The organism is Aldersonia sp. NBC_00410 (genome assembly GCF_026342035.1).
Classification (GTDB): Bacteria; Actinomycetota; Actinomycetes; order Mycobacteriales; family Mycobacteriaceae; genus Aldersonia.
Window position 1 is genome coordinate 1 of record NZ_JAPENM010000017.1, and the last position, 57,671, is coordinate 57,671.

General features: G+C 67.5%; 53 protein-coding genes (1 of these 53 running past the window's edge). 28 read left to right on the forward strand and 25 right to left on the reverse strand.

The annotated features are described in order from the left end of the window. Positions 1 to 117: 117 nt before the first annotated feature. Entirely contained in the window at positions 118 to 882 is a 765-nt protein-coding gene (locus tag OG921_RS25825) for a glutamine amidotransferase (RefSeq protein WP_266115413.1), read from the forward strand. 14 nt (positions 883 to 896) lie between these two features. On the opposite strand, the gene OG921_RS25830 is transcribed toward OG921_RS25825, so the two are convergent. Next, positions 897 to 1,463 (reverse strand): TIGR03086 family metal-binding protein, encoded by a 567-nt coding sequence (locus OG921_RS25830; protein ID WP_266115414.1) that lies wholly within the window; start codon positions 1,461 to 1,463, stop codon positions 897 to 899. A gap of 137 nt (positions 1,464 to 1,600) precedes the next feature. Here OG921_RS25830 and OG921_RS25835 point away from each other — a divergent pair, with 137 nt between their 5' ends. Both OG921_RS25835 and OG921_RS25840 read left to right on the forward strand, forming a co-directional pair. Beyond that, entirely contained in the window at positions 1,601 to 2,374 is a 774-nt protein-coding gene (locus tag OG921_RS25835) for a hypothetical protein (protein ID WP_266115415.1), read from the forward strand. An 84-nt stretch (positions 2,375 to 2,458) separates the two neighbouring features. Then, positions 2,459 to 3,337 (forward strand): glycine-rich protein, encoded by an 879-nt coding sequence (locus OG921_RS25840; RefSeq protein WP_266115416.1) that lies wholly within the window; start codon positions 2,459 to 2,461, stop codon positions 3,335 to 3,337. Between the two features lie 41 nt (positions 3,338 to 3,378). Here OG921_RS25840 and OG921_RS25845 read toward each other — a convergent pair whose 3' ends face one another. Genes OG921_RS25845 through OG921_RS25855 form a run of 3 tightly spaced genes read right to left on the reverse strand, consistent with a single transcriptional unit; the run spans position 3,379 to position 7,416 of the window. Next, positions 3,379 to 4,389: a cytochrome d ubiquinol oxidase subunit II gene (locus OG921_RS25845; RefSeq protein WP_266115417.1), complete on the reverse strand. Its 1,011-nt coding sequence runs from the start codon at positions 4,387 to 4,389 to the stop codon at positions 3,379 to 3,381. Further along, positions 4,386 to 5,837, reverse strand: coding sequence for a cytochrome ubiquinol oxidase subunit I (locus tag OG921_RS25850; protein WP_266115418.1), 1,452 nt, complete (start codon positions 5,835 to 5,837; stop codon positions 4,386 to 4,388). The genes OG921_RS25845 and OG921_RS25850 overlap by 4 nt, the downstream gene beginning before the upstream one ends. A gap of 19 nt (positions 5,838 to 5,856) precedes the next feature. Then, positions 5,857 to 7,416, reverse strand: a complete 1,560-nt coding sequence (locus OG921_RS25855) for a GMC oxidoreductase (RefSeq protein WP_266115419.1) — start codon at positions 7,414 to 7,416, stop codon at positions 5,857 to 5,859. Between the two features lie 433 nt (positions 7,417 to 7,849). On the opposite strand from OG921_RS25855, the gene zwf reads away from it, so the two are divergent. The 3 genes from zwf to OG921_RS25870 are packed head-to-tail and all read left to right on the forward strand — an operon-like array spanning position 7,850 to position 12,487. Continuing rightward, a complete protein-coding gene (zwf, locus tag OG921_RS25860; RefSeq protein WP_266115420.1) occupies positions 7,850 to 9,277 on the forward strand; it encodes a glucose-6-phosphate dehydrogenase in 1,428 nt (475 codons plus the stop codon). Continuing rightward, entirely contained in the window at positions 9,274 to 11,178 is a 1,905-nt protein-coding gene (locus tag OG921_RS25865) for a glycoside hydrolase family 15 protein (protein ID WP_266115421.1), read from the forward strand. The genes zwf and OG921_RS25865 overlap by 4 nt, the downstream gene beginning before the upstream one ends. A gap of 4 nt (positions 11,179 to 11,182) precedes the next feature. Then, entirely contained in the window at positions 11,183 to 12,487 is a 1,305-nt protein-coding gene (locus tag OG921_RS25870) for a chloride channel protein (RefSeq protein ID WP_266115422.1), read from the forward strand. A 22-nt stretch (positions 12,488 to 12,509) separates the two neighbouring features. Here OG921_RS25870 and OG921_RS25875 read toward each other — a convergent pair whose 3' ends face one another. From OG921_RS25875 to OG921_RS25895, 5 genes are all read right to left on the reverse strand, one after another. Beyond that, the gene (locus OG921_RS25875) at positions 12,510 to 12,977 is read right to left on the reverse strand and encodes an Hsp20/alpha crystallin family protein (protein WP_266115423.1); all 468 of its coding nucleotides are present in this window, start codon (positions 12,975 to 12,977) and stop codon (positions 12,510 to 12,512) included. A gap of 28 nt (positions 12,978 to 13,005) precedes the next feature. Continuing rightward, complete coding sequence (locus tag OG921_RS25880; protein ID WP_266115424.1) at positions 13,006 to 13,434, reverse strand: CBS domain-containing protein; 429 nt, start codon at positions 13,432 to 13,434, stop codon at positions 13,006 to 13,008. A 103-nt stretch (positions 13,435 to 13,537) separates the two neighbouring features. After that, positions 13,538 to 14,779, reverse strand: a complete 1,242-nt coding sequence (locus OG921_RS25885) for a cytochrome P450 (protein ID WP_266115425.1) — start codon at positions 14,777 to 14,779, stop codon at positions 13,538 to 13,540. An 80-nt stretch (positions 14,780 to 14,859) separates the two neighbouring features. After that, positions 14,860 to 16,953 carry an NAD(+) synthase gene (locus OG921_RS25890; protein WP_266115469.1) on the reverse strand — a complete coding sequence of 698 codons (2,094 nt, stop codon included), beginning with the start codon at positions 16,951 to 16,953 and terminating at the stop codon, positions 14,860 to 14,862. A 61-nt stretch (positions 16,954 to 17,014) separates the two neighbouring features. Further along, complete coding sequence (locus OG921_RS25895) at positions 17,015 to 18,058, reverse strand: alpha/beta hydrolase family protein (RefSeq protein ID WP_266115426.1); 1,044 nt, start codon at positions 18,056 to 18,058, stop codon at positions 17,015 to 17,017. 100 nt (positions 18,059 to 18,158) lie between these two features. Here OG921_RS25895 and OG921_RS25900 point away from each other — a divergent pair, with 100 nt between their 5' ends. Continuing rightward, a complete protein-coding gene (locus tag OG921_RS25900; RefSeq protein WP_266115427.1) occupies positions 18,159 to 19,250 on the forward strand; it encodes an ATP-dependent DNA ligase in 1,092 nt (363 codons plus the stop codon). Positions 19,251 to 19,466: 216 nt separating this feature from the next. Next, entirely contained in the window at positions 19,467 to 20,390 is a 924-nt protein-coding gene (locus OG921_RS25905; RefSeq protein WP_266115428.1) for a mechanosensitive ion channel family protein, read from the forward strand. 13 nt (positions 20,391 to 20,403) lie between these two features. Here the strand turns inward: OG921_RS25905 and OG921_RS25910 are convergent, their stop codons facing one another. The 3 genes from OG921_RS25910 to OG921_RS25920 form a co-directional block, all read right to left on the reverse strand. After that, positions 20,404 to 20,961, reverse strand: coding sequence for a TetR/AcrR family transcriptional regulator (locus OG921_RS25910; RefSeq protein ID WP_266115429.1), 558 nt, complete (start codon positions 20,959 to 20,961; stop codon positions 20,404 to 20,406). 109 nt (positions 20,962 to 21,070) lie between these two features. After that, positions 21,071 to 21,556: a DUF4396 domain-containing protein gene (locus OG921_RS25915; RefSeq protein ID WP_266115430.1), complete on the reverse strand. Its 486-nt coding sequence runs from the start codon at positions 21,554 to 21,556 to the stop codon at positions 21,071 to 21,073. Positions 21,557 to 21,605: 49 nt separating this feature from the next. Next, positions 21,606 to 22,223, reverse strand: a complete 618-nt coding sequence (locus OG921_RS25920; protein WP_266115431.1) for a TetR/AcrR family transcriptional regulator — start codon at positions 22,221 to 22,223, stop codon at positions 21,606 to 21,608. 228 nt (positions 22,224 to 22,451) lie between these two features. Here OG921_RS25920 and OG921_RS25925 point away from each other — a divergent pair, with 228 nt between their 5' ends. The 11 genes from OG921_RS25925 to OG921_RS25975 all read left to right on the forward strand — a co-directional run bounded on the left by OG921_RS25925 (position 22,452) and on the right by OG921_RS25975 (position 34,730). Next, the gene (locus OG921_RS25925) at positions 22,452 to 23,774 is read left to right on the forward strand and encodes an extracellular solute-binding protein (RefSeq protein WP_266115432.1); all 1,323 of its coding nucleotides are present in this window, start codon (positions 22,452 to 22,454) and stop codon (positions 23,772 to 23,774) included. A 28-nt stretch (positions 23,775 to 23,802) separates the two neighbouring features. After that, positions 23,803 to 24,741: a carbohydrate ABC transporter permease gene (locus OG921_RS25930; RefSeq protein ID WP_266115433.1), complete on the forward strand. Its 939-nt coding sequence runs from the start codon at positions 23,803 to 23,805 to the stop codon at positions 24,739 to 24,741. Continuing rightward, positions 24,741 to 25,565, forward strand: a complete 825-nt coding sequence (locus OG921_RS25935) for a carbohydrate ABC transporter permease (protein WP_266115434.1) — start codon at positions 24,741 to 24,743, stop codon at positions 25,563 to 25,565. Before OG921_RS25930 ends, OG921_RS25935 begins: the two co-directional genes overlap by 1 nt. A 3-nt stretch (positions 25,566 to 25,568) precedes the next feature. Then, positions 25,569 to 26,831: an ABC transporter ATP-binding protein gene (locus OG921_RS25940; protein ID WP_266115435.1), complete on the forward strand. Its 1,263-nt coding sequence runs from the start codon at positions 25,569 to 25,571 to the stop codon at positions 26,829 to 26,831. A 12-nt stretch (positions 26,832 to 26,843) separates the two neighbouring features. Further along, a complete protein-coding gene (locus OG921_RS25945) occupies positions 26,844 to 28,208 on the forward strand; it encodes a DUF4032 domain-containing protein (RefSeq protein ID WP_266115436.1) in 1,365 nt (454 codons plus the stop codon). A gap of 84 nt (positions 28,209 to 28,292) precedes the next feature. Further along, positions 28,293 to 29,726, forward strand: a complete 1,434-nt coding sequence (locus tag OG921_RS25950) for an SDR family NAD(P)-dependent oxidoreductase (protein WP_266115470.1) — start codon at positions 28,293 to 28,295, stop codon at positions 29,724 to 29,726. Positions 29,727 to 29,755: 29 nt separating this feature from the next. Further along, entirely contained in the window at positions 29,756 to 31,252 is a 1,497-nt protein-coding gene (locus tag OG921_RS25955; protein ID WP_266115437.1) for a glutamate-cysteine ligase family protein, read from the forward strand. Positions 31,253 to 31,256: 4 nt separating this feature from the next. Further along, positions 31,257 to 31,646, forward strand: coding sequence for a DUF2784 domain-containing protein (locus OG921_RS25960; RefSeq protein ID WP_266115438.1), 390 nt, complete (start codon positions 31,257 to 31,259; stop codon positions 31,644 to 31,646). Between the two features lie 92 nt (positions 31,647 to 31,738). Beyond that, complete coding sequence (locus OG921_RS25965; protein WP_266115471.1) at positions 31,739 to 33,007, forward strand: CoA transferase; 1,269 nt, start codon at positions 31,739 to 31,741, stop codon at positions 33,005 to 33,007. 20 nt (positions 33,008 to 33,027) lie between these two features. Further along, positions 33,028 to 33,807, forward strand: a complete 780-nt coding sequence (gene ubiG, locus OG921_RS25970; RefSeq protein WP_266115439.1) for a bifunctional 2-polyprenyl-6-hydroxyphenol methylase/3-demethylubiquinol 3-O-methyltransferase UbiG — start codon at positions 33,028 to 33,030, stop codon at positions 33,805 to 33,807. A 92-nt stretch (positions 33,808 to 33,899) separates the two neighbouring features. Then, a complete protein-coding gene (locus tag OG921_RS25975; RefSeq protein WP_266115440.1) occupies positions 33,900 to 34,730 on the forward strand; it encodes a tyrosine-protein phosphatase in 831 nt (276 codons plus the stop codon). On the opposite strand, the gene OG921_RS25980 is transcribed toward OG921_RS25975, so the two are convergent. Then, entirely contained in the window at positions 34,731 to 35,060 is a 330-nt protein-coding gene (locus OG921_RS25980; protein ID WP_266115441.1) for a DUF4333 domain-containing protein, read from the reverse strand. A 147-nt stretch (positions 35,061 to 35,207) separates the two neighbouring features. Between OG921_RS25980 and OG921_RS25985 the strand changes: the two genes are divergently transcribed. From OG921_RS25985 to OG921_RS25995, 3 genes are read left to right on the forward strand one after another with little or no spacing between them, the layout of a single operon-like run. Further along, a complete protein-coding gene (locus tag OG921_RS25985; protein ID WP_266115442.1) occupies positions 35,208 to 36,254 on the forward strand; it encodes a nucleoside hydrolase in 1,047 nt (348 codons plus the stop codon). Then, positions 36,251 to 37,159 carry an amidohydrolase family protein gene (locus OG921_RS25990; RefSeq protein ID WP_266115443.1) on the forward strand — a complete coding sequence of 303 codons (909 nt, stop codon included), beginning with the start codon at positions 36,251 to 36,253 and terminating at the stop codon, positions 37,157 to 37,159. Before OG921_RS25985 ends, OG921_RS25990 begins: the two co-directional genes overlap by 4 nt. A gap of 60 nt (positions 37,160 to 37,219) precedes the next feature. After that, the gene (locus OG921_RS25995) at positions 37,220 to 37,681 is read left to right on the forward strand and encodes a nuclear transport factor 2 family protein (protein ID WP_266115444.1); all 462 of its coding nucleotides are present in this window, start codon (positions 37,220 to 37,222) and stop codon (positions 37,679 to 37,681) included. 176 nt (positions 37,682 to 37,857) lie between these two features. Here the strand turns inward: OG921_RS25995 and meaB are convergent, their stop codons facing one another. From meaB to mutA, 3 genes are read right to left on the reverse strand one after another with little or no spacing between them, the layout of a single operon-like run. Further along, on the reverse strand, positions 37,858 to 38,877 hold the full coding sequence (gene meaB, locus OG921_RS26000) for a methylmalonyl Co-A mutase-associated GTPase MeaB (RefSeq protein WP_266115445.1): 1,020 nt from the start codon (positions 38,875 to 38,877) through the stop codon (positions 37,858 to 37,860). Then, on the reverse strand, positions 38,870 to 41,122 hold the full coding sequence (gene scpA, locus OG921_RS26005; RefSeq protein WP_266115446.1) for a methylmalonyl-CoA mutase: 2,253 nt from the start codon (positions 41,120 to 41,122) through the stop codon (positions 38,870 to 38,872). The genes meaB and scpA overlap by 8 nt, the downstream gene beginning before the upstream one ends. Positions 41,123 to 41,126: 4 nt before the next feature. Next, positions 41,127 to 43,007, reverse strand: coding sequence for a methylmalonyl-CoA mutase small subunit (gene mutA, locus OG921_RS26010; RefSeq protein WP_266115447.1), 1,881 nt, complete (start codon positions 43,005 to 43,007; stop codon positions 41,127 to 41,129). Positions 43,008 to 43,161: 154 nt separating this feature from the next. Between mutA and OG921_RS26015 the strand changes: the two genes are divergently transcribed. From OG921_RS26015 to OG921_RS26025, 3 genes are read left to right on the forward strand one after another with little or no spacing between them, the layout of a single operon-like run. Next, positions 43,162 to 43,866 carry a TVP38/TMEM64 family protein gene (locus OG921_RS26015; protein WP_266115448.1) on the forward strand — a complete coding sequence of 235 codons (705 nt, stop codon included), beginning with the start codon at positions 43,162 to 43,164 and terminating at the stop codon, positions 43,864 to 43,866. Positions 43,867 to 43,925: 59 nt separating this feature from the next. After that, positions 43,926 to 44,510 (forward strand): hypothetical protein, encoded by a 585-nt coding sequence (locus tag OG921_RS26020; RefSeq protein WP_266115449.1) that lies wholly within the window; start codon positions 43,926 to 43,928, stop codon positions 44,508 to 44,510. Positions 44,511 to 44,546: 36 nt separating this feature from the next. Further along, complete coding sequence (locus tag OG921_RS26025) at positions 44,547 to 45,089, forward strand: hypothetical protein (RefSeq protein WP_266115450.1); 543 nt, start codon at positions 44,547 to 44,549, stop codon at positions 45,087 to 45,089. A 10-nt stretch (positions 45,090 to 45,099) separates the two neighbouring features. Here the strand turns inward: OG921_RS26025 and OG921_RS26030 are convergent, their stop codons facing one another. From OG921_RS26030 to OG921_RS26040, 3 genes are all read right to left on the reverse strand, one after another. Continuing rightward, a complete protein-coding gene (locus OG921_RS26030) occupies positions 45,100 to 46,281 on the reverse strand; it encodes an SPFH domain-containing protein (RefSeq protein WP_266115451.1) in 1,182 nt (393 codons plus the stop codon). After that, the gene (locus OG921_RS26035; protein ID WP_266115452.1) at positions 46,281 to 46,712 is read right to left on the reverse strand and encodes an NfeD family protein; all 432 of its coding nucleotides are present in this window, start codon (positions 46,710 to 46,712) and stop codon (positions 46,281 to 46,283) included. Before OG921_RS26035 ends, OG921_RS26030 begins: the two co-directional genes overlap by 1 nt. A 62-nt stretch (positions 46,713 to 46,774) precedes the next feature. Further along, a complete protein-coding gene (locus OG921_RS26040; RefSeq protein WP_266115453.1) occupies positions 46,775 to 47,605 on the reverse strand; it encodes a DUF3097 domain-containing protein in 831 nt (276 codons plus the stop codon). Between the two features lie 67 nt (positions 47,606 to 47,672). On the opposite strand from OG921_RS26040, the gene OG921_RS26045 reads away from it, so the two are divergent. Further along, positions 47,673 to 48,461, forward strand: a complete 789-nt coding sequence (locus tag OG921_RS26045; RefSeq protein WP_266115454.1) for a hypothetical protein — start codon at positions 47,673 to 47,675, stop codon at positions 48,459 to 48,461. On the opposite strand, the gene OG921_RS26050 is transcribed toward OG921_RS26045, so the two are convergent. The 6 genes from OG921_RS26050 to OG921_RS26075 form a co-directional block, all read right to left on the reverse strand. Beyond that, the gene (locus OG921_RS26050; protein WP_266115455.1) at positions 48,450 to 49,517 is read right to left on the reverse strand and encodes a ferrochelatase; all 1,068 of its coding nucleotides are present in this window, start codon (positions 49,515 to 49,517) and stop codon (positions 48,450 to 48,452) included. The two genes, OG921_RS26045 and OG921_RS26050, sit on opposite strands and share 12 nt — an antisense overlap. A 3-nt stretch (positions 49,518 to 49,520) precedes the next feature. Further along, on the reverse strand, positions 49,521 to 50,354 hold the full coding sequence (gene inhA, locus OG921_RS26055) for an NADH-dependent enoyl-ACP reductase InhA (protein WP_266115456.1): 834 nt from the start codon (positions 50,352 to 50,354) through the stop codon (positions 49,521 to 49,523). Between the two features lie 66 nt (positions 50,355 to 50,420). Further along, a complete protein-coding gene (gene fabG1, locus OG921_RS26060) occupies positions 50,421 to 51,137 on the reverse strand; it encodes a 3-oxoacyl-ACP reductase FabG1 (RefSeq protein WP_266115457.1) in 717 nt (238 codons plus the stop codon). 43 nt (positions 51,138 to 51,180) lie between these two features. Continuing rightward, positions 51,181 to 52,176: a VWA domain-containing protein gene (locus OG921_RS26065; RefSeq protein WP_266115458.1), complete on the reverse strand. Its 996-nt coding sequence runs from the start codon at positions 52,174 to 52,176 to the stop codon at positions 51,181 to 51,183. Then, the gene (locus OG921_RS26070) at positions 52,173 to 53,120 is read right to left on the reverse strand and encodes a DUF58 domain-containing protein (protein WP_266115459.1); all 948 of its coding nucleotides are present in this window, start codon (positions 53,118 to 53,120) and stop codon (positions 52,173 to 52,175) included. Before OG921_RS26070 ends, OG921_RS26065 begins: the two co-directional genes overlap by 4 nt. Beyond that, the gene (locus OG921_RS26075) at positions 53,117 to 54,244 is read right to left on the reverse strand and encodes a MoxR family ATPase (RefSeq protein ID WP_266115472.1); all 1,128 of its coding nucleotides are present in this window, start codon (positions 54,242 to 54,244) and stop codon (positions 53,117 to 53,119) included. Before OG921_RS26075 ends, OG921_RS26070 begins: the two co-directional genes overlap by 4 nt. Before the next feature lie 978 nt (positions 54,245 to 55,222). Between OG921_RS26075 and OG921_RS26080 the strand changes: the two genes are divergently transcribed. After that, the gene (locus OG921_RS26080; protein ID WP_266115460.1) at positions 55,223 to 57,205 is read left to right on the forward strand and encodes a hypothetical protein; all 1,983 of its coding nucleotides are present in this window, start codon (positions 55,223 to 55,225) and stop codon (positions 57,203 to 57,205) included. A 74-nt stretch (positions 57,206 to 57,279) separates the two neighbouring features. Then, positions 57,280 to 57,671, forward strand: the 5' portion of a protein-coding gene (locus OG921_RS26085) for a class F sortase (RefSeq protein WP_266115461.1). The gene runs 211 nt beyond the window's last position; the window shows 392 of its 603 coding nt (coding positions 1–392); the start codon lies at positions 57,280 to 57,282; its stop codon lies off the right edge, out of view.

A 57,671-nucleotide genomic window follows, 5' to 3' on the forward strand; every position in this document is an offset into this window, starting at 1 on the left:
GCGGGGAATCGAGCGGATCGTCGACGGCCCCCGTTCCAGTTCGTCCAACTCCCCCAAGCAGTCGCACCCCCCGGCATAAAGTGCACATGGATACCCCATGACGAACAGGCCTAAACGTTGCGAACGACCGTCGACAACGCACCATTTCTGCTGTTGTCGATCCGCGCCGAGGACGAGGCGGCCGACGACGAGTACCGCGCCGTGATGCGCTTCGGCGGACTCGACGCCACCGGATTGCAGCGCATCCGCCTCACCGAACAGGAATTGGGCACGATCGACCTGGCCGACTGGTCGGGCATTATCCTCGGCGGCGGGCCCTTCAACGTCAGCGATCCCCCGGCGGAGAAGGATGGGACACAACTGCGGATCGAGCGCGAGTTGTTGCCGTTGATCGGCACCATCGTCGATCGGGACCTTCCCTTTCTCGGATGCTGCTATGGCGTCGGCACTCTCGGCACTGTCATCGGTGCGACGATCGACCGGACCTACAGCGAGCCGGTAGGCGCCGCGACGATCACCCTTACGGCAGCCGGTCGCCGCGACCCCATCTTCGTGGACCTACCCGAGGTCTTCGACGCCTATGGCGGCCACAAGGAAGGGGCGACGGTACTGCCACCGCACGTGGTCGCGCTCGCATCGTCGGCACAATGCCCGGTGCAGGCCTTTCGCGTCGGCGAGAATGCGTACGCGACCCAGTTCCACCCCGAACTCGACGCCGACGGGATCTGCACCCGGATCGACGTCTACAGCGACCACGGCTACTTTCCACCCGAGACCGCGGAAACTCTCAAAGTAGCTGCACGACAACGGAATGTGACGCATCCACCGGCGATCCTGCGCCGGTTCGTCCAACGATACGGGCGGCCTGTCGATCGTCGATGACCGGAACGGGCGGGCTAGCCGCTCGGCTCGACCTGCCGGCCGAGAAACGCAGCGAGCTGGTCGATCGACGGCGCGCCGGGCGCGACGGACTGTGGTTCGGCGAAGCGTCCTGTGCGCGGCATCGTGGCAAGCTGGTCGCGAACGAACAGGAGCGACTGCGCGGCAAGGTCATTGGGGAGATCCGCGGCGATACCGGTGGCCCGGCCCAGATCCCAGCCGTGGACAAGCAGATCGTAGAGCCGGATCTGCAGGGTTTCGGCGCCCGTGACGACGCCCAACGGTCCGGGGTAACGCCGGTCCAGCACGCCCGGCCCACGGAGGGCCGCCTGCAGGTCGGCGGCTGTTTCCCGGAATGCGGCCGTCGGGTCGTCACCGAGCAGGTCGGAGCCCTGCTCCGGCATCGCACCGCCGCCGAGCCGGGCGACGAAGATCAGATTTCCCGCGACGAGGTGCCCCACGAGCCGGCGCACGTTCCACTCGGTGCATGGCGTGGTCAACTCCCACTGATCCGGGGCGATGTGCGCGATCACGTCACCAACCGTGTCGCTTGCCCGCGCGAGGTCCTCGACTACCACCGTCACGCAGCGAGGCTACGCCCGTCGCTTGACCGCGGACGGCGAATGTGGCCCCGCACGCTACGTCTTCGAACCGAACTGCAGGCAAGAACGTGTCCCGGTCAATGCGCGTGAGACCGTCACCGCCGAAGTTGGGAGCGACGATGCTGTGGTCGGCCCGTATCTGCACGATTTTCATCGTTGGTGTGGCCGGGGTCTGCGCGGCGGCTCCCGGACTGGCCACGGCCGAACCCGAACCACCACCGCCGGGCGCGCTCGTCGCGAAGTTCTGGCGCAATCAGATTCAGAACTGCGAAGCGATCTGCCCGTATCTGCTCCAGGGCGTGGTGAACGTGCCCGTCGCGGCGCTGCAGGCACCGGGGGTCTATTCGGCAGCGCTCGCGGCGACCGGCTCCGAGTCGCGTGCGCAGGGGACGGCGGCGGCATCGGTGGCCCGGTCCGCGAACGCCGCGATGACCGGGATCATCGACAACGACCTCAACCGCGTGCTCCCCCGCGCGCAGAATGCGTTCGAGGTCGCGGTGGTCGAAGCGACCGACGTCTTGGCCGCGATCACCGAACCGCAGGCGCCGGACCGTCCGTCTCCCGCGGCCGCATTCGATACCTTCCGAGCGAATTTTGCTGCCTCGCTCGACAAGCCCCTGACCAGAAATCCACCACCCACCGTCGAGACCGACGACGCGGCGCAGGACGCTCTGGTGAATCAGATCCGGCTCGCGTCCGCCGTGTTGTTTCAGGCCCCGGAATCGCTGCTCGTAGGTGCGACCGCGGCGGCCGAGACGGCCGCGACGACCCTGGCCGGTACCGGCGACATGGACGCCGCGCGGAGCGCCGGCCAAGCGCAGATCGAGGCCACCCTCGCCAGTGCCGGTGACGTGATCGCATCGGCGCTACGGGCGCAAGATGCACCCCGGTGACCACGGAAACGAGTAGGTGACTACGCGCGACCCGCTCGAAAACTCCTCGCATGCTGAAGCGGCCGACAGCCGAGAGGGGCCGCGATGATCATCGACCGGACCGCACGTCGTTCCGTTATGTGGGCATGTCTACTCACCCTGGCGACGGCGCCCTTGGCGATACCGGCGCCCGCGGCAGCGAATCCATTTTGCCAGCCGGGCATTGCCACGTACGCGGCCCCTGGGGCCTACGCCTTCACCGTCCCGCCCGGGCGCACGTCGATCTCGGTCGTCGCGGTGGGCGGCAAGGGCGGCGACCACGCGGACGGGTCGAAGGGCGGCCGGGGCGCCAAGGTGACAGCACAGCTCGCCGTCGCGCCGGGTGCCACGCTCATGGTCACCGTGGCCGAGCCGGGACACAACGGCGCGAGCGGGCCGACCCCGGCATCGGGCGCGGGGCTCGGCGGCTCCGGCGCAGGCCCGGGCGGCCATGGCGGCAACCCGTACGGGGGCGGCGGCGGTGGCGCATCGGCCGTCGCCGACGGCAGTAGCGGATCCGCCGGTCGCCTCGTGGTCGCAGGTGGCGGCGGGGGTGGCGGCTACGGATTCACGCCCGGTGGAGGCGCCGGACAGAACGGGTCGCCCGACTCCGTTGTCGCAAACGGAACGTACTTCCCGGGCGGTCGCGGCGCGGTCGGGGCGGTTCCCGGCGCGGGTGGCACCTACGCGACCGAGAGCGGGGCGCCCGGAAGCAACTCGGGAGCCGGTGGCAATGCCGCGGGATACCCGAACGGTTCGGCCTGGGGCGGCGGAGGCGGCGGCTGGGCCGGTGGCGGGGGCGGCGCGTTCGGTGGCGGGGGTGGCGGATCGTCGCTGGGCGACAGCGTCGAACTCAGCACCGATCCGCCTTCGGTCACGATCACCTACGCCGACCCATCACAGTGCTGCTTCGGATCGCTGTGCTTCCCGGGCTCGCTCGGCTGAATGCGGCGAGTTGCATCGCTCGCATCCCGTGAGCGGAGCGTTCAGCTGTCGACACCCTCCTCCGGCAGCAGGTTCTTCTGGTCGAGTACGTAGAGCAACGCCATCGCAGGGAGCACGATCAGCGCAACCGCCACGGCCGCGACCAGCAGCGCGGTCAGCGTCCCACTGGGCGCCGCCGCCTCGGAAACCTTGGTGGTCTCCGGGAGCAGGTAGGGCCATTGCGCGATGCCCCACGCGGCGACCACGGCAACCACCGCGGCGCCGGACAGTGGACGGGCGAATCGGTCGTTGCCGCGCAGGATGAGCGCGAGCGAGGCTCCACCGCACACCACCGACACGATCACGGCGGGTAGTGCGCGAGATGTCAAGCCGTCGAAGAGGTATGAGGCATCCGCGTTGAGGATCGGAGTTCCCGCCGCGACGACGATCCCGGCCACAATCGCCGACACGACGGCGCGTCGGCGGAAGTAGGCGGCCATGTCGTCGTCGCCCATCCGGCGGGCGTCACTGGTCAGGCGGACCGCGGCAAGGTAGGCAAAAAGGACGACGGCGAGCACTCCGCCGAGGATCGAGACGGGGTTGACCCAACTCTCGACCGGGTCGCCCGCTTCCCCTCCCGGCGGGACCTTGCCACCGGCGATGGCTCCGGCCACAGCACCAAGGCAGTACGGCACCAGCACCGAGGATGTAGCGAATGCGGCGCCGAACCTGCGTTGATCCCGCGTCCGGAACACGGACTTGCGAAACGCGAAGCTCGACCCGCGCGCCACGATGCCGAGGGCCGCAAGTGTGAGGGGCACGAACAGTGTCAGCGTGATCGATGCGTACACGCTCGGAAATGCGGTCCACAGCACCACGAAACAGAAGATCAACCACACGTGGTTGGCCTCCCACACCGGCCCGATCGACCGGTCGATCGCCCCCCGCGGCCGCTCTCCGCGCGCGGTGCCGCCGGCGATCAGGTCCCAGAAACCCGCGCCGAAATCCGCGCCGCCGAACAACGCGTAGGCAATGACCCCCGCGAACAGCGTGGCCGCGATGGCGGTGCTCATTCGACCGACACCTGTTCCGGCGTATCGCGAGGTTCGCTCGGCCCGTAGGGCACATCGTGGTCGGCGAACCCCGCGGAGCCCGGATGGCCCGGTGCCGAGTCGGCCACCCGTGCCCTTCTGCTCATGCCGCGCAATACGAGAATCGTCGTCACCCCAAGGACGAGGTAGAGGAGGACCACCGCGACGAAGGTGATCCACACGCCGGTGTTGCCGGTGGCGGCGTCCTCGACCTTCATATAGTTGTAGACAATCCAGGGTTGCCGCCCGACCTCGGTGACCACCCAGCCGGCCTCCATCGTGATCACCGCCAGCACACCGCAACACGCGGCGATTCGCAGAAACCAGCGACTACGGGGCATGTCCCGGCGAAATATCCAGCTCGCGGCGTACCAGACGGCAATAAGGAACAGCAGCGTGCCCAGTCCGACCATGACGTCCCACGCCAAGTGCACGGTATTCACCTGCGAGACGGTCGGGCGATCCTCCGCGGGCCAGGTGTCCAGACCCTGTACGACGGTTGACTTTCCGGTGGACGGGTCCGACAACCACGACGCCAGTCCCGGTATCGGCAGCCCGCCCTGCACGGTTCCGTCCTCATTCAGGTGACCGAGCAGGGTCTCGGGCACGTCGCTGCTTGTCGTGGGAACGAGTTCGATCGCTGCGAACTTCGTCGGCTGGTTGTTGTACACCCACCTCGCCAACGAGTCACCGACGCCCATCTGCGGGACGATCGTCGCGCACGCCACCGTGAACGCGATGAGGAAACCGACCCGGTGATAGCGGTCGTGCCGGCCGCGCAGCATGCCGGCCGCGTACACGGACGCGACCAGAAAGCCGCCGACAACGTAGGCGGCCAAGATCATGTGCGCGGCTTGCAAGGGCATCGATTTGTTGAAGATCACCCCGATCGGGTCGACCTCCACCACAACGCCATTCGAGTCGAGGGTGAAGCCCGATGGCGAGTTCATCCACGCATTCGCGGCGACGACGGATGCACTACCGAGGATTCCGGCGAGCACGATCGGAATCCCCGTCACGAAGTGGGTCCACGGTTTCAGCCGCCGCCAACCGTAGATGTAGATCGCGACGAAGACCGCTTCGGTGAAGAAGAACAGACCTTCGAAAGCGAACGGCACACCGAACGCCTCACCCCACTCGCCCATGAATCGTGGCCACAGCAAACCGAATTCGAAGCTCAAGACGGTTCCCGTGACCGCCCCGACGGCGAAGGTCACCGCCATATACTTCGACCACCGTTGCGCGAGCAGCAAGGCGTCGGCATCGTCGTGTTTGACCGCCCGGTAGTTGGCGACGAGCGTCATGAACGCCCACGAAACACCCAGCGGTACGAGAATGATGTGGAACGCCAAGGTGAACGCCATCTGCGCGCGCGCCCACGGAACAGGGTTGACCTCGGGCATCGAGAGGAGAACCTGCGCCGCGCTCATCGCGGCACTCCCCCTCGACTCATCCGAGGCGCTCGGTCAGGTGCTCGCCGACGCGGATTGCGTTGGCCATCACCGTGAGAGCCGGATTGACCGCGCCGATACTGGGAAAGAAGCTCGAGTCGACGACGTAGAGGTTGTCGAGTTCGTGTGCCTTGCAGTTCACGTCGAGGACCGACGTCGCCGGGTCCGTACCGAATCGGCAGGTCCCGGCTTGGTGGGCGACACCGGCGACCGGGATGTCCATACTCATGTAGAAGTTCTTGCGCAGGACGTGGTGCTGCGCCATGCCGACATGATTGAGAATCTTCTTCAGTTCGTGGTACAGGCCGTCGGCCTCGGCGTCGTTGTTGGAGGTGTAGCTCAAGACAATTCGGCCCTGGCCGTCGAGTGTGACTCGGTTGGCCGGGTCGGGCAGGTCTTCGGTCGTGAGCCAGAAATCGACGGCGTGCTCGGCTACCTCGTCCAGGCTCCAGTGTGGCGCGAGGAGGGTGAGCTTTGGCTCTTCGCCCTTCATCGCCCAACCGTTGGACTTGCCGACCATCTGAATATTCCCCAGCGGAAACTCGGACGCGTCCCCGGCTGAGTAGAAGTCGTTGATACCCAAGGTTTTCTGAAAAACCGTGTCGTTGGGTTCCTTGGCCAGCGCCACCACGGCTTTGGAGTTATGGAACATGTAGTTTCGCCCGACCTGATCCGAGCCGTTGGCGAGTCCGCGGGGGTGCTGGTCGTTGGCGGATTGCAGCAGCAACTTGGCGCTGTTCGAGGCACCCGCAGCTACCACAACGATGTCGCCTCGGTAGCGCTCGAGTTCGTCGCCGTGGGACACGACCACTCCGGTGACCGTACGGCCGGTCGGGTCGGTCTCGAGTTTCACCGCCTCGGCAACGACGAGCAACGTCACGTTCGGCGCTGTCAGCAGGGGGCGCACGGCGATCGTCTCGGCATCGGACTTCGCGTGCACCAGGCACGGGTAGCCGTCGCACCACGTGCATCGGATACACGTGCTGCGGGCCCGGTCCGCTTCGTCGAGCTGGATTCCGCACGGTGCCGGGAAGGGGTGGTAACCGCCCGCGGCCAGGGAGTCGGAAATCTCCTGGATCCTCGGCTCGTGTGACACCGCCGGCCACGGATATTGCCGCGACCAGGTCCCTTCGGTCGGGTCTGCGCCGTGGCTGCCGTGGACCTGGTAAAGCCACTCGGCCTTGGTGTACCAGGGCTCGAAATCGTCGTAATCGAGGGGCCAGGCCGGCGATTCTCCGTCGACGTGCCGGATCACGCCGAAATCCTGGGGTCGCAACCGATACAGCGCCGCACCGTACAACTTCGTCGCGCCGCCGACGAAATAATGGACCTGCGGCTGGAAGGTTTTGCCGTCCGCGTCCGTCCAGGTGTCGGCGGAGATATAGCGCCCTTTCAGGAATACCGCTTCGGAGTCCCAGTTCTCGGTCTCGCGCGGGAGGAAATCACCCCGTTCGAGCAGCAAGATCCGCTTCCCCGACGCGGCCAGGGTGTGCGCGATTGTGCCGCCACCGGCCCCAGTTCCGATCACGATGACGTCGTATTGATCATTGTTGGTCACAACGGTTCTCCTCGGTCGTTGCAAAACCTATGAACCCGTTCAACATGTCGAACAAGACGACTCGGCCGAACATCGGTCGGCGAGGGTGACTGGTCCCCATCCCGCCCCTGACGTCGTTGGCTCGCGCTCGATGGCCACCGAAGGAAGGTCGGCGAGTGAAAACGCAAGCGCGATGGGCGATGACTCAGTACGATACCAGGGAGATATGGCTCCAGCCCGGACAATTCGATACGCGAGGGCACCGAGGAAGACCGGATACGTGGCGAGTGCGCCTCGGGCGATTATCTTGTCCCCGAGGGGATTTGGGCGCTCCAACCACCTGTCGACGCTGCAGGAGTTCACCAGGAATTCACGCGGCTGCGCCGACGTTCCGACCGACTGGGTGCAGCATGAGCATGTCTGGGCGCCACCGAAGTCCGAAGGAGACGTGCCGATGACAAGCTCCGTGAGTACTGGAACCGAGCCCGCGGCCACGGGTGAGCAGAACGCAGCCGATGTGCTGGTCATCTTCGGGATCACTGGTGATTTGGCGAAGGTCATGACGTTTCTGTCGTTGTATCGGCTCGAGCGTCGTGGGTTGCTGGCGTGCCCGATTGTTGGTGTCGCGGCGAACGACTGGACTGTCGCGGATCTGGTCGAGCGGGCCCGCACCTCGATCGAGACCGCCGGACACGAGCCCCTGGACGAGGCAGTTTTCGAGCGGCTCGCGGCGCGATTCGCCTATATCGGTGGCGATTTCGGTGAACCCGAGACGTTCGCGAAACTGGCGCGGCAACTGTCGGGGGCACGCAAACCGGTGTTCTACCTCGAAGTGCCGCCATTCCTGTTCGCCACTGTGATCAAGGGCCTGTCCGAGGCCGGGCTCACCGACACCGCCCGGGTGGTGGTGGAGAAACCCTTCGGCCACGACCTCGCCTCGGCACGCGAACTCGCCGCCCAGATCCACCAGTACATCGACGAGTCACAGCTGTTCCGGATCGACCACTTCCTCGGCAAAAAAGGCTTCTCCGAAACCCTGTACCTGCGTTTCGCCAACGCCATCTTCGAACCCATCTGGAACCGCCAGTACGTGTCCGAGGTACAGATCACGATGGCCGAAAGCTTCGATGTCGCCGACCGCGGCCACTTCTACGACCCCGTCGGGGCGCTGCGCGACGTGGTGGTCAACCACATGATGCAACTCGTTGCCGCCGCCGCCATGGAAGCACCCTCGTCTCCGCACGCCGCCGCACTCAAAGACGCGATGGTCAACGTCTACCGGGCCATCCCCGCGGCCGACCCCGCGCACTACCTGCGCGGACAGTACGAGGGCTACCGCGACGTCGAGGGAGTGGCAGCGGACTCGACCACCGAGACGTATCTGGCGCTGCGCCTCGAGGTCGACAACTGGCGCTGGTCCGGGGTGCCGTTCTACCTACGCACCGGCAAATGCCTCCCGGTCACCCAAACCGAACTGCGACTGGTGTTCCGTCGCCCCCCGCGGGTGTGGTTCTTCGACGCCGAACACCAACCCGAACCGGCGCAACTGGTGATCAAACTCGACCCGATGACCGGCATCCGCATCAAAGCCGAAGCCCAACGCGGCGAAGGCACCCAACCCGAACCGATCACGCTGGACATGGAATTCGCCGACGAAGGCGGCGAAGGCGCCACCCCCTACGAGGTGCTGCTGCACGCCGCCATGACCGGAGACAGTGCCCGATTTACCCGCCAGGACGGCGTCGAAGAAGCCTGGCGCGTGATGCAACCCCTGCTCGATGCGCCGCCACCGGTGCAGCCCTATGCGAAAGGGTCATGGGGTCCGCCGAATCAGCTGTTGCCGGGACAGGATCGCTGGCACGAACCGTGGGTGCCGGCATGAGCCCCGCCGACCCCGACGACGCAAAATCTGAGGGTCAGCCACAGAGTGCGGCGGCACCATCGGCATTCCCGCCAATTGCCGACTATGCGTTCCTGTCGAACTGTCATACGGGCGCGTTGATCGCCGCCGACGGCGCCATCGACTGGCTGTGCGTCCCGTCCTTCGACTCCCCCAGCGTGTTCGGCTCCCTGCTCGACCGCGAAGCCGGAGTGTTCCGCCTCGGCCCGTTCGGCATCAACGTGCCCGCCGCCCGACACTACGAACCGGGCACCAACACCATCGCCACCACCTGGAACACGTCGACCGGATGGGTCGAAGTCCGCACCGCACTGACCATGGGACCCACCCGCGGCGAGGACACCACCACCCCCCACACCAGACCACCCGCCGACGAAGACGCCGACCACATGCTCGTCCGCACCGTCCGATGCCTGTCGGGCAACGTCGAAATCGAGCTGGTCTGCGAACCGGTATTCGATTACGGCCGCACCGAAGCCGACTGGACCCTGCTCGAGGACAGCCGGCACACCGCCGACGCCACCGGCGCGGGACAAACCCTGCGGCTGCGCACCGACATGGCCCTCGGCATCGAGGGCGGCCGGGTCCGCGCCCGCCACACCCTGACCAAGGGCGAATCACTGTTCTGCGCCCTGTCCTGGGCCGATGGACTCGACGGCCCCGAAACACTCGACGACGCACTGACGCGCCTGGACGCGACCACCGAGTTCTGGCGCTCCTGGTTCGGACGCGCCCGCTTCCCCGACCACCCCTGGCGCGCCGCGATCCAACGCTCCGCGCTCACCATCAAAGGCCTCACCTACCTGCCCACCGGCGCGACCGTGGCCGCACTCACCACCTCACTCCCGGAAACACCAGGCGGGGAACGCAACTGGGACTACCGCTACACCTGGATGCGCGACTCCACCTTCACCCTGCAAGCACTGCACTACCTGAACCTGGACTGGGAGGCCAACGAATTCATGCAATTCGTCGCCGACCTCGAACCCAATTCCGATGGCGCCCTACAAATCATGTACGGCATCGACGGTCGCCGCGACCTTACCGAAACCCTCCGCGAAGACCTCTCCGGCTACGCAGGCGCCTACCCCGTCCGCATCGGCAACGGCGCCTTCGACCAACGCCAAAACGATGTGTTCGGTGCCGTACTCGACTCGATCCTGCTGCATTCGGTGCGAAGCAAGCGGCTCCCGCGTCGGCTGTGGCCAATCGTGCAGACCCAGGCGAAGTGTGCGACCGACGTGTGGCGTGAGCCCGACCAGGGCATCTGGGAGGCACGGGGCGCGCCGCAACACTACGTCTCCTCGAAACTCATGTGCTGGGTAGCCCTGGACCGCGCCGCGAAGATCGCCGAGATCCGTGGGGACAAGGCCGCGGAGGCCACCTGGCGTGCGACCGCCGAGGAGATCCATGCCGACATACTCGCGAAAGGTGTCCGCGACGGCGTGTTGCGCCAGCATTACGACACCGACGCACTCGACGCCTCGACCCTGCTGGCGGCGGTTTTCGGCTTTCTCCCCGCCAACGACGAGCGACTGCGCGCCTCCGTCGAGGCGATCGCGAACGACCTCACCGAGGATGGCTTCGTGCTGCGCTATCGCACCGGCGAAACCGATGACGGCCTATCCGGCAAGGAGGGCAGCTTCCTGATCTGCTCGTTCTGGCTTGTTTCCGCGCTTGCGGTCGTCGGTGAGTCGCAGCGTGCCCGGGATCTGATGGATCGCTTGATCAGCATCGCCTCACCGCTCGGCCTCTACGCCGAGGAATACGACACCAGTACCGGGCGCCACCTCGGCAACTTCCCCCAGGCCTTCTCCCACCTGGCCCTCATCGAGGCCGCGGGCCGCATCGTCTTCACCGACCTGTTGGCAGAACTGTCATGACGCGGTGACCACACCCGATCCCTTTGCCGTCATGCGCAGTCGCGGCTATGTCGCGCTGCTGATCCTCGCCGCGGTCGTCGGGGTGCCGGTTTCGGCACTGGCATACGGTTTTCTCAAGCTCGTCGATGTGCTGCAGAACTGGGTCTTCGTCGACGTGCCCGACGCGATCGGCGACCCGATGTGGTGGCCGGTCGTACCGCTGACCGTGGCGGGCGTGCTCGTGGCAGCGACAATCCGGTATCTGCCGGGCAAGGGCGGACACTCCCCTGCCGATGGATTCAAGGCCGGCGCCGCGCCCCCGACGGCAGCCGAGCTTCCGGGCGTCGCGATCGCCGCAACGGCGACCTTGGCGCTGGGCGTGGTGCTCGGACCCGAAGCACCGCTGATCGCGCTCGGCGGCGGGGCCGCGTTCCTGATCGTGCGGCTCGCCAAGCCGAACGCGCCGGAACGGGTCGGAAACGTGGTCGGTGCGTCGGGAAGTTTCGCCGCGATCAGCACGCTGCTCGGGTCGCCGCTGCTCGGCGCCTTCCTGCTGATGGAAGCGACCGGGCTCGCGGGCGCGATGCTCGAGGTCGTGCTGCTGCCCGGCCTGCTCGCGGCCGGTGTCGGGTCGCTGGTGTTTCTCGGACTGGACTCGTGGACCGGGTGGGGCACGTTCGCGCTGTCGATACCGGACCTGCCCGACTTCGATCGACCGAACCTGGCGGAGTTCGGCTGGGCGCTCGTAATCGGGGTGGCAGGTGCGTTCGCGTCCGTCGCCATCCACCGGCTCGCCCTATTTCTGCGGCCGCGCGTCGAACCACGAATGTTGTTGTTGATGCCGGTGATCGGTCTGTTGACCGCCGGGCTCGCCATCGGTTACGAGCAGCTGACCGATCACGAAGCCACCGACGTGTTGTTTTCCGGCCAGTCCGGACTCGGCCCATTGGTCACGGGCGCATCCGGTTACACGGTGGGCGCCTTGCTCCTGTTGATGGTCTGCAAGGGTTTGGCCTACGGCGCCGCGCTGAGCAGTTTCCGCGGTGGCCCGGTCTTTCCCGCTCTGTACCTCGGCGGGGCCGGCGGAATTGCGCTGTCACACCTACCCGGCCTTCCACTCGTCGCCGGAGTAGCCATGGGCGTCGGTGCGATGTCCGCGGGGATGCTGAAGCTGCCGATGACCTCGGTACTGCTTGCCACGTTGCTGTTGGCCTCCGACGGCGTCGCCGTCATGCCGCTCGTGATCGTCGCTGTCGTGGTCTCCTACGTCATCACGGTCCGGCTCACTCCCAGTCCTGACACGGTACCGGAAGAACCTGCACCACACTGATATTCGCACCGCAGCGGTTGTCCTACCTGCGATCCGCGCATTCCCCGCCCGTCACGATCGGAACCCGTCGCCCCGGATTGGCATTACCCGACACCGGAATACGGATGGTCAGAACACCTTCGACATATTCAGCGGCGATCTCTGCGGCCATCGCGCCGGGCGGCAACGGTACCGACCGCTGCATCCTGCACCGGCGGACTACGGATCGCTCTCCGGCATAACGCTTTCCGATACGTTCGGCGGTAATGGTCAGGTTGCCGTCACATACGGTGATGTCGATGTCGCGTGCCGGATCGACACCGGGCAGCGTTGCCCGCAGGGTGTAGCAGTCGGGCTCGCGGCGCACCTCGAGCCGGAGCGTGCGGCCCGGCGCGGGCCACGGCGAGACGGTCTCGAACCGGTTCATCAGCTCGGACCAGTCCGGTGACATCGACCAGTCGGCGAAACCGTGCCAAACGGGCTGCGGGGTGCGACCGGAAATGGTGCTCATCGCTCCTCGGTTCTTCGCGCGCGGCCGATCAGCCCCGGGCGATATAGGACTCGAGCTGCTCTCGGTCGTTCTCCAACTGTGTGATGCGGCTCTTGACCACGTCGCCGATGCTGACGATGCCGGTCAGACGACCACCGTCGAGTACGGGGACGTGCCGGATCCGCCGTTCGGTCATGGTTTCCGCGAGGCTGTCCACCGTGTCGCCAGGGTCGCAGAACAGCACCGTCCTGGTCATGATGTCGCCGGCCGAGAGACCGAGCAGATCCGCGCCGCGGTCGCGGAGACCGCGCACCACGTCGCGCTCGGACACGATGCCGACAACGCTGTCTCCGTCGGTGATCACCACCGCGCCGATGTTGCGCTCGTGCAGCAGCGACAGCAGGTCGAGCATCGGGGTATACGGGGCGACGGTGCAGACCGCGGAGCCCTTGTGCCGAAGCACGTCCGAGATTCTCATCCGGCACCTCGATCCGGTTTGGACCGGTCGACCGCTGACCGGTCACGACACTGACCAGGGTAAACGCTGAGCGGCTGCCGAGGGAAGAGAATGCGTGTGCCGGTCAGGCCGCGGCGCTGCCGACCGCTGCGGGGGTGAACTTCACCGGCATATGTTTGATGCCGTTGATGAAGTTGGACCGCAGCCGCTGCGCGGGCCCGGTCTGTTCCATGTCCGGCATGCGCTCGAGGATCTCGCGCAACATGACTCGCATCTCGGCGCGTGCCAGGTTGGCGCCGAGGCAGAAGTGGTGGCCGCCGCCGCCGAAGGCGATGTGCTGGTGCAGGTGGTCGTTCGGTGCACGGTCGATATCGAAGGTGTACGGATCGTCGAAGATCCGCTCGTCGCGGTTGCCGGACATGTGCCAGATCACCACGCGGTCCCCCGCGGCGATCTCGACGTCGCGCAGCACCGTGTCCACCGTCGCGGTGCGGCGGAACTGCATCACCGGGGTCGCCCAGCGCAGGCCCTCCTCGATCAGCCCGTCGAGCTTGCTCGGATCCTCGAGCAGCTTCCGGCGTTGCTCCGGGTGCTCCATGAGTGCGAGCTGAGTGTGCGAGATGGCGTTGCGGGTCGTCTCGTTGCCCGCGACCGCAAGCAGCATGAAGAACATGTCGAAGTCGAAGTCGCCGAGCTTGTCACCGTCCACATCCGCCTGAATGAGCGCGGTGGCAATATCGTCGCGCGGGTGCCGGTGCCGGTCCTCGTACATTGCGTGGCTGTAGGCGAACATCTGCTCGGCCGCGGCACGTTCCTGCCCCTCGACGGCGTGGTACTCCGGGTCGGATGCGCCGATCATCTGATTGGTCAGGTCGAAGATCAGCTTCCGGTCCTCCTGCGGAATGCCGATGAAGTCGGCGATCGCCTGCAGTGGCAGCTCGGCGGCGACGTCGACGACGAAATCGCATTCGCCGCGTTCGATCACGCCGTCGATGATCGTCGCGGCGCGCCGGGCGAGAATCTCCTGCAGCTGCGCGATCCGCCGCGGTGTGAAGCCCTTGTTGACGATCTTGCGCAGCTTGGTGTGCTGCGGCGGGTCCATGTTCAGCATCATCAGCTGCTGCCCGACGAGATCCTCGGGCGCGAGCTCGTCGATGTAGACCGCCCCTTGCCACGAGGAGAAGGTCTCGGCGTCCCGGTTCACCGTGACGATGTCCTCGTGGCGGGTCACGCACCAGAACGGCTTGCCGAACGCATCGAGGTGGCGAAACACCGGCGCCTCGCGGCGCAGCGTCTCGAACATCTCGTGCGGTACACCGTCGACGTAGGTGTCCGGATCGTAGAGGTTGATGTCGTCGAGCTGCATGGCGCCTCCTGCCTCACTGTCGATCGACAATACGTCCGCATCGCCCGCGCAGAGCCCGGTTTATCGCAGGAGCGTGTCGCTCAGACGCGGCTGATCTCTGCCGGCGCCACCGCCTCGACGGGCACATTGCGGTCGAGTTCGGCCAGCCACGCCGCAGCCGACGCATCGGACGGGGCGCGCCAGTCGCCGCGTGGCGACAGCGAACCGCCCGATCCGACCTTCGGTCCGTTCGGCAGCGTCGAGCGCTTGAACTGGCTGGTCTGCACGAAACGGCGCAGGAATTCGCCGAGCCAGTACTTGATGGTCGGCAGGTCGTAGGCGTTGCGCTTGTCCTCCGGCGTCAGCTCCGGCCAGCGGCCGGCGTCGACGTCGCCCCACGCGTGCTCGGCCATGAACGCGATCCGGCTCGGCCGGTAGCCGAAGCGCAGCAGGTAGTACAGGTGGAAGTCCTGCAGCTCGTATGGTCCCACCTTGGCTTCCGAGCTCTGCGCGGGCTCGTCGCCGTTGCCGTCGCTGCTCGGCACCAGTTCGGGCGAGATCTCGGTGGTGAGGATCGACCGCAGCACCGCGTCCGCGTCGGACCCGAACTCGCCGGTCTCCACCGACCACAGAATCAAGTACCGGATCAGCGATTTCGGCACCGAACCGTTGACGTTGTAGTGCGCCATGTGGTCGCCGACGCCGAAAGTGCACCAGCCCAACGCCAGTTCACTGAGATCACCGGTACCGACCACCAACCCGTTGTGCTGGTTGGCCAGCCGGAACAGATGCGAGGTCCGCTCGCCTGCCTGCACGTTCTCGTAGGCGATGTCGTACACCGCTTGTCCTTCGCCGGCGGGGTGTCCGAGGTCGCGCAACATCTGCAACGACGAAGGTTTGATGTCGATCTCGTGTGCGGTGGTGCCGAGTGCGGCCATCAACAGGCGCGCATCGTTCAGCGTCCGGGAACTGGTCGCGAATCCGGGCATGGTGTAGGCCAGCACATTCGAGCGCGGCAGCCCGAGCCGGTCCATCGTCTTCACCGCGACGAGCAGTGCCTGCGTCGAGTCCAGTCCCCCGGAGATACCGATCACCAGGTGCTGCAACCCGGTCGCCTGCAACCTGGTCGCCAGTCCCGCGACCTGAATGTGGTGCACCTCCGCGCAGCGCTCGTGCCGGGTCCGCGGATCGGCGGGGACATAAGGAAACCGTTCGATCTCGCGACGCAGCGGCATCGAGCCGGCCGGGACCGGCAGCTCGAACTCGACCCGCCGGAACCTGCACAGCCGTTCCCGGTGGTCATGCACGTTGTCGGCAAAGCTATTGGTACGCAACCGGTCCGCCGCGATCCGTTGCAGGTCCAGATCGCTGAGCACCACCTGCTCCTGCTCGGTGAACCGGTCGCCCTCGGCGAGCAGGTCACCGTTCTCGCAGATCACCGCCTGACCGTCCCAGGCCAGATCGGTCGTCGACTCGCCATTGCCCGCCGCCGAGTAGAGGTAGGCCGCCATGAACCGCGCCGAATGCGATCCGCACAGTTGCCGCCGGTAGTCGGCCTTGCCGATGACGCTGTTGCTCGCCGACAGGTTGACCAGCACGGTCGCGCCCGCGAGCGCGCCGAAACCGCTGGGCGGCACCGGCACCCAACCGTCCTCACAGATCTCGATGTGCAGCACGAAGCCGGGCAGGTTCGTCGCGGCGAACAGCAGCTCGCTACCGAACGGAACTCGCTGGCCTGCGATGGTGATGTGCTCGACGAGAACTTCGCGGGCCGCGGCGAACTGGCGCTTCTCGTAGAACTCGCGGTAGGTCGGCAGGTAGCTCTTCGGCACCGCGCCGAGCACCCGTCCGTCGTGCACCACCACCGCACAGTTGAACAGCTTGCCCTCGACGCGCAACGGCGCTCCGACCAGCAGGACCGCGCCGATCTCCCGGCTTTCCTCGATCACCCGGGCGAGCGCCTCGTCGACACCGTCCTGCAACGCATCCTGATGAAACAGGTCGTCGGCGGTATAGGAGGACAACCCCAGTTCGGGGAAGACCACCAGCACCGCGCCTTCGGCCGCGGCGCGCCGTGCCAGCTCGAGCGTGCGCGCCACGTTGTGCGCCGGATCGGCGACACGGACCTTCGGTACCGCGACCGCCACCCGGGCGAACCCGTGCCGGTAGAGCGAATCGAACGGAAGGTCGGCGATCACGATGACTCCCTGTCGCGGACGGACACCATGCCGCGAATCTACCCCGCGGCCCGTCTACCTAACGTGCGCCGATGGCCGGCCCGATCGTTGCCCAGGAGTCGTGCAAGGCGTCCTGCCAGTACGGCCACGAGTGTGTTCCGGTCGGACGATAGGCGACCCGCGCCGGGATCCGCGCCGCCCCGAGCCTGGCCGCGAACGCCGCCACACAGGGCAATACGTACGCCTCGATCGGGCCGCCGAGGAAGATGGCCTCGGGCAGTTGCGGTTTCAATTCGAACTCGTGCGGGCCGGGCATGCCGTTGCCCGTCCAGAGGTAGATCGCCTTGCCGCGCAGCGCGCCCACGTTGAGGGCCGGGTCGTGTGCGGACCACGTCGGGTCGCCGGGCAGGCCCCACATATTCGCCGGGTTCGCGCGGCGAAACGCGATCGACGCCATCATCGGCAACTGCGCGAAACCGTTGTCCGGACAGGCGCTGTACCCCGCCACCGCGCGGTAGAGCCATGGGTTACGCGTCGCGAGCGTGAAGGCGGCGTGCCCGCCCATCGACAGACCGCCGATCGCGTTGACACCGTTGCCGGCGAACTCGCGATCGATGATCGGCGGCAGCTCGCGCGTGAGGAACGTTTCCCATTTGTAGGTGCCCAGCACCGGATCCGGGAAGTTCCAGTCGGTGTAATAGCCGGCGAGTCCACCGATCGGGAGGACGACATTGACGTTGCGGCCGGCGAAGAAGCGTTCCGCGTCCGTGGCGTTGGTCCACGTGCTCTGGTCGACGCCGGGATCGAGACCGTCGAGCAGGTAGAAGCTGGGCCGGGCGCCGGCACCGGCCGGATGCAGTACCTGGACCGCGATGTCGCGCTGCATCGCGCCGGAGTGGATCCACAATGCGCTGCGGCTCGGTGTCAGCTCGTTGCGACCGAGCAGCACGGTCGGGCCGGGAATGGCCGGCGGTGGCCCCGAACTGCCGAGCCCGGAACTGCCCGCTCCCGATTGGGCCGCCACGGGCGGCGCGAGCAGCATCGCAAGGACGATCACCGTTGCCGCCACCACGAGACCGCGCATCCGATTCTCCTCGGTCGAACTCGTGTTCACGGTAGTCATTGCGCGTCGGTGCGCAGGTCCGATTAGTCGCGATACCAGTTCGGATCGGTCGCGATCGAGTGTCTGCCACGGATCTGCGCGCGGGCCGTAGAGTCGATTCGTGGATCTGCCCGTGCTGCCGCCGGTCAAACCGATGCTCGCGAAGTCCGCCGCCACCGTGCCGCGCGAGGCGGGGCTGCGCTACGAACCGAAATGGGACGGGTTCCGCTGCATCGTCTTCCGCGACGGCGACCGCCTCGAACTCGGGTCACGCAACGACCGCCCGCTGACCAGGTACTTCCCCGAACTCGTCGAGTTGCTCGCGGACGCGCTGCCGGACAAGGCCGTGGTGGACGGCGAGATCGTGCTGGTCACCGGCACCGGGCTCGACTTCGACACGCTGCAGAACCGGCTGCATCCCGCCGCGTCGCGGGTGCGCAAGCTCGCGGCAGAGACACCGGCGAGTTTCGTGGCTTTCGACCTGCTCGCCCTCGGTGACCGGGATCTGACCGGCGAACCGTTCGCCCATCGACGGGAACTGCTCGAAACCATCCTCGACGACCGGCTCGCGCGGGTGCACCTGACGCCGTTGACCGACGATCCGGATGTGGCGCAGGACTGGTTCACCCGGTTCGAGGGCGCCGGTTTCGACGGAGTCATGGTGAAGGCGGCCGACCTGCCCTACCTGCAGGACAAGCGGGTGATGATCAAGGTCAAGCACGAACGCACCGCGGATTGCGTCGTCTCGGGTTTCCGCTGGCACAAGGATGGCAAGGGCGTCGGATCGCTGCTGCTCGGGCTGTACGACGACGAGGGCACGCTGCACCACGTCGGTGTCGCCGCGAGCTTCACCGCGGCTCGGCGTTCCGAGTTGGTCGACGAGCTAACCCCATTGCGCGACGGCGCGCTCGAGCAGCACCCATGGCGTGCGTGGGCGGCCGCGCAGGCCGAGGCGACCGGACGGATGCCGGGTGGTCAGAGCCGTTGGAGCGGTGGCAAGGATCTGTCCTGGGAGCCCTTACGGATCGAGCTGGTCGCCGAGGTCCGCTACGAACACGTGCAGGCGGGACGGTTCCGCCACGGCGGCCGGCTGGTGCGATTCCGGCCGGACCGCACCCCGGACTCGTGTACCTACGCCCAGTTGGACGAGGTCGCACCCGCCGAACTGGCCAACCTGTTCACCGAACTCGCGGCCGCACCCGACCCCGACTGAACGGAACCGTTCAGTCGATTGGATCGACTGAACGGTCCGTTCATTCGATCAGGGGCGCTCGGAAACCGTCGGCACCCGACGGCACGCGGCATCGGTTCAACCTGCCCGAACAGCCGATCACAGCACCTGCACTGGCCCAGTTCGCCGCCATTCAAACGTGAGGCGCATCACCGCGGAAAGTTGAAAAGCGTTCAGGGATAAGTAGACTCGCCGCCGATGAGTGCCGAACAACTTGCCTTCGAACTGACCGACACGAGCCGCGACTGGTTGATCCACCGGCCGATCGAGGTCGCGGTCTACATCGTTATCGCGATCGTGCTGCGCTTCGCGCTGCACAAGCTGATCGACCGGATGACGAAGCGTCCACAGGAGGGTGGCCGTCCGACACTGCTGCGGCCGCTACAGGAACGCGCCGGCCGCGTCCCACGCGACAGCCTGTTGACCGAGCGCCGCTCGCAGCGCGCGAAGACGATCGGCTCGGTCCTCAAATCCGCCGTGTCGATCATCGTTCTGGTCTGGTGTGTGCTGCAGGTGCTCGGCATTCTCGGCGTCAACGTCGCACCGTTCATCGCCTCGGCAGGCATCGTCGGTGTCGCGCTCGGTTTCGGTGCGCAGAACCTCGTTCGCGACTTCATCACCGGAATCTTCATGCTGCTCGAGGATCAGTACGGCGTCGGAGACGTCGTCGACCTGGGCGAGGCTGTCGGCACAGTGGAGACGGTCGGGTTGCGGGTGACCACCGTGCGCGACCTGAACGGCACGCTTTGGTACTGCCGCAACGGTGAGATCGCCCGTGTCGGCAACATGAGCCAGGGGTACGCGGTCGCCGTGCTCGACCTGCCGATCGCCCATTCGAGCAATATCCAGGAGGCTTGCGAGGTGGCGCTGACCGCCGCCGAGCAGGCGGCCGACCGCGACGAGCTGTCGCGCGACGTGATGGAGCCGCCCGAGCTGCTCGGCGTGAACAGTGTGACCGCCGAAGGGGTGATGCTGCGGTTGACCGTGCGGGTCCGGCCCGGCAAGCAGTGGGCCATGCAGCGCTCGCTGAACCGGGCGATCCTGTCCGCGTTCGATTCCGCCGGGATCCAGGCGCCCTACGCGTCGATGCTCGGCATGAACCGGCAGACCGAGAGCGCTTGAGTCCCGATGTGCCTCAGGCCTGCAGCTCGGCGCGGTGGTGCAAGTCGATGAGGCGCACGTATTCGTCGAGCAGCCGGGCCATCGGCGGCCGCAGATCACCGGAAAGCTGCTGGTAACCGACGAGCATGGCCATACCGAGCGTGGTCAGCACCTCGGCCGCCTCCTCGTCGGAGACGACCCGACGCACGGCCCGGTGCACCGTCGTCCGGCGAAGCTCGTCGACACGCCGCTGCACCTCACGCACGGTCTCGTCGTTGGCGCTCCAGGCGCGGATGGCGGCCTCCGCCGCCTGGTTGAGGCCGACCGTGAGCTGACGCAACGCGGCGATATCGGTAGCCCAATTGCCCCGGCCGAAGTTCAGTTCTCGCAGCACGGCGGCCTGCCCGCTCTCCCACGAGTGCAGGAAGCTGTCGACGAAGTCCTGCCAGCCGGTGAAGTGATGGTAGAACGAGCCGCTGGTGACGCCGAGGGTGTCGCACAGTTTCCCGATGTTGAGGCCCTTGAAGCCGGTGTCCGCCAGGATGCCGAGTGCGGCTTCGAAGTACTGCTCTCGGCTGACGATGCGTGACATCGACCTCTCGCTCCCTCGCTACCCCGTGTTCCCTGGAGTATGCCGCACGGGGTATCGGCTGCCGTGTGCGCCTGGTGGGGCACGCGGGACGTCAGTGGTGATACGGGAGTCAGTGGTGATACGGATGCATCACTGCGTGCCCGCGACCGCGGCCGATCAGCCATTTGTTCACCGGAACCGTCACGACGAACGCGACCGCGAGCGCCGTGACGAGCGTTCCCCAGAACAGCGCGTCGGCGAGTCCTGCGTGCATGGCACCGGGCACCTGGGTCAACACCACGTTGTCGACGATCTCCATCACGGCGATCGAAATGGTGTCCGCAGCGAGCGCGACGCGCACGGCCCGGCGCAACCCGGTGCCCGCGGCGAGCACCGCGCGCATGGTGAGCGCATAGCCGAACGCGAACGCCAGCACGACCGAAAGCACCACGGTGGTTCCGTTCGCCAGGCCGGCGGCGGTCCCGATGACCATCCCGAGGACTTCGCCGATCGCGCACCCGGTGAGACAGTGCAGGGTCGCCGCGACAGCCGCCGACCACCCATGCGGGTGCTCGTGGTGGTCGGCGTGTGCCGGATGGGTCGCCCGTTCGGACATAGTTCCCTTTATACCCCCATGGGGTATGAAGGCCAAGCCCGGCGCGGCGTCAGTTCTCGCGCAGGCGAGGGAAGGTCTGCGTCACGAGTGCTTCGAGCAGGTCGGTCAATAGCAGCTGTACCTGTGCCCGCGTGAGCGCGGAACGAGTGATCCACTCCCGGCTGGCCGCCTTCACGATGCCGCCGAACGCCCGCACCATCGCCAACAGCTCGGCGTCGTGCTCGGTTCCGGTCAGCCCGAGCAGCGCGAGCACCCGTTCGGCGGCGGCTTCGTCGGCCGCGTCGAGGATGCGCTGTACCTCGGGATCGTCGCCGACCCCCTCGGCGCCGGTTACCGCGACCCAAGTGCTGCCGTGTTCCTCGATCACGCCGAGCAGCCAGTCGATCCCGGCCGCGGCGCGTTCGCGCACCGTGCCTGCGGGCAACGTGACGCGATCGAACGGCGGGACGTCGACCATGCGACGAACCACGGCCAGGTACAGATCGCGCTTGGTGCCGAAGTAGTGGTTGATCAGACCGCGCGTCACACCGGCTTGTTGCGCGAGGTCCGCCGTGGACACCGCCGAATAAGGACGGTCGCCGAACATGCCGATCGCACATTCGAGGATCTGCTCACGCCGCTCGTCCGGCTCCAGCCGTCGGCGCCGCGACGCGTCGGCAACGCTCACGAGCACCTCCGATCGCCGAACCGGGCCTAATGGGCGCTGCGCAGGCTCCGCGCCTGCCAAACGGGCGCTACGGCAGGCTCCGCGCCTGTCCGGGTGCCTCAAGTATCTGCCCTTGGTGGATCGCTGATCGCGACCGGGCTACGGCTCGGCCACGAGGATGGCCGAATCGACTGATCCGAGTATGACCTGTGTCACACTGGCGCCAGATGGCTCCGGAAGCTTCCACCCATGGCGGACAAGGGAGGCACGATGGCACTGTTCGGATCGCGCCGCGCGCGCTCGATCCTCGCCCTCGGCACAGCGTTGGCCAGTTGTATCGCGATGTCGGGCTGTAGTAGCGATTCCGGCCCGCCCAAACTCACCTGGTACATCAACCCGGACAACGGCGGACAGGCCACCCGCGCTCAGCAGTGCGCGGACGCGTCCGGCGGGGCGTACCGGGTCGACATCCAGATCCTGCCGACCGACGCGACCCAGCAACGCGAACAGCTGGTGCGCCGTCTCGCGGCAAAGGACTCCTCGATCGATGCGATGAGTCTCGACGTCGTGTACACCGCGGAGTTCGCCAACGCCGGATTCCTCCGTCCCTTTACCCCGGAGGAACAGGCAAGACTCACCGACGGCATGCTTCCTGCACCGATCGAGACGGGGATGTGGAAGGACACGCTCTTCGCCACTCCGATCAAGTCGAACGCGCAGTTGCTCTGGTACCGCAAGTCACTGGTGGCCAAGGCAGGAGTGGACCCGACCAGTCCGACCTTCATCTGGGACGAGATGCAGAAGACGGCAGTCGAGCAGGGCAAGAAGATATCGGTGCCGGGTGCCCGGTACGAGGGCTTCATGGTGTGGATCAACGCACTCGTGCTCTCGGCCGGCGGTCAGATTCTCACCGACCCGGAGGCGGGCAAGGACGCCGTCCCGAGCATGGCCGGTCCAGCGGGTGACAAGGCCGCCGAGATCGTCGGCACCCTCGGACGTTCGCCCGCTGCGCCGGCGGATCTGACGGTCGCGCAGGAGGAACAGGCCCGCGCGGTCTTCCAGGGCGACAACGGCATGTTCATGGTGAACTGGCCCTACATCTACGCCGCGGCCCGCACCGCGGTCGAGGAGGGCACGCTCGACCAGTCGGTCGTCGACGACATCGGCTGGGCCCGCTACCCGCGTGTGTTCGCCGACCGGGAGAGCGCGCCGCCACTCGGCGGCGCCAACATGGCCATCGGCGCCTACTCGAAACACCCCGATCTCGCCGTGCAATTGGCCGAATGTGCCACGTCGGTGGAGAAGGCCACGCAGTACATGCTCGACGAGGGCGAGCCCTCGCCGTTCGCAGCGTCCTACGACGATCCGCGCATCCGGGAGGCGTACCCGTTCGCCGACCTCATCCGTGAGTCGATCGCACAAGGCGGGCCGCGGCCGATCACACCGTTCTATGTCGACGTGGCAGGTTCGGTGATCAACACCTGGCACCCAGCGGAATCGGTCGGGCCGCAGACCCCCGCCGACACGGACAGCTTCATGGCCGACGTGCTGAGCGGAAAGCGCTTGCTGTGAGCCGCAATCCGCAGGAAAGGAGAGTCGGATGACCGCCATCGATACGCGCCCCGAGACACCGGCGCCGCCGGCGCCACCGCCGAAATCGATCTCGGGCCGGGCCCGGGGCGAACGACGCCTCGGCCTATGGCTCTCGGCGCCGTCGTTCATCGTGATGATCCTCGTGACCGCATATCCGCTGATCTACGCGGTTGTGCTGTCGCTGTACAACTATCGGCTCACCGATCCGGAAGGGCGCGAGTTCGTCGGCCTGAGCAACTATTTCGTGATCCTGAAGGACCCGGTGTGGTGGAACGACTTTGTCACCACTGCGGTCATCACCGTGGCGACCGTCGCGATCGAGCTCGTACTCGGCTTCTTCTTCGCGTTCGTGATGTACCGGATCATCCGTGGACGCAGCGCGATCCGCACAGCGATCCTCATCCCGTACGGGATCGTCACCGTGGTCTCGGCATTCATCTGGCGGTACGCATTCGCGCTGGATTCCGGGTTCGTCAACCAGTGGTTCGGTCTCGGCGACTTCAACTGGTTCGGTGATCGATGGTCGGCGATTTTCGTCATCTGCCTATCCGAGATCTGGAAGACCACACCGTTCATTTCACTACTACTGCTCGCCGGCCTGGTGCAGGTTCCCGAGGATATGCAGGAGGCGGCGAAGGTCGACGGCGCGACCGCCTGGCAGCGGCTGTACAAGATCACGCTGCCGAACATGAAGGCCGCCATCATGGTTGCGCTGTTGTTCCGCACCCTGGACGCATGGCGCATCTTCGACAACCCGTTCATCATGACGAACGGCGCGAACAACACCGAGACCATCTCGTTCCTCGCCTATCGGCAGAACGTCACACTGGTCAATCTCGGTATGGGTTCGGCGATCTCGGTGCTGCTGTTCCTCTCCGTCGTAGCCATCGCGTGGGTCTTCGTTAAAGGCTTCAAAACCGATCTCTCCCAGGTCAGGGGTGAGTGATGAAACAGAGCCGCTGGTGGACGGTCGCCGGAATCGCGATCGTTGCCTACAGTTTCTTCCCCATGGTCTGGATGATCAGCCTGTCGTTCAAGCCACCGTCCGACATCGTCTCCGGGAAGCCGCAATTCCTGCCGACGTCGTGGACGTTCGACAACTTCACCGAGGTGTTCAGCCAGTCATTATTCACCCGGGCGCTGATCAACTCGATCGGCATCTCGCTGATCGCCACCACGCTGTCGGTGATCGTGGCGATGTTCGCCTCGTACGCGATCGCGCGGCTCGAATTCCCGGGCAAGAAGCTGCTGCTGTCCCTCGCGCTTGCCATCGCGATGTTCCCGCAGGCAGCGCTGGTCGGTCCGCTGTTCAACATGTGGCGCAGCATCGGTATCTACGACACCTGGATCGGTCTGATCATCCCTTACCTGACGTTTGCGCTGCCGCTGTCGATCTGGACCATGTCCGCGTTCTTCCGGCAGATCCCGTGGGAGATGGAACAGGCCGCGCAGGTGGACGGCGCGACCGCATGGCAGGCGTTCCGCAAGGTGATCGTGCCGCTCGCCGCCCCCGGCGTGTTCACGACCGCGATCCTCACCTTCTTCTTCTGTTGGAACGACTTCCTGTTCTCCATCTCGCTGACCTCGACCGACGCCGCACGGACCGTGCCGGCGGCACTCGCCTTCTTCCAGGGCGCGTCACAGTTCGAGTCCGCGGTGCCCTACGTGATGGCCGCCTCGGTCGTCGTCACGATCCCCGTCGTCATTCTGGTGCTGGCATTCCAACGCCGGATCGTCGCCGGCCTGACTTCCGGAGCTGTGAAGGGATGAGCCATGGCTGAGATCACAATGAAGAACATCGTGAAGACCTACGGAGACGGATTCGCGGCCGTCAACGATGTGAGTCTCGACGTGGCCGACGGTGAGTTCATGATCCTCGTCGGCCCCTCCGGATGCGGCAAATCGACGCTGCTGCGGATGATCGTCGGCCTCGAGGACATCACCTCCGGCGAGGTGACCATCGGCGGCGAGCGGGTCAACGACAAGGCGCCCCGCGAGCGCAATCTCGCGATGGTGTTCCAGAACTATGCGCTCTATCCGCATCTGACCGTCTACGAGAACATCGCGTTTCCACTCCGCCTGCAGGGCAAGCATTCCGACGAGGAGATCCGCCGGCTGGTCACCGAAGCCGCGGAGACTCTCGAACTGCAGGAACACCTCGAGCGCAAGCCTTCTCAGCTTTCCGGCGGCCAACGCCAGCGTGTTGCGATGGGCCGCGCAATCGTTCGGCAGGCGGATGCGTTCCTGTTCGACGAGCCGCTGTCGAATCTCGACGCGAAGCTGCGCGGGCAGATGCGTACCGAGATCCTGCGACTGCAACGTCGGCTCGGGGTGACGACGGTGTACGTCACCCATGACCAGACCGAGGCGATGACCCTCGGCGACCGCGTCGCGGTACTCAAACGCGGTCTGCTGCAACAGGTCGCGAGCCCGCGCGAACTCTACGAGCAGCCGGTCAACTTGTTCGTGGCGGGGTTCATCGGTTCGCCACCGATGAATTTCGTCCCCGCCGTGATCAAGGACGACGTCCTCGAACTGCCGTTCGTGGACCTCCCGCTGCACGACGAATGGCGCTCTGCGGTGGGCGATGGGACGCTGTTCATCGCCGGCATCCGGCCGGGCGCCTTCGAGGACTCCGGGTTGGTCGATCCCAGCAAGAAGGATCGCGGCGTCACCTTCGATGTCACCGTCGACGTGACCGAATGGCTGGGCAACGAGCAGTACGCGTTCGTGCCGTACGAGGCACCGCCCGAGATCGCCTCGAAACTCGCCGAGCTCGCAACTGAACTCGACAGCGAGCAGATGCGCACTCAGATGTGTGTCGAGCTCGACCCGATGAGCCGCGTCGCCGACGGCGCCAGGGCATCGCTGTGGCTCGATCCGTCCCGGATCCATCTGTTCGACCCGAGGTCGGGCGATAACCTCACGCGCGTCGCCACCGACGCGGACACCGGCCCGAACAGTGGTCGGCACCGCCTCGGCGGCGAGTCCCCCGACCCGGCCGAACCGCCCCAGCCGGCGGAGCAATCCGGCTAGCGCGAGCGCGCCGTGCGCGCACCGGAGCTTCGACTTCGGGCCGCGACCCCCGACCTGATCGCGCTGCCCTGGGACCGTCCACTCGCCGAGTGGTCGGTCCCGGAGGTGGCGTTGCGGGATGTGCCGGTCGGCCCGAGCCGGCACCTCGTGAAGTTCGCCGAGGCCGACGGGCGGCTGTGGGCGCTGAAGGAACTCCCGCCGCGGATCGCGCACAAGGAGTACACCGTGCTGCGGCGGCTCGAGGAGATGGCGCTGCCCGCCGTGCGCCCGGCGGGACTGGTCGTCCAGCACGCCGCCGGAGCGAAGCCTGCGCAGCGACCCGCTGAAACCGGAGCGGAGCCTGCGCAGCGACCCCCCGAAGCAGCGGAGCCTGCGCAGCTACCCACTGAAACAGACACCGCGATCCTGGTCACGCAGTACCTGACGGGGTCGTGGCAGTACCGGCGGCTGTTCAAACGCCTGCCGGCCGACCAGCCCAAGCACCGGGCCCGGCTGCTGGACGCGATGGCCGGACTACTCGTCGAGCTGCACCGGCACGGCGTGTTCTGGGGCGACTGCTCGCTGGCGAACACCCTGTTCTCCCGCGATGGGCAGGTACTGCAGGCGTGGCTCGTGGACGCCGAGACCAGCGAGGTGCACCCGCGCCTGTCCGACGGCCAGCGCAATCTCGACCTGGACATCCTCGTCGAGAACGTCGGCATGGGAATGATCGATCTGGCCAGCCGGCTCGACCGGCCGCCCGAGCTGTTCGGGACCCTGCTCGCCGAGGCACGTGGCATCGTCGATCGGTACGCCGAGCTGTGGCGGCTGCTGCACGCCGAACCGGAATTCGGTTTCGACGACCGCTACCGCGTCGAGGGCACCATCCGCCGGCTCAACGAGCTCGGTTTCGCCGTCGACGAGGTGAGGTTGCAGCCGGTGTCCCCGGATTCGGGCCGATTGCGTCTCGACATCGCGGTCGGCGACCGCCGCTACCACGCCGAGCGGCTGCGCGAGCTGACCGGACTCGACGTCGGCGAGGGCCAGGCACAGATCCTGCTCGGTGAGCTGCAGGCGTACCAGGCGGGACTCTTCCGGTCCCGCGGCCGCGATGTGTCCGACGAGGTGGCGGCACAGAAATGGCTCGCGGACGTGTTGCGCCCCGGCATGGCGCGGGCGCACGCCGCCGTCGAATCCGTGGGCACCCCGATCCAGGCGTACTGCGATCTACTCGAGGTGCGCTGGTTGTTGTCGGAACGGGCCGGTCACGACGTCGGTGACGACGCGGCACTGGGCGCGCTCACCCAGCGGGGCGGCGTGCCGGTGGATTCGGCGGCGAAAATGGGCGTGGCCGACACCCCGACCAGCCGGTTCCGCCGCATCGACCCCGACCGGTAGCGGGTGGTGGTCGGGATCACCGCTATGCGCCGCCGAACATGACGTCGTCTGCACCGGTAAAGGCGTCCCTGCACAGGTGAGATAATCACCCTCGTGACCCAGACGATCGACTCCGACGACCTCGCCGTGTGCCTGCGGGTGCTCGAGCAGGCCGCCGCACTCGACGCCGAGCATCCCGACTCGGTGGCGGTGCAGCACGCCGTCGGGCACATGTTCAAAAAGCTCAAGCAGCGTCGCCGCAAATCGACCCGCGATGCCGTCTCGGCGGCCGATCGCGCCGTGATCGAAGCGACCGCGACCGGGTCGGCGGAGCGGATCGACGACGAGACCGCGGGCATCCCGCTGCGCGCCACCGCGCCGGGTGCGACCGCCGGACGGCTGATCCGCGCGCGGCCCTGCTACATCTGCAAGACCGACTTCGTCGACGTCGACGCGTTCTACCACCAGCTATGCCCGGAATGCGCGGCGATGAGCCACGCCAAGCGCGACGCGCGTACCGACCTGACCGGCCGCCGCGCCCTGCTCACCGGCGGCCGCGCGAAAATCGGCATGTACATCGCCCTTCGCCTGCTGCGCGACGGTGCGCACACGACGATCACCACCCGCTTTCCCGGTGACGCGGTGCGGCGGTTCGCCGCACTGCCGGACAGCGCGGACTGGCTGCACCGGCTCCGGGTGATCGGCGTCGACCTGCGCGACCCCGCGCAGGTAGTGGCATTGGCCGACGACGTTGCCGCGCAGGGCCCGCTCGACATCCTGATCAACAATGCCGCGCAGACGGTGCGCCGCTCCCCCGGCGCGTACTCGGCACTCGTCGCCGCGGAGTCCGAGCCGTTGCCTGCCGGGATGCTGCCCGAGGTGATCACCTTCGGTAAGCCGGCGCTGGCCCACCCTGCCGCACTCACCGAGGCCTTGCCCACAACCCTGCCCGCCAGCGTAAGCGAACTCGCGATGGTCGCGGGATCTGCTTCGCTGCAACGTATTTCACAAGGGATCGCCATCGACGCCGGTGGCCTCGTGCCCGATCTCGCGCATACCAACAGCTGGGTGCAGACGGTCGGTGACGTGGATGCGACCGAACTGCTCGAGGTGCAACTGTGCAATTCGGTGGCACCATTCGTCCTGATTTCGCGGCTGCGCCCGGCCATGGCCGCCGCGCCCGCACACCGCAAGTACGTGGTGAACGTTTCGGCGATGGAAGGCCAGTTCGGGCGCGGTTACAAGGGCCCCGGCCATCCGCACACGAACATGGCGAAGGCCGCATTGAACATGCTGACGCGGACCAGCGCCGGCGAGATGCTCGAAACCGACGGCATCCTGATGACCGCGGTCGACACCGGCTGGATCACCGACGAACGTCCCCACTTCACCAAGGTGCGCCTGGCCGACGAGGGCTTTCATGCACCGCTCGACCTGGTGGACGGGGCAGCCCGGGTTTACGATCCGATCGTGCAGGGCGAGCTCGGCAACGACTTGTACGGCTGCTTCCTCAAGGACTATCGGCGCGCAGCCTGGTAGACCCGCGTGATGATGGGTAGCTTCCAGTCATGGGCCAGGACGTCGAGCTGCGGAAGTTCACCCGCCAGGATCGGCTGCGCTTTCGGCTGAAGGCGCAGGAGTGCCTCGACGTCCTCGCCTCGATGCTGTCGCACGGGCATTTCGAGGTTGGCGAGCCGAAGATCGGCATGGAGATCGAGCTCAACCTCGTCGACGAGGCGATGCAACCGGCCATGGCCAATGCCGAAGTGCTCGAGGCAATAGCCGACCCGGATTTCCAGACCGAACTCGGTCAGTTCAACATCGAAATCAATCTTGCCCCCCGCCCGTTGCAGGGCGATCACATCCGCGAACTCGAACGCGACGTGCGAAAGTCGCTGAACTCGGCGGACGAGCGGGCTCGATCGGTCGGCAGCCGGCTCGCCATGGTGGGCATGCTTCCCACGCTGACCGAGCAGCAGTTCGAGCACAAGTGGATCTCGGCGAATGCCCGCTACGACCTGATCAATCAGCAGATCTTCGCCGCCCGCGGTGAGGACATCGAATTGAACATCGGCGGTGTCCGGCTACCCGGCTCCCGTGAGGTGGAGTCGTTGTGCACCACGTCGGACACCATCATGCCGGAGGCGGCGTGCACGTCGGTGCAGCTGCACCTGCAGGTGGCGCCGGAAAGCTTTGCCGCACATTGGAATGCGGCGCAGGCGCTGGCCGGCGTACAGGTGGCTTTGGCGGCCAATTCACCGTTCTTCGCGGGTAGGGCGTTGTGGCACGAGACCCGGATCCCGATGTTCGAGCAGGCCACCGACACCCGGCCGCCGGAACTGAAGAACCAGGGGGTGCGCCCGCGAGTCTGGTTCGGGGAACGCTGGATCACTTCGATTTTCGACCTGTTCGAGGAGAATTCGCGCTACTTCCCTGCCCTGCTGCCGATCTGCAACGACGAGGATCCGCGTGCGATGTTCGAGCGCGGCGAGGTGCCCTCGCTCGCCGAGCTGAAACTGCACAACGGCACCGTCTACCGGTGGAACCGGCCCATTTACGACATCGCCAACGGCCGCTACCACCTGCGGCTGGAGAACCGCGTGCTCTCGGCCGGACCGTCGGTCATCGACACCCTCGCCGACGCCGCCTTCTACTACGGCACGCTGCGATCGTTCGTCGACGCGGACCGGCCGGTGTGGACCCAGATGTCCTTCGACGCGGCGTTGGAAAACCTGCACTCCGCCGCCCGCAGCGGTTTCAGTGCGCGGCTGTATTGGCCGGAGGTGGGCTGGGTCAGCCCGCAGGAATTGGTGTTGCGCAGGCTGCTGCCGATGGCACATGCCGGCCTCGAGGCATGCGGGGTGTCCGCGGCGGTGCGTGACCGCTACCTCGGTGTCATCGAAGGCCGTGCGCTACGGCAGCTGTCGGGTTCGGGCTGGCAGCGCGAAGCCGTCGTCGCCCGGGAACGCGCCGGCGACTCACGTGAGCAGGCGCTCGCGGGCATGCTGGCCGACTACCTGGTCAATATGCACCACGGCGACCCCGTGCACACCTGGAGTTGGTGAGGCGATGGGTTCCCGGCTGCTGGTGGATGTCATCGTCGTCGCGCATCTCGCGTTTATCGGCTATCTGGTGGCCGGTGGCTTCCTGGCGTGGCGCTGGCGGCGCACGATCTGGCTGCATATCCCGGTGGTGGCCTGGGGTTTCGCCAGCGTGATCGTCGGTGTCGAGTGTCCGTTGACCCATCTGGAGAACCGGGCCAGACAAGCCGCGGGAATGGCTGGGCTGCCGCCCACCGGGTTCATCGACCACTACCTCACCGGAGTGATCTACCCCGAGAGCACTCTCGCCGTGGTGCGGATGCTCGTCGCGGCCTGCGTCATCGGGTCGTGGTGCGGCTTCGTCGCGCGCGGCGGTGCACGTCCGGCCCACCGATCGGATCGGACGCTCGCACCGTGATTCTGCTGGACGACTGTGCCGCCGCATTAGGCTGGCCGGCAGACACTTTCGATCCACCAGCACTCGAACAGTCGGCATCGAACGACACTCGGCTGTTGGCCGCGACCCTGCCGGTAGCCGCCCTCGCCCTCGGCGCGGTCAGCGTTTTCGCCACCGCAGCCGACCGCTACCGCGCGGCCATCGGACTACCGGCGCAACGCAATCGACTCCGCCTCGACCGGGTGGCCGCCTCGTTCGCCGCGGACCGGATGATGCGCATCGACGGCGCACCCATCTCCGGGTTCGCCGAACTCTCCGGATTCTTCCCCACTTCCGACGGCTGGATCCGCACCCACGCCAACTATCCGCACCACCGAACGCGACTGCTCGAGGTGCTCGATCTCCCGCCCCACGCGGACCGCGATCTCGCTGCCCGGCGGATCGAGACCATGCGCGCCGCCGACCTCGAGGATGCGGCCGCGGCGGCGGGGGCCATCGCCGTCCGCGTCCGCGACGAAACCGAATGGGCGGCAAGCGAACCGGGTCGCGCTGCCGCACAGGCACCGATCGTGGACGTACAGGACCGGGATGACCGCGCCGTGACCGGGCCGGGCGACGCGAGCGCCACCGTCGACAAACCGTTGGCCGGTATGCGCGTGCTCGACCTGACCCGCGTCATCGCCGGTCCCACCGCCAGCCGTGCGCTGGCCCTGCTCGGCGCCGAGGTATTGCGGATCGACTCCCCCGCGTTGCCCGAGATCGAGTGGCAGCACCTGGAGAACGGTCAGGGCAAGGCGTCCGCGTTGCTCGATGTCGTCACCGACTCCCCCGCCGCCCGCGGCCTCGCCGCGCGCGCCGACGTGCTGGTCACCGGCTATCGGCCCGGCGCGTTGGGCGGCTTCGGTGACCTCGCGCCGACCGTGGCGCCGGGAATCGTCCGGGCACGGTTGTCCGCGTGGGGCGAGTCGGGACCGTGGTCGGGCCGGCGCGGGTTCGATTCCATCGTGCAAGCCGCGAGCGGGATCGCCTTCGTGGAAGGGGCGGTCATGGAAGGGGCGCCGCAGCCGGGCGCGCTTCCCGCTCAGGCGCTCGACCACGCGACGGGCTATCTCCTCGCTGCCGGTGTCCTCGATGCCCTCACCCGCCGCCGCACGGACGAACGCGGGCACGACGTGCGTGTGTCACTGGCGCGGACCGCGGCGTGGCTGCTCGCCGCCCCCGGTCGCGACCCGTATCACCCGGCGCCCACGCTGCCCGGCGAGGACACCCTGGTCACCAACGGACGGATCAGGGCACCGCGTCCCGCGCTTGCGGAGTACGACGATTATCCCGAACCTGCGCACCCCTGGGGCAGCGATGTTCCAGCATGGCTGAATACCTGACGCCGGGCAGAGGAGTTCGGGTGGCGATCGACAACGACGTCTACGACCGCATCGGAGCGGGATGGTGGGACGAGGAGAATCCGCTCAACATGCTGGCGGGCAGCATGACGCCCGCCCGGTTCTCCTACTTCACCTCGGTGCTACGCCGGCACGGCATCTCCCTCGATGGCGTACGCGCCCTCGACGTCGGCTGCGGCGGCGGATTCATGGCCGAACAATTTGCCCGCTCGGGTGCGCGCGTGCTCGGCGTCGACCCCTCCGAAGTCTCGATCGCGGCAGCGCGTCGGCACGCGGCGGCCGAAGATCTGCCGATCGCCTACCGCGCCGGCGTCGGCGAGCGACTCCCGGTCGCCGACGCGGAGTTCGACATCGCCTACTGCTGTGACGTGCTCGAGCACGTCGAGGATTTGGACCGGGTGCTCGCCGAGACCGCACGCGCGATCGCCCCGGGCGGGTTCTACTTCTTCGACACGCTCAATCGCACGTGGCTGGCGAAACTGCTCATGATCAAGATCCCCCAGGACTGGCGGTTGACCCGAGTGTTCGATACTCCGGTGCACGACTATTCGATGTTCATCACCCCGGCGGAACTCGGCGAAGCGTTGCGGCGCAACGGTTTTGTGGTCGGCGAGTTCGTCGGTCTCGGTCCGCGCCCCGTCGATCCTCGGGTGGCAGTCGACCTGGTGCGAGCCAGGCTCGGGCGGGTGAGTTTCGGCGAGTTCAGCCGTCGTCTCCGTTTCGGCAGGCTGCCGTTCACCCGAGCCGCGTACATGGGTTATGCGGTGCGGTTCGCCGGCTGAGACGCGGGCCGTAGAGCGTGCGCCGCAGGGGCGCGCACGCACAGACCGGTATGTTCGCAACTAGTTGTTTCACACCAGAAAGAGGACGACACATGCGGCGCAGCGCGACCATGCTGGGAGCAATGGCGGCGGCAGCGGCCATCGTTACGACCCCGGTGGCCCTGACCGCAACCACGACGCCCGCGCTGGCGGCTCCCGCGGCCACGCAATCGTCGGTAACGCAGGCCGGCGCCCGGATCGCGCTCGACGGCACCGAGAACACCCGCACCCTGGCCGGTTTCCGCACCACGGACGGCAGCGTCGTGCGCGCCAATCGCGTGCTGCGCTCCGATGACCTGTCCACGCTCAGCCCCGCCGATTTCGCTCGATTGCAGGAACAGCGTCTCGGCGTGGTCGTGGACCTGCGCACCGGGTTGGAACGCACGCTGCAGCCCGACAAGGCGGTGCCCGACACCCGTGCCGAATGGTTCGACGTGCTCGGCGCGCTGCCGTTGACCTCGCTGGTCGACCTGTCATCGAGCTACCGCGCATTCGTCACCGACCCGGCCGCCCGCGCCGCGTTCGGCGCGACCCTGCACACCATCGAAGCCACTGCCGCCGACGGCAGGGCCGTGCTCTACCACTGCTCGGCGGGCAAGGACCGCACCGGCTGGACCACGGCGGTACTGCTCACCATCCTCGGCGTCGACCGCGAGCAGGTCGAAGCCGACTTCCTGGCCAGCAACACCTACCGCAACGCCTCGCCCGCCGACCCGCTCAACGGGGTCGATATCGACTGGCTGCGCACCGCATTCCGTACCGCCGACGCAACGTTCGGCAGCTTCGACAACTATGTTCGCGACGGCCTCGGCCTGACCGCGAGCGACATCGACAGCCTGCGCACCGAGCTGCTCGATCCCGCAGGCGCCCCCGCGGGAAAGTAGTCAGCCGCCGGTCGGCGGGGGCGGCGCGTCGACGATCTTGATATCGAAGTTGGCGGTGCCCTGGTCCACGGTCGTCACTGTTGCCTGGGCACCGTAGGTGGTACCGCCACCGACGACAGTGCATGTTTCCGTCGCCCCAACCTCGGCGGCCAGGTCGTTCGCGCACGTCACCGAGTCAACGGGGCGACCCGCCATGGTCAGCTGCTGCTTGATCTGCGACGCCACGTCCGGTGCGGCAACGCTCTTTGCGTCCGCGCCGCAGGCGCCGAGCGCGCCCAGCGAGACCGTTGCGAAGACCAGAGCACACCCGATTCGTGATCGTGCCGACATGCCTCATCACCTTCGATTCGGGTTGACGGTTTGCTCAACGTCGATGGTTGGCTCGACACCGTCCAGGCTCGCACACCGCTGCAGCCCGCGCGGCAAAAGAGCGAGAGCCGCCCGCGGCGGTTGCGGCGAAGGTTGCATGATGGTCCGGTGACGAAACTGGTAGTCGATGTCGATACCGGGATCGACGATTCGCTCGCCCTGGTGTTCCTGCTCGCCAGCCCCGACGCCGACATCGTCGGTATCGCGAGCACCGCGGGCAATGTCGGTGTCGCGCAAGTCGCGGCGAACAACCTCGCCTGGCTCGATGTCTGCCAGGCACCGCCGATCGAGGTCGCGGTCGGTTCACCGGTCCCGCTGGTGATTCCACTGCGAACGACCGAGGACACCCACGGGCCGCAGGGAATCGGCTTCGCCGAGCTACCGCCGTCCGGCCGTGCGGTGTCGGATCGGTCGGCCGCGGACATGTGGGCCGATCTAGTGCGTTCGAATCCGGGCGAAGTTACCGGGTTGGTCACCGGCCCGCTGACCAACCTCGCGCTCGCTTTGCGGATCGAACCCGACCTGCCGCACCTGCTGCAGCGACTGGTCGTCATGGGCGGTGCGTTCAACTACGCCGGGAACACCACCCCCACCACCGAGTGGAACATCTCGGTGGATCCGGAGGCGGCCAAGGTCGTGTTCGACGCGTTCTCGGTCGTACCCCCGGAGCGCCGGCCGATCGTGTGCGCGCTCGACATCACCGAACGGATCGAGATGCGCTCCGAGCATCTCGAGCGGCTCGGCGCCCGAGCCGGCAGCAGCCCCGCCGAACGCGTCGATGCCACCGACCCCCAACACGCCCGGTCCGCGGCGAGCAATCCGGTGGTGCGCCATCTCTCCGACGCCGTGCGGTTCTACATGACCTTCCACCGCCAACAGGGGCTCGGGCATATCAGCCACATGCACGATCCCTTCGCCGCCGCGGTCGCGCTCGATCCGTCGCTGGTCGCCACCCGACCCGCGACGGTCGATGTCGAACTTGCCGGCACATTGACGCGCGGCATGACGGTCGCAGACTGGGCCGGCATGTGGGGTCGCCCGCCGAATGTCGACATCGCCTGCGACACGAACCCGGACGCGTTCTTCGACCTGCTCATCGAACGGGTCGGGGATTTTGCAGCACGTCTCTACCCACCGGAGGGAGCGCGACCATGACCGCCGCCGACAACCCGGACCGCTCGGACGAAATCGCGGCGGTGATCGCGTTCTGGCGCGGGCTCGGTCTGCCCGGAATCGTCGATGTGCACACGCATTTCATGCCCGACCCGGTGATGCGCAAGGTGTGGGAGTACTTCGAGGCCGGCGGCCCGCTGATCGGCGGGCCCTGGCCGATCTCGTACCGCGACGACGAATTGACCCGACTGAACCTGTTGCGCGAGTTCGGTGTTCGAGCCTTCACTGCGCTGGTGTACCCACACAAGCCGGGCATGGCGGAGTGGCTCAACGCATGGTCGGCGGAGTTTGCCGCGCGTTCCCCGGGTTGCCTGCAGACCGCGACATTCTTCCCGGAGCCGAATGCGCTGTGGTACACCACGGCGGCAATCGAGGCGGGCGCCCGAGTTTTCAAAGCGCACCTCCAGGTCGGCAATTACAACCCTGCCGACCCGGCGCTCGACGATGTGTGGGGACTACTCGAGGACAGCGGCGTGCCGGTCGTCATCCATTGCGGCTCGGACCCCGTGCCAGGCAAGTTCACCGGTGTCGAGCCCATGCGTGCGCTGCTGCACCGTCATCCCAACCTGCCGGTGATCGTCGCGCATCTCGGCAGCCCGGAGTTCGTCGAGTTCCTCGACCTGGCCGAGGAGTTTCCCGCCATCTACCTCGACACGACGATGGTGTTCACCGATTTCACCGAACGAATGGCGGCGTTTCCGCGCACCGAACTGGACCGCCTCGCCGACTTCTCCAACCGGATCCTGTTCGGCAGCGATTTCCCGAACATCCCCTACCGCTACCTCGACGCGCTCACCGGCCTGCCCGGCGCCGAGCTGGGCGAGGACTGGCTGCGCCGGGTCTGCTATCACAACGGCGCCGAGTTGTTCGCGCTGCACGAAAACTAGGCTGCGCAAAAACTAGAACACGTTATTGCTCTGGCGCGGCTGGCGTGGAAAGCTCTGCGCATGGACCTCGAGGCGATCGAAAGCATCCGGCAGCTCAAGTACCGCTATTTCCGGTCGCTCGACCTCAAGTTGTGGGACGAGTTCGCCGACACCCTTACCGACGACGTCGATGGCGCGTACGGCACGAAGGTCTACGGCGAGCCGCTCTCCTTCACCGGCCGTGACGAGGTAACCAAGTTCATGCGGGAGAACATCACCGAGACGATGCTCACCGTGCACGTGGCCAACCACCCCGAAATCGAGGTCAACGGCGATACCGCGACGGCCTCTTGGTGTTTCGAGGACACCGTGATCGTGCCGGAGTACCGCGTGAAGATCCGGGGCGCCGGCTACTACAGCGACAGCTACCGCCGTGACGCCGACGGAAAATGGCGGATCAGCAAGATCGGCTACACCCGGATCTACGAGGCGATGGAGTCGCTCGACGACACCCCGAGCTGGAAGCTGCTGCACCCCGCCTGAATTCCACAGCCACCTCCGCGGAGTGAACGGAAGCGTTCACTCCGCTGAACGCACCAAATCTTCCGTTCACGAGACGAGCGCGACAGGGTTATCCACACCCCCATGCCCGAATGAACGGACCGTTCAGGCGATCTGATCGACTGAACGGTTCCGTTCAGTCGATGGGGACGAACCCGTCAGGCGTCGAACGCGTTCAGGATCTCCTGCGCGGCCAGTGCCGCGGTGAGCGATCCGTCGCGCACCTGCTGTTCGACGCCGCCGCGGATCTGCTTGACCCGCGGATTGTCGGCCAGCCGGCGCAGCAGCTGATCGTTGACCATCGTCCAGGTCCAGTCGACCTGCTGACGGCGGCGCTTCTCGTCGAACTCGCCGGCCTCGCTGAGCACGTCGCGGTGTTTGCACACGGTGTCCCAGAACTTGTCCAGGCCATTGCCTTCCAGCCCGCTCATCGTGATCACCGGTGGGCGCCACAGTGACTCGCGCGGATGGATCAGGTGTAGCGCCCCGGCGAGTTCGCGCGCGGCGGACTTCGCCTCGATCAGATGTTTGCCGTCCGCCTTGTTCACCGCGACCAGATCGGCGAGCTCGAGCACACCCTTCTTGATGCCCTGCAACTGATCTCCGGTTCGCGCCAGCGTCAGGAAGCAGAACATGTCGACCATGTTGGCGACGGTCACCTCGGACTGCCCGACACCGACCGTCTCGATCAAGATCACGTCGTAACCCGCCGACTCGAGCAGCACGATCGTCTCGCGCGTGGCCTTTGCGACACCGCCGAGCGTGCCCGCCGTCGGCGACGGACGGATGTAGGCCTTCGGGTCCACCGACAGCCGAGCCATCCGGGTCTTGTCCCCGAGGATGGATCCGCCGGTGCGGGTGCTCGACGGATCGACCGCGAGCACCGCCACCCGATGGCCGCGCTCGATCAGGTACATGCCGAGCGCGTCGATGAACGTCGACTTGCCGACGCCGGGCACACCGGTGATACCGACACGGTGCGCGGTCGCCCGCTCACCGGCATCGGACATCAGCTCGAGCAGCAGGCGCTGCGCCGCTTCGCGGTGATCGGCACGGGTCGATTCGATCAGCGTGATCGCGCGCGCCAGCCCGGCCCGTTCGTTGGCGCGTACCGCTTTCGCGAGCGCCTCGACATCAACCGGGCGGCGGCCCGATCCGCCTACCGGACGATCACCCATCGGTGAGGTCGTGACCCAACTGCTTGCCCAGCTTCTCGAGCAGGCCGATCGCCGCGTCCGCGATCACCGTTCCCGGCGGGAAGATCGCCGATGCGCCCGCCGCGTAGAGCTCGTCGAAGTCGCCCGGCGGAATGACGCCACCGACCACGATCATGATGTCTTCCCGGCCGACCCCGGCCAGCGCCTCGCGCAGCGCGGGCACCAGGGTGAGGTGACCGGCGGCCAGCGACGAAACCCCGACCACGTGCACGTCGTTGTCCGCCGCCTGCGCCGCCACCTCTTCCGGGGTCTGGAACAGCGGTCCCACGTCGACGTCGAAGCCGAGGTCGGCGAACGCCGTGGCGATCACCTTCTGACCGCGGTCGTGACCGTCCTGGCCCATCTTGGCGATGAGCACACGCGGCCGGCGGCCTTCATCCTCGGCGAACTTCTCGACCAAGTCGGTGGCCTTGGTGATGTTCGGGGACTTGCCCGCCTCGTCTCGGTACACGCCACTGATTGTCCTGATCTCGGCCTGATGGCGCCCGTAGACCTGCTCGAGCGCGTCGGATATCTCGCCGACCGTGGCCTTGTGGCGAGCGGCGTCGATGGCCAGCGCCATCAAGTTGTTCTCCATGCCGCCCTCGCTCGAGGCCGCGGCACGCGACAGGTTTGCCAGCGCGGCAGCGACGGCGTCGGCGTCCCGCTCGGCACGCAGCCGCCCGAGCTTCTCGAGCTGCTCGCGGCGCACCTTCGAATTCTCGACCTTGAGCACCTCGATCGAGTCGAGCTCGTCGGGGATGTACTTGTTGACCCCGATCAGGGTCTGCCCGCCGGAATCGATTCGCGCCTGCGTACGGGCGGCGGCCTCCTCGATGCGCAACTTCGGGATACCCTCGCCGATCGCCTGCGCCATGCCGCCGGCTTCCTCGACCTCGGCGATATGCGCACGGGCCCGCTCGGCGAGGTGGTGGGTGAGCCACTCGACGTAGTAGGAGCCGCCCCACGGGTCGATCGGGCGGGTGGTGCCGGACTCCTGCTGCAGCACGAGCTGGGTGTTGCGCGCGATGCGGGCGGAGAAGTCCGTCGGCAGCGCGATCGCCTCGTCGAGCGCGTTGGTGTGCAGCGACTGGGTGTGGCCCTGGGTGGCGGCCATCGCCTCGATGCACGTGCGCGCCACGTTGTTGAACACGTCCTGCGCGGTCAGCGACCAGCCCGACGTCTGCGAATGTGTCCGCAGCGACAGCGATTTCGCCGACTTCGGGTCGAACTTCGCGACCAGTTCGCTCCACAGCAGCCGCGCCGCACGCAGCTTGGCGACCTCCATGAAGAAGTTCATGCCGATGCCCCAGAAGAACGACAACCGCGGGGCGAACTTGTCGATGTCGATACCGGCGTCCAGACCGGCCCGGATGTACTCGAGGCCGTCGGCGAGGGTGTAGGCCAGCTCCAGATCGGCCGTCGCGCCGGCCTCCTGGATGTGGTATCCGGAGATCGAGATCGAGTTGAACTTCGGCATATGCGTCGAGGTGTACTCGAAGATGTTCGAGATGATCCGCATCGACGGCTTCGGCGGATAGATGTAGGTGTTGCGGACCATGAACTCTTTGAGGATGTCGTTCTGGATGGTCCCGGCGAGCTTCTCCGGCGGCACCCCCTGCTCCTCGGCCGCCACCACATAGAGCGCGAGGATCGGCAGCACGGCGCCGTTCATCGTCATCGACACCGAGACGTTGCCGAGGTCGATACCGTCGAACAACTGGCGCATGTCGAGGATGGAATCGATGGCGACGCCGGCCATTCCCACATCACCGGCGACACGCGGATGGTCGGAGTCGTAGCCACGGTGGGTGGCCAGGTCGAACGCGACCGACAGGCCCTTCTGGCCGGCCGCCAGGTTGCGGCGGTAGAACGCGTTGGATTCCGCGGCGGTGGAGAAGCCGGCGTACTGCCGAATGGTCCACGGCTGGTTGACGTACATCGTCGGGTACGGGCCGCGCAGGAACGGCACCTGACCGGGGAACGTGTCGAGTGGATAGCCCTGTGCAGCAATCTCTTTGCGGTCGGCGTCGGTGTAGACCGGCTTGACGTCGATGCCTTCGGGCGTGGTCCACACGACCTGGTCGGTGGTGTAGCCGTTGGCGGCAGCACCGGCCTCGATATGGGCGCGCGCGTCGGTCTCGGTGGGCGCGACCGGGGCCGGCGCCGCCGGGTCGACGAGGGGGACATCGGCGAAGCTGCCGATGGTGTGATGCACCGTCGTCATGGTGTCAGGCTCCCAACTTCTCGAGCAGCTCGGTCAGCGCCGCGACGGCGTCGATCTTCATGGTGAGATAGCCATCCGGCTTGTGCTCGGCGTCCGCGAACGCCTTCTCAGGTCCGGCCAACAGCACCTCGCGAATGCCCGCGGCGCGCAGCGCGTCCACGGCCGCCGCGCCGTCCGCGCCGTATGCCTTGTCGGTGCCGCACAGCACGGCGATGCTCGCACCGGACGCCGTCGCCTCGGCGCCGAGCGCGTCGAACGCGATGGGCCCGGGGTTCACCGCCTCGATGCCGCCGGACGCAAGCAGGTTGGCCGCGAACGTCGTTCGCACGTTGTGCTCGGCAACCGTGCCGAGCGGGGCGAGGAACACCGTCGGGCGCGATCCGTTCGCCGCGAAGAAGGCATCGGAGCGATCCCGCAGCGTCTCGAAGTCCTGCGCGTACCGCGCGACCCCGGGCAGGCGTCCGGCGGTGGCGGGTACGACGGGCTCGGTGAGGTTCGGGAATTCGTTGACACCGGTGAGCGAGGTCTTGCGGTGCGCGATATCGGTGCGACGGCGCGCGGCTGTTGCCGCGATCCGGTCGGCGACGACACCGGACTCGAGCGCCTTGCGGTATCCGCCGGCCGCCTCGATCTGCTGTACGAACTCCCACGCCTGCGCAGCGAGGTCGGTGGTCATCGACTCCACGAACCAGGACCCGCCTGCGGGGTCGAGCACCCGGCCGAGATGCGACTCCTCGAGCAGCAGCAGCTGGATGTTGCGGGCGACGCGTTGCGCGAACGACGCGGAGACATCGAGGGCGCCGGCGGGCAGCGCGGCATCGAACGGCAGCACGGTGACCGTGTCCGCGCCACCGACACCCGCACCGAACGCGGCCAGAGTCGTGCGCAGCATGTTCACCCAAGGGTCGCGCTGCGACATCATCGCCGCGGACGTGACCGCATGCTGTGGTGCGCCGCCGTGCCCGGGGGCACCGACCACCTCGGCGACGCGCGCCCACACCTGACGGGCCGCGCGGAACTTGGCGATCGCGGTGAACTGGTCATCGGTGGCCGCGAACCGGAAGGCGAGCTGACCCAGTGCGGCCTCGACGCTCAGGCCCGCATCGGCACCGGTGAGCGCGCGCAGATAGTCGAGACCGACAGCGACCGCGGCACCGAGTTCCTCGGCGTCGGAAGCGCCCGCGTTGTGGAACACGGCACCGTCGACGGTGATCGCGCGGATGGTCTCGGGCCGATCGTGCGCGGCGACGGCGAGTTCGACCAACGACGCGGTATCAATCGTGTCGACGCCGGCGAAGCGATCGGTGAGCGGTGCGGCACCGAGATCGATCTGCACGTCGGCTCGGTCGGCAACGCCGTCGACTGCCGCGATCCGCTCGTCGAGCAGCGCGAAGATCGCGGCAGCAGCGGCGGCGACGTCGGCACCCGCGTCCAGCGTGAGTGGCGCCAGATCCAGCAGCACGCCTTCGAGCGCGGCGCCGAGATCGGCAACCGGGACACCGGCCGACCCGGTTGCGAGCCACAGCGCGCCGACACCGTTGTCCAAGCCGTCGAGTACGAGCCGGTTCACCGCTGCCGCGTCGGCCCCGGCGGCGCCGTAACGCGCGCCGACGAACCACCCGCGATTCACGTCACGGTGCGCGTCGCGGCCCCGGACGTAGGGGAACGCGCCGGGCAGCGCCGGTTCGGTGAGTTCGTCGTGCTCGGTATAGAGCGGAGCAACGGTCACACCGTCGTAGGTGATGACATCGAGCAGCCGCTCGGGCTCCGCCGGGAGGTCTGCGGGATCGGTCCGGTGCGCCTTTGCGAGCACCGCCCCCACGCCTTTACGCCAGTCGGCGTAGGCCTCGTCCCGCCCCGCGTCGGGCCCTGATGCAATCGGCATTGCTGATGCTTCCTCTTCCACTCGACTCGTGGTGTGACTACCGTGCGTTCGCTCGGTCGATGTGGCCCGCGTCGCTCGGTTGTCATGATGCTAACCGGACGGGCGGGTGCGCCTTTCCCGTGGTCGCGAGTACCCACGGGTAACCTCTTTCTTCGTGCGTACGAAAGCCGATCCGAAGCTGCTGGCCGGGGCTGCCGCCCTGGCCGCGGCGATCGTCATCGCGTTGCTCGTTCCGCATCCGAATGCCGACGGGGTCGAGCACTGGGTGCGCTCGTTCGGTCCCTGGGTTCCGCTCGTGTTCCTGCTACTGCACGCCGTGGTCACCGTGGCGCCGTTCCCGCGCACAGTGTTCACGCTGTGCGCCGGACTGCTTTTCGGGCCGGTCGTGGGCGTTGGCCTGGCAGTTTCCGCTACCACGGCGAGCGCGGTGCTCGCGTTGATCCTGGTGCGCGCCCTCGGCCGCGACGCCGTCTCGGCACGCCTCACCCACCCGGTGGCGCGGGCCGTCGACGTGCGCTTGGCGCGGCGGGGATGGCTCGCCGTCGGATCGCTGCGTCTGATGGCTCCGGTGCCGTTCTCGGTGATCAACTACTGCTGCGCGGTGTCGTCGGTGCGGATACTCCCGTACACCCTGGCGACGCTGATCGGTGTGATTCCCGGCACAATTTCGGTGGTGGTGCTCGGTGCGGCGCTCACCGGCGACGCACATCCCGCGATGTTCGCGGTTTCCGCTGCCTGCCTCGTGCTCGGCGCGGCCGGACTCCTCATCGACGCCCGACTCGCGGCACCCGCGCCCGTGCCCGCGGCGAACGAAAAGCGGACGGATCCGGATTCGGCTCCATCAAGCGCTAGTGCTTGAACTGGGACAATCAAGCTTTTTGACTTGATTTGAATAAATCAAGCTTCTACACTTAACGAATGTTCGTCCTCACCGTCGATCAACAACGCAGTCGACGTGACGTCGATCGCGTGGATGACCTGCTCGCCGACCTCCCGCCCGTGCCGATGGTGCGCGGCTTCGAACGCACAGCAGGCGACGAAGTTCAGGGCGTCACCGCTTCGGCCGAGGCGGTCGTCGAACTCGCTCTCGACTTCATCCGGCGTGGTCACTGGAGCATCGGCATCGGCATCGGTTCCGTCGAAGAACCCCTCCCCTCGTCCACGCGCGCCGGCCGTGGCCCCGCGTTCGAGGCGGCGCGCCGCGCCGTCGACCGGGCGAAGCGTGCACCCGCGAATCTGGCCGTCGAGGGCGGCGATGACACTCGCGCCGCGGACGCGGAAACGGTGCTGACCCTGCTGGCACTGCTCGTCGCCCGGCGCTCCGAGCACGGCCACGCCGCGGTCGCGCTGATGCGCACACATCCGAGTCAGTCGGTGGCGGCCGATACCCTCGGCATCAGCAATCAGGCGATGTCGCAACGACTGGCGGCGGCCGGGTGGCACGCCGAGGCACCGGGACGATCGCTTGCCGTCAAACTGCTGACCGAAGCGGGAGCCGCATGAACACCCAGGCGATGGCCGGATGAAAGCGACGGCCCGATGAATATTGCCGCGCTGATCCTGCTCGGCGCCACCGCGGTGGCGCCGCTGTTGTTGGGCCACCGCCGGATTCCGATGTGGATCTCGCCCGCCGTCACGGCCGCCCTCGCCACCGCGGCAGCGATTCTGGCCGGTTACGGCGATGCAGTGCACGGGTTCGCAATCGGTGCGACCGCGGTGCTCTCGGTCGCCGCCGCCGCGCTCGGTGGACTCCCCTTCGCACCCCTGGCGTTCCGCATTGCCCGCCGACAGTCCGATCGCGCGGACCCTGCGGACAGTGCCGATCTGCGCGACACCACCGATCCCGGTCCGTTGCGCGGTGGGCTGATGATCGGGGTCTTCGAGCGCATCGCGATCGTCGTGACGGTGCTCGCCGGCTGGCCGGAGGGAATCGTCGTGGTACTCGGCGTGAAGGGCCTCGCCCGCTATCCCGAACTGCGCGAACCCAAGCCGCACGCCAGCGAGCAGTTCATCATCGGCACGTTCGCCAGCGTGCTCTGGGCCTTGGCCATCGGGGGCATCGGGCGAGGCATGTTCACCTGAGTCCGGTCAGTCAGCTCGTCGGTGGCAGCTGCTCCGGTGGCTGCCACCCCACCGACTCCTGCTGACGCTGATGCAGCTGCGGGGAGATGTGCGTCGGATTCTCCACCGGCGTGCGTGCGTCGGCCTCCGCGGCCCGGACCGCGCGCTGGATCTCCGGATCGGTGGTCGTGTCGAACCAGCCGGCCACCTCGTCCGAATCGTCTTCGGGCTTAGGCACATCCACGTCCTCGGGTGGCTGATACCGGAAGACGCCGTCTTCGCCCGGCGCACCGAGGCTCTTCGCGAAACCCTTGAGCGCGTCGCCGAAGTCGCTCGGCACCAGCCACACCTTGTTGGCGTCGCCTTGCGCCATCTGCGGCAACGTCTGCAGGTACTGGTAGGCCAACAATTCCGGCGTCGGCTTGCCCGACTTGATCGCGGCGAACACCTTCTCGATCGCCTTGGCCTGGCCCTGCGCCTGCAGGTATTTGGCGGCTCGCTCACCCTGTGCACGCAGGATCCGGGACTGCCGCTCGCCCTCGGCGGCCAGAATCGAGGCCTGCTTGGCGCCCTCGGCCGACAGGATCTGGCTCTGCTTCTGGCCTTCGGCGGTCTTTATCGACGATTCCCGAATCCCCTCGGCGTTGAGAATCATCGCGCGCTTCTCGCGGTCCGCCTTCATCTGCTTCTCCATCGACTCCTGGATCGACGCCGGCGGATCGATGCTCTTCAGTTCCACCCGCGCGACGCGCAGACCCCAGCGCCCGGTGGCCTCGTCGAGCACGCCACGCAACTGCCCGTTGATCGAGTCACGCGAGGTGAGCGTCTCTTCCAGCGTCATGCCGCCGACCACGTTGCGCAGCGTGGTGACGGTCAGCTGCTCGACCGCCGCGATGTAGTTGCTGATCTCGTAGACCGCGGACTGCGGGCTGGTGACCTGGAAGTAGACGACGGTGTCGATATGCAGGGTGAGATTGTCCTGGGTGATCACCGGCTGCGGTGGGAAGGACACCACGCGTTCGCGCAGGTCGACCTTGGCCCGGATCCGGTCGACGAACGGCACCAGAAACGTCAGCTGTCCCGACACGGTGCGGGAGTAGCGGCCGAGACGCTCGATCACCGCGGCCTCCGCCTGCGGAATCAGTGCGACGGCCCGGTACACGATGATCGCCGCCAGCAGCACGACGACCGCCAGCACGATGAGTGCTGCCATTACGACCCCTTCCACACGACGGCGGTGGCGCCGTCGATCTTCATCACAATGACGGTGCTCCCGGCGGGGTACACCTCGGTCGTGTCGAGCGGACGCGCGGTCCAGACCTCACCGCCGATCTTCACCTGCCCGGCGTGTGCGCCGATCTCCTCGAGCACGAGCGCGTGCTTTCCGGTCAACGCGGCGACATTGGTCGGTGTCGGCGGCGGCGCGGAGAACCTGCGCAGCAACATCGGACGGACAAGCAACAGCAGTGAAATCGAGGTAACCGCGAAGACCACCCCATCGATCCACACCGGCCAATCCGTCACCGCGCTCACGCCCGCGGTGACGAGCGCACCACCGGCGAGCATGATCAAGAAAAGGTCGCCGGACAACGCCTCGGCGGCAGCCAGCAATATCCCCCCGACAAGCCAAACAAATGGTGCCACAACACCACTCTAGCCAAGGGTGGCACGCAGTCCGCGACTTGCGAACGACATGGCGAATCGTGTCAGTCCACCGGCTCGGTGACGAAGTCGACGAGTTGTTCCACCGCGCCGATCAACGGCGCCTCCAGATCCCGGAACGAGTTCACCGCCTCGTAGACGCGGCGCCAACCCTGCTGCGGCGTCCCCCAGCCCAACCGCCGGCAGACGCCGGTCTTCCAGTCCTCGCCGCGCGGCACCTCGGGCCAGCCGTCGATGTGCAGCGCCTGCGGTCGAACCGCTTGCCACACATCGACATACGGGTGACCGGTGACGAGCACATCGGGCCCGAGGCCGGTGGTCAGGTGGGTTTCCTTCGAGCCGGTGACGAGATGATCGACCAGCACCCCGACCCGACGGCCCGGCCCCGGCACGAACTCGCCGAGCCGGGCGCCGAGGTTGTCGAGGCCTTCGAGGTGTTCGACGACGACGCCTTCCACCCGCAGATCGTGCCCCCATACTCGCTCCACCAGCGCAGCGTCGTGCACTCCCTCGACCCAGATCCGGCTTGCCCGCGCCACCCGCGCCCGCAGCCCCTCGACCCGGGTGGAACCCGACGCCGACCGCGTCGGTGTCGCCGGGGTGCGCCCAGCCGGACGGACCAGGGTCACCGGGGCGCCGTCGACCAGGAAAGCCGCCTCGCGCAGCGCGAACAGCCGAACCCGGCCGTGCCGATCCTCCAGCTTCACGAACTCGCCGTCGTAGCTGCGTTCGAAGCCGACGACGGCACCGCAGAAACCCGTCGCCGCGTCTTCGACGACGAGATCTCGGGCCCCCTCGACCCGCGGTACCTGCTTGCGGCGGGTGCGGGAATGGCCCGCCAAAATGTCCGCGCGATAGCGATCTTGCCCAGTCACGAGCGAAGACGGTAGGCGAGTGAGGCCGCCGCGCGCGGCTCGCCACGCCGTCCTATCCTCGATCAGTATGTGCACTCCCAGCGCGACCCTGACGGCGTGGGCCGGTTCGTGGCTCGCCGGTGCCGCCGCGCCCGACGACGTCCTCGACGCGCTGCACGCGTGGGCACCGAGGCACCGGGTCGGCGCAGCGGACGCGGTCACCGCGGGATGCGTCGGAATGCCGTGGCCGGAGACCGAGACGACCGGGCTCACCGAGCTACTGAAAACCGTGCGCGAGGCGGTCGCAGCGCCCGGCGCGCGACTCCGACTGGTGCTGCCGGTGGCCGGAGACGTACGCGGGCTCGCCGCGGGCAGTCCGTTCGCGGCCGCGGCGGTCGCGGCCGGTGAAGGCCTGCTCGCGGGGACACCGGGCGCGACGGGTGTCGGGTTGGTGCCCCATCGGCCCACGGCGGAAACGATGCAGTGGACGCTGTTCAGCGAAGTGTTACCCGATCTGCCCGAGGAGATATCGCTCGGCGAGGCCGAATACGCGATGCGCGAGGCAGTCCGCGCCGCCGCCGACGCATTGGCCGCGCTACAGAGCGTCGCCGTCGGTTCGGCCGCCGACCCGAGGGCACTTGTCGAAGCAGAGCTGAATCGATCGGCCTCGCACTCCTACCCGAGTTCGATGCCGATCCGGGCGCGCCGCGTGCTCGACTCAGCCGACCGGGTGGCGGCAATCCTCACGGTGGCCGCGCGGCAACCGGCTTCCGCACCCGCGTCGGTCTCCGGGGCCGGCCTGCAGGAGGACGCGCTGCGCCCGCTGTGGACGGCGATCCGCACCGCTCGTCTCGCCGCGGTCAACTCAGCGTCCTGATCCTCCGCTCCGCGCAGCGGAGAGTTCGGATCCACAGCAACTCGGATGGCACACCGTGCCGTCCACTCCGACGCCGTAGCCGGGCACCGTACCGAGCCGCCGAACGGGTGTCTGCGCCATAACTTCGCGCACGAGTTCCACCACCATCCGCGCGAACCGCGGATCGCTCCCCGGCGTAGCGGCGCGGGCAAAACTCAGCCCGAGTTCCTCGGCCTTCGCGGCGGCTTCGTTGTCGAGGTCCCACACCACTTCGAGGTGGTCGGAGACGAACCCCACCGGGCAGACAACGACCGCTTCCACGCCCCCGCCGGCCAGCGCGTCGAGATGGTCGCAGATATCGGGTTCCAGCCATGGCACCGATGGCGGGCCGGACCGCGACTGCCACACCAGGTCGTACTCGGTGAAACCAGCTGCGCCGGCGCACAACCGCGCGGCCTCGGCGACCTGCCGGCTGTAGAGGCGGCCACCATCCACGGGCGGGCCGGCACTCTCATCCGCGGCGACCGGGACCGAATGCGCGGTGAACACCAGTCGCGCGGCCGCCCGGTGCTGTTCGGGCAGTTCGGCAACCGCAGCGGTGATCGCGTCCGCGAAGGCCGCGATGAACAGCGGGTGGTCGTAGTACTGCCGCAGCCGGGTCAGGGTCGGCGCACCCGTGCCGACCGCAGCGCGGGCGCGGGCGATGTCCTCGTGGTACTGCCGGCAGCCCGAGTAGCCACCCCAGGCGGAGGTGGCCAGCACGAGCGCCGATTCGACGCCGTCCGCACGCATCCGATCCACCGTGTCCTCGACCATCGGATGCCAGTTCCGGTTCCCGAAATACACCGGAAGATCGATTGCCGCCGTGGCGAACTCGCGCTCGACGTCGGCAATGACGGCGCGGTTGAGCGCGTTGATCGGCGACACTCCCCCGAAGTGGTGGTAGTGCTGCGCCACTGCCTCCAGCCGTGCCCGCGGGATACCACGCCCCCGGGTCACGTTCTCCAGGAACGGCAGCACGTCTTCGGGGCGTTCCGGGCCGCCGAACGACAGCAACAACAGTGCCTGGGCGTCCATCGATCAGCCCGCGAAGCCCTCCGGGAACCAGGTGTTGTGGCTCGCGCCGCCGTCGACGTACACGATCGACCCGGTGGTGCCCGGCAGCCAATCCGAGAGCAGCGTCACGATCGACTTGGCGACCACTGTCGGATCGTCGACGTTCCAGCCGATCGGCGACGCACCGTCCCAGTAGGTGTTGAGCATGTTGAGCTGCTTGGCATCGTCGGTCGCGGTGCCGGCGATCGCCTTGGCAGCGAGCGTCTTGATCGGGCCGGCGGCGACGAGGTTGGAGCGAATTCGCTTGGCAGCTCCCACTTCTCGTGCCACGTACCGGTTCACCGACTCCAGCGCGGCCTTGGCCACGCCCATCCAGTTGTAGTACGGCATCGCGGTGCGCGGATCGAAATCCATGCCGACGATGGAGCCGCCCTCGTTCATCACCGGCAGCACGGCGCGTGCCAGCGAGGCGTAGCTCCACGCGGAGATCTCGAATGCCTTCGCCGCATCGGAGCCGGGGCCGTCGAGGAACGGCACCGCGTCCGGGCCCATCAGGGTCTTCGGCGCCATCGCGATCGAGTGCAGCACGCCGTCGACGCCTTCGGGTGCGAGCTCACGGACCTTGTCCGCGAGCGCGTTCAGATCGTCCTCGTTGGTGATGTCCAGCCCGATCGCCGGCGGCACCTCCTGCGGCAGACGCTTGGCGATGCGGTCGATCAGCCGCAGCCGCTCCGGGATACCGGTGATGACGACCTTCGCGCCCTGGTCCTGCGCCATCGCGGCAGCATGGAACGCGATCGACGCGTCGGTGATGATCCCGGTGATCAATACGGTCTTGCCTTCGAGCAGTCCGCCCATGTTGTGTCGTCTCTCCCTGGAGTGGTCGAAAGATCTAGTGGCCCCGGCTATTAGAGAACCGGCTTATCAGTGACCCATGCCCATGCCGCCATCGACGGGGATCACGGCCCCGGAGATGTAGCCCGCCTCATCGGAGGCGAGGAAGCTGATCACAGCGGCGACGTCCTCGGGCTTGCCGGTGCGGCCGAGCGGAATGGCCTGCTTGGCCATTTCGATGTACTTGTCCTCCATCTCCGCGGTCATGTCCGTATCGATGAAGCCCGGCGCGACGACGTTGGCGGTGATGTTGCGCGAACCGATCTCACGCGCGATCGAGCGGGCCATGCCGATCAAGCCCGCCTTCGAGGCGGCGTAGTTCGACTGTCCGGGGACACCGGACATCGCGACGACCGAGCCGAGAAAGATCATCCGGCCCCACTTCGCGCGCTGCATGCCCCTGGTGGCCTGCTTCGCGCAGCGGAACGCGCCGGTCAGGTTGGCGTCGAGGACGCGGCTGAAATTCTCCTCCGTGAGGCGCATCAGCAGCATGTTCTCGGTGATGCCTGCGTTCGCGACGAGCACCTCGACGGGGCCCTGCTTCTCGGCGACCTCCTTGAAAGCGGCCTCGACCGACTCGTTGTCGGTGACATCGCACTTCACGCCCAGGATGCCGTCCGGCGCGCCGGAACCACGGTGCGTGATGGCTACTTTGTGGCCATCGGCGGCGAGGCGCTGCGCCACCGCGAGGCCGATGCCACGGTTGCCGCCGGTGACGAGTACCGATCGGGCCGTTGTTGAAGACATGTGCTCAACCTATCTGGTCGTAATGGTTCCGCCGGGAGAGGACTCAAGGTAGACGCTGACGATAGACCAACGCCGTCGCGAGGCCCGCGGTCGTCAGCACCACACCGAGGATCAGCCACGGTCGACTGGCGTCGCCGCGCGTGGTCTCGTACCCGATCTGTTCCTCGAGCGTGTCGTAGACCTTGGTCAGTTCTTCGAGGCTGGACGCGGTGAAGAACTGGCCGCCGGAGAGGTTCGCGATCTCGCGCAGGGACGGATCGTCCACCGGCACCGGCACTCGCTCGGAACCGCCCGCCTCGTTGGGGATGTCGACGGTGCCATAGCTGGTGCCGAACGAGATCGTCGAGATCGGCACGTTCTGGTTCTTCGCCTCCCGCGCAGCGGTATAGCCGCCCCGCGGGTCGTCCGGGCTCTCCGGCACCGTCTGTTTGCCGTCGGACAGCAGCACGATCCGCGCGGGCGGCGGTTCCTCGGCCCCGCCGAGTACCGCACCGAGCGTCTGGATGGACTGCAATGCGGTGAAAATCCCCTCGCCGGTGGCGGTCCGTTCGCTCAGCTGGATCTGGTCGATCGCCGACTTCGTCTCGTTGCGGTTCGGGGTCGGCGACACCAGGACCGAGGCGGTCCCGGCAAAGGTCACCAGGCCCAGGTTGATACCCGGCGTCAGCCCGTCGGCGAAGGCCTTGCCGGCCTGTTGCGCGGCCTCGAGGCGGCTCGGCTTCACGTCGGTCGACTCCATCGACAGCGACACGTCGATCACCAGGATCACGGTGGCCCGGTTGCGCGGGATCTTCTTGTCCTTGGTCGGGCCCGCAAGCGCGACGGTGAACATCAGCAATCCGACCAGCAACAGCGCGATGGGCAGGTGCCGCAGCCGGCCCGGCCGCTCCGGCGCTACCGATTCGAGTAGTTCGAGGTTGCTGAACCGCAGCATGTGCCGACGCCGACGACGCTGCGCGACGATGTAGACCGCGACGAGACCGAGCACCACGAGCGCGAAGATCAACCACCACGGTGATGCGAACTGCGAAAGACTCACTGGCGCGGCACCTTGCTCGCCGCACCGAACGTGTGCCTGCGGGTGGACACGAAACGCACCACATCGGTGATCCAGTCCCGGTCCGTGCGCAGCGTCAGCACCGGGGCGCCGCAGCTGCGCAGCACCAGTTCGACCTCGTCACGATGCCGCTGTGCAGCTTCGGCGAAGTCGGCGCGCAGTTTCGGCGTCACGGTGAACTCGCGGGTGCGACCGGTTTCCGGATCGTGCAGCACGATGTCCTCGACGTCGGGCAGCTCGAGGTCACGTGGGTCGAGCACCTCGACGGCGAGCACGTCGTGTCGTGCGGCCACTGCTCGCAGCGACCGCTGCCAGTCGATCGGGCCGAGGAAGTCACTGATCACGACAGCGAGCCCGCGCTTGCGCTGCGGGCGGCGCAAGGATTCGATCGCACCGCGCAGGTCACCGCGGACGCCGTCCGGCGCCCTCGGGGTCGTCGCCATCTTCCGCAGCATCGCCTGGGCATGGACCCGCCCGCTGCGGGCGGGCATGCGGACGGTGTCGGCGCCCGTCGCCACGACCGCGCCGATCCGATTACCACCGCCACTGGTGAGGAAGGTGATCGCGGCTGCGGCGGCGACGACGAGGTCGCGCTTCTCGCAGCCGGTGGTGCCGAAATCGAGGCTGGCCGACAGATCCGCGACCATCCACGTCTCGAGTTCGCGGTCGGCGACCATCTGCCGCACATGCGGGTGTGTGGTCCGCGCGGTCACCGACCAGTCCATCTGCCGGACATCGTCGCCCGGCTGATACAGGCGCGCGTCCCCCGGCTCCGAGCCGGGCCCGGGTATCAGCCCGAGGTGATCGCCGTGCAGCACACCGTCGAGACGACGCCGCACCGTGAGTTCGAGGGTCCGCAACGCCGCGGACAGTCGAGGGTCGCTCAGCTCACCGGCCTGCAGCGAAGGTGGCGGGTGCGCCGTCACTGCGGCGTGCTGTTCGCGTTCGGGTGCGCGGCGGCCGAAGGCACCGCCTGATTGGGTGCCTGCCCCGGGGCGGGCATCGGACCGGCGGGAACGGGACCATTGGCTCCCACCGGCACAGGGGCGGGACCATGCGGGCCCGCAGGCGCGGGGGCGATCGCCTGCGCGGCCACCTGCGGCAGACCGACGGTCTGCAACACCCGGGTGATGACGTCCTCCGGCGAAACCTCGTCGGCCAGTGCGTCGTAGGACAGCACCAGGCGATGCCGCAGCACGTCCGGGATCACCTCGAGCACGTCCTGCGGGATGACGTAGTCGCGACCGCGGATGAGCGCGAGCGCCCGCGAGGCCGCGATGATGCCCAGGCTCGCTCGCGGCGATGCGCCGTAGGACACCCAGCCCGCGACGTCATCGAGGCCGAACTCGCGCGGCTTGCGGGTGGCCGCGATGACCCGGACGACGTAGTCGACGAGCGCGTGGTGAACGAAGGTGCCGCTCGCCACCCGCTGCAGACGCACCACTTCCTCTGGACCGAGAATCTGCTTGGCCTCCGGCGGCGTCACGCCCATGCGGTAGACGATCTCCCGTTCCTCTTCGACCGAGGGATAGTCGACGACGACCTTGAACAGGAACCGGTCACGCTGCGCCTCCGGCAGCGGGTAGACGCCTTCGCTCTCGATCGGGTTCTGCGTCGCCATGACCAGGAACGGCTCGGGCATCGGGTAGGTCTTGCCGCCGATCGACAGGTGCCGTTCGGCCATCACTTCCAGCAGCGCCGACTGCACCTTCGCGGGTGCGCGGTTGATCTCGTCGGCAAGCACGAAGTTCGCCACGACCGGGCCGAGCTCGGTGTCGAACTCCTCGCGGCCCTGACGGTAAATCCTGGTACCGACGAGGTCGGTGGGGACCAGGTCGGGCGTGAACTGCACGCGCGAGAACGAGCCACCAACCACCGTCGCGAATGTCTCGACGGCGAGGGTCTTTGCGATACCGGGAACGCCCTCGAGCAGCACGTGCCCGCGGGCGAGCACACCCACGAGCAAGCGCTCGACGAGTCGGTCCTGTCCGACGATGACGCGCTTGACCTCGTAGATGGCTTTCTCGAGTGTCTGCACATCACGCGCCAGGCTCGCGCCCGTGTCGGGAACGTTTCCTGTCGGAACGTCCACGCGGTCAGTTGAGGTCACCGACAGTCCCCGCTTCCGGCTCGTCCTTGAACGCGTTTTCGCGTATCGGTACAACTATTCCAGGTGTACGCGAAAGGTGCCGCAAACGCCTCCCCTTCGGCAACTGCCGCGTCGCACGCCGCGAGCAGTGGCGGCCGCCATGCCGCCCGCGCGTGCGGGCCGATCTTCACGACATTGCCGGAATGCGGGGTTCGGGCATGGTGCCGTCGCCCAGGCGGAGCGAGATGGACCTGCTGTCGTTGTGGCCCCAGTTGTGCCGCTCGGGTGAGGACATGCGCCGATGTCGATGCCGCGATGATCCGGCGACTGCGTCGAGATCACACCGCACGGACAGCGGCATCGCCGAATTCGCGGTCACCACCCTCGCCACGTACCCGAAAACACAGTCGTCACATGCGGAGGAGCCTTCGTGCGCCTCCTCCGGTAGATGGCCGGGAGTTGACCAGCGCCGACACTGCCCGAGGCCGGGCAGACCGATTTCAGGCGCGACAGCGGTGGAGGTGAGTCCGGATGGGGTGTGGGTATGGCTTTCGCGCGAAGGCCGGCACGAACTATCGCCGACACTGAAGATTCGGCGATTTACTTCCTTGTTCAACGCGCTGAACTGCGGCAATTGGTGTGATACCGACTTGGGCCAGGAAAGCGCTCCCCGCGGTTACCGAGGGACGGCAGGGCGATCGCGGCGGCGTGTAATGACTTCGGGTGGGCCCCCGATGCTTTCTGTAGATCTGTGATTCAACTCACATTTACCTGGGTACCGTTATCGCTAAGCAAACACTCAGCGCGGCTGCACGGGAGGGAAAGGTGCGCGACATGGCCCGACGAACGGCACGGCATCGGAAAACAAAGACCCCCGGGGCAACCCCCCAATCCGTCCGTTGCGGAGTCCGCTTCCGCGCCGCCGGCGGCGGACCCGCCTTGCCGGTCGCGATTGCGACCGTAACGGCAATCATCGCCTTCGGCGGCGTCCCCAACGCGTCGATCGCGTCGGCCGACCAAACCCTCCCCCTACCTCTCGCGCCGACTGGCGCCGGTCCGGCGGGCGCAGATGGTGGCTTTGGAAGTGGATTTCCGTTTGGCGTCGGTAACGCATTCGGCTCCGGCAGCGCCGAAGCATTGGGCACCGGCAGCGCCGATGCATTGGGCACCGGCAGCGCCGAAGCATTTGGCGCCGGCAGCGGGCTGGGCGCGGGCAGCGCCGGCGAGGCGGGCACCGGCAGCGCCGGCGAGGCGGGCGCCGGCAGCGCACTGGGCGCGGGCAGCGCCGAAGCATTGGGCACAGGCAGCGCCGAAGCATTGGACACCGGCAGCGCACTGGGCGCGGGCAGCGCCGAAGCATTGGGCACCGGCAGCGCACTGGGCGCGGGCAGCGCCGAAGCATTGGGCACCGGCAGCGCCGAAGCACTGGGCACCGGCAGCGCACTGGGCGCGGGCAGCGCCGAAGCATTGGGCACCGGCAGCGCCGAAGCACTGGGCACCGGCAGCGCACTGGGCGCGGGCAGCGCCGAACTCGGCGCAGGAAGCGCGGCCACGCTCGGGGCGGGCAGCGCCGAAGCATTGGGCACCGGCAGCGCACTGGGCGCGGGCAGCGCCGAACTCGGTGTCGGAAGCGCGGCCACGCTGGCCGCTCTACTCGGTCTGGGCAGCGGCAGCGCCGCCCTTGGCAGCGCGGAACTGGGTGCCGGCAGCGCGGCGACCCTCGGTGCACTACTGGGCCTCGGTACCGGAAGTGCCCTGGGCAGTACCGAACTCGGTACCGGGAGCGCAGCTACCCTTGCTGTACTGCTCGGACTCCTGGGCAGCGGCAGTGCACTCGGTAGTGCCGAATTCGGTACCGGCAGCGCGCTCGCCCTGGAAGCGCTGCTCGGCACAGGAAGCGCCCTTGGTACCGGCAGCGCACTGCTAGCCCTGCTCCTCGGCACGGGCAGCTTGGGCACCGGCAGCGCACTGGGGTCCCTCGGCGCGGGCAGCGCCGGCGAATTGGGCACCGGCAGCGGGCTGGGTTCCCTCGGCACCGGCAGCGCACTGGGATCCCTCGGCGCAGGCAGCGCCGGCGAATTAGGCACCGGCAGCGCACTGCTAGCCCTGCTCCTCGGCACCGGCAGCGCTCTGGGATCCCTCGGCGCGGGCAGCGCCGGCGAATTGGGCACCGGCAGCGGGCTGGGTTCCCTCGGCACAGGCAGCGCACTGGGGTCCCTCGGCGCAGGCAGCGCCGGCGAATTAGGCACCGGCAGCGCACTGCTAGCCCTGCTCCTCGGCACCGGCAGCGCACTGGGATCCCTCGGCACAGGCAGCGCACTGGGGTCCCTCGGCGCGGGCAGCGCCGGCGAATTAGGCACCGGCAGCGGGCTGGGGTCCCTCGGCACCGGCAGCGCACTGGGATCCCTCGGCACCGGCAGCGCACTGGGTTCCCTCGGCACCGGCAGCGCACTGGCGGTTCCGCTCGGGATTCTCGGCGGCGGAAGTGCACTCGCGATCCCAGGACTTCTGGCGCTGTTCGGCCTCGGCTCGTCGGGTGGGGGCTCCGGCGGCGGCGCTCCCGGTCCTCAGGCAAGCCCGCAAGGTCCCGGTGGTCCCGGGGGTCCCGGTGGTCCCGGGGGTCCCGGTGGTCCCGGCGGTCCCGGTGGTCAGGGCGGCGGGGGCGGTGGTCCTTACGGCGGCGGTGGTCCCGGGGGTCCCGGCGGCGGACCGACGGGCATAGGTGGCGGCGGTGACGTACCTGTCGGGTTCATGGAGAACGTCGCCAAGAATGTCGTTCCCCGCGGCTATCCGGAAACAGGTGCCGGCGGTGCAGCCCAGCTGGCACGTGACAATGCGGTGCCGTTGACCGGTTTGACTCTTGTCTTGCTTTGCCTTGCAGCGATGATCGGGTCCCGCCGCAGAAGCAACGCTCGGAGCTGAGCGTGGCCGCATCCCCTCGCACGGGGAGAACGCGTTGGACGAGACTGTTCACGCGACTCCTCGTGATAGTGGGTGTGCTCGCAACGGTTTTCGTCACCGGGGCTGCCCTGTCGACCCCGACCGATCGACCGCAGGCCGACCCGACAGCGGTCGCACTCCCACCGGGAACTGGTGCGCCGCAGTCGATTCCGCCGCTGTCGCCGTCAACTCCGCAATCGCTGCGGATACCGGCCATCGACCTGTCGATACCGTTGATCTCGCTCGGGCTCAACGCCGACGGAACCGTGGAAGTCCCCACCGACTACGCGCAAGCAGGCTGGTACCGGCACGGACCCACACCGGGGGAAGCCGGCTCCGCGGTGATCCTCGGCCACGTCGACTCCTACCAGGGCCCCGCCGTCTTTTCCCACCTGCGCGAGCTACGACCCGGCGATCGCGTCGAGATCACACGCGCGGACAGCAGCAT

Excerpts from the sequence above, each read along its gene's own strand:
- OG921_RS25835 (WP_266115415.1), top strand. The coding sequence starts at position 1,601 with ATGCTGTGGTCGGCCCGTATCTGCACGATTTTCATCGTTGGTGTGGCC.
- OG921_RS25840 (WP_266115416.1), top strand. The coding sequence starts at position 2,459 with ATGATCATCGACCGGACCGCACGTCGTTCCGTTATGTGGGCATGTCTA.
- OG921_RS25845 (WP_266115417.1), bottom strand. The coding sequence starts at position 4,389 with ATGAGCACCGCCATCGCGGCCACGCTGTTCGCGGGGGTCATTGCCTAC.
- OG921_RS25850 (WP_266115418.1), bottom strand. The coding sequence starts at position 5,837 with ATGAGCGCGGCGCAGGTTCTCCTCTCGATGCCCGAGGTCAACCCTGTT.
- zwf (WP_266115420.1), top strand. The coding sequence starts at position 7,850 with ATGACAAGCTCCGTGAGTACTGGAACCGAGCCCGCGGCCACGGGTGAG.
- OG921_RS25865 (WP_266115421.1), top strand. The coding sequence starts at position 9,274 with ATGAGCCCCGCCGACCCCGACGACGCAAAATCTGAGGGTCAGCCACAG.
- OG921_RS25875 (WP_266115423.1), bottom strand. The coding sequence starts at position 12,977 with ATGAGCACCATTTCCGGTCGCACCCCGCAGCCCGTTTGGCACGGTTTC.
- OG921_RS25880 (WP_266115424.1), bottom strand. The coding sequence starts at position 13,434 with ATGAGAATCTCGGACGTGCTTCGGCACAAGGGCTCCGCGGTCTGCACC.
- OG921_RS25885 (WP_266115425.1), bottom strand. The coding sequence starts at position 14,779 with ATGCAGCTCGACGACATCAACCTCTACGATCCGGACACCTACGTCGAC.
- OG921_RS25895 (WP_266115426.1), bottom strand. The coding sequence starts at position 18,058 with ATGACTACCGTGAACACGAGTTCGACCGAGGAGAATCGGATGCGCGGT.
- OG921_RS25905 (WP_266115428.1), top strand. The coding sequence starts at position 19,467 with ATGAGTGCCGAACAACTTGCCTTCGAACTGACCGACACGAGCCGCGAC.
- OG921_RS25910 (WP_266115429.1), bottom strand. The coding sequence starts at position 20,961 with ATGTCACGCATCGTCAGCCGAGAGCAGTACTTCGAAGCCGCACTCGGC.
- OG921_RS25915 (WP_266115430.1), bottom strand. The coding sequence starts at position 21,556 with ATGTCCGAACGGGCGACCCATCCGGCACACGCCGACCACCACGAGCAC.
- OG921_RS25925 (WP_266115432.1), top strand. The coding sequence starts at position 22,452 with ATGGCGGACAAGGGAGGCACGATGGCACTGTTCGGATCGCGCCGCGCG.
- OG921_RS25930 (WP_266115433.1), top strand. The coding sequence starts at position 23,803 with ATGACCGCCATCGATACGCGCCCCGAGACACCGGCGCCGCCGGCGCCA.
- OG921_RS25935 (WP_266115434.1), top strand. The coding sequence starts at position 24,741 with ATGAAACAGAGCCGCTGGTGGACGGTCGCCGGAATCGCGATCGTTGCC.
- OG921_RS25940 (WP_266115435.1), top strand. The coding sequence starts at position 25,569 with ATGGCTGAGATCACAATGAAGAACATCGTGAAGACCTACGGAGACGGA.
- OG921_RS25955 (WP_266115437.1), top strand. The coding sequence starts at position 29,756 with ATGGGCCAGGACGTCGAGCTGCGGAAGTTCACCCGCCAGGATCGGCTG.
- OG921_RS25960 (WP_266115438.1), top strand. The coding sequence starts at position 31,257 with ATGGGTTCCCGGCTGCTGGTGGATGTCATCGTCGTCGCGCATCTCGCG.
- OG921_RS25975 (WP_266115440.1), top strand. The coding sequence starts at position 33,900 with ATGCGGCGCAGCGCGACCATGCTGGGAGCAATGGCGGCGGCAGCGGCC.
- OG921_RS25980 (WP_266115441.1), bottom strand. The coding sequence starts at position 35,060 with ATGTCGGCACGATCACGAATCGGGTGTGCTCTGGTCTTCGCAACGGTC.
- OG921_RS25990 (WP_266115443.1), top strand. The coding sequence starts at position 36,251 with ATGACCGCCGCCGACAACCCGGACCGCTCGGACGAAATCGCGGCGGTG.
- OG921_RS25995 (WP_266115444.1), top strand. The coding sequence starts at position 37,220 with ATGGACCTCGAGGCGATCGAAAGCATCCGGCAGCTCAAGTACCGCTAT.
- meaB (WP_266115445.1), bottom strand. The coding sequence starts at position 38,877 with ATGGGTGATCGTCCGGTAGGCGGATCGGGCCGCCGCCCGGTTGATGTC.
- scpA (WP_266115446.1), bottom strand. The coding sequence starts at position 41,122 with ATGACGACGGTGCATCACACCATCGGCAGCTTCGCCGATGTCCCCCTC.
- mutA (WP_266115447.1), bottom strand. The coding sequence starts at position 43,007 with ATGCCGATTGCATCAGGGCCCGACGCGGGGCGGGACGAGGCCTACGCC.
- OG921_RS26020 (WP_266115449.1), top strand. The coding sequence starts at position 43,926 with ATGTTCGTCCTCACCGTCGATCAACAACGCAGTCGACGTGACGTCGAT.
- OG921_RS26025 (WP_266115450.1), top strand. The coding sequence starts at position 44,547 with ATGAATATTGCCGCGCTGATCCTGCTCGGCGCCACCGCGGTGGCGCCG.
- OG921_RS26030 (WP_266115451.1), bottom strand. The coding sequence starts at position 46,281 with ATGGCAGCACTCATCGTGCTGGCGGTCGTCGTGCTGCTGGCGGCGATC.
- OG921_RS26045 (WP_266115454.1), top strand. The coding sequence starts at position 47,673 with ATGTGCACTCCCAGCGCGACCCTGACGGCGTGGGCCGGTTCGTGGCTC.
- OG921_RS26050 (WP_266115455.1), bottom strand. The coding sequence starts at position 49,517 with ATGGACGCCCAGGCACTGTTGTTGCTGTCGTTCGGCGGCCCGGAACGC.
- inhA (WP_266115456.1), bottom strand. The coding sequence starts at position 50,354 with ATGGGCGGACTGCTCGAAGGCAAGACCGTATTGATCACCGGGATCATC.
- fabG1 (WP_266115457.1), bottom strand. The coding sequence starts at position 51,137 with ATGTCTTCAACAACGGCCCGATCGGTACTCGTCACCGGCGGCAACCGT.